This is a genomic window from Streptomyces anulatus (assembly GCF_000721175.1).
Lineage (GTDB): Bacteria > Actinomycetota > Actinomycetes > Streptomycetales > Streptomycetaceae > Streptomyces > Streptomyces anulatus_C.
Window position 1 is genome coordinate 57,672 of the sequence record NZ_JOEZ01000017.1, and the last position, 56,196, is coordinate 113,867.

Consider the following 56,196-nt stretch of genomic DNA (forward strand, 5'->3'; position numbering starts at 1 on the left):
CGAGCAGCGGGCCGGCGGCCGGCCGGCGGCCCGCGTCGAGGCGCAGGCACACCGCCCGGAGCAGACCGGAGCCCGCGTCGGCCGGCAGCCGCGCGGCCCCGGGCGCCGGTTCCAGCTCGTCGGCGAGGCGGAGCCGCAGCCTGCGGACGGTCAGCGCCGGCAGCGCGGCGACGAGGGCGTGCCCGCTCAGCGGCTGGCCGAGCCGCAGGCGCAGCCCGTGCTCGCCGGGCTCCGCCACCACGATGCCCCGGCGGTTGAGGCGTTCCGCCGCGGGGCCCAGTTCCATGACCACCGGGAGGTCGTCCGGCACCGGGCCGGCGAGGCTCAGGACGGCGACCAGTTGTTCCTCGTCGGGGTCCAGGCTTCCCAGCAGGCGCCGAGCCGTTGTGTCCGGACGGACGGGCCGGCCGGGCGGCCCGTTCCAGTGCCACAGCCCACGGCACGGGCGGAGTGTGCCGTCGCCCACCGCCCCCTCGGTCAGCTCCGTGAGCAGCAGGGGGTTTCCGCCGGTCAGGTCCCAGAACCGGGCCGTGGTGTCGGAGGCCACCTGACCGCCCAGCCTGGCGCGCAGGGCACGGGCGGTGCCCGCCCGGTCGAACGCTCCCACCTCGACCGGACGCAGCAGTCCGTCCCGGCCCAGCGCGTCGACGGCCGCCGGAAGCGTCAGTCCGGCGGGCACCGTGGCGAGCAGCCGCACCCGGCCCTCCCGGACCGCCTCGGCCAGCGGCCCGGCGGCAGCGGCGGCGAGCTGGTGGATGTCGTCGACACCCAGCACGGCAGGGGGGTGGCCGCTCTCCCCGGGCGGGCCGGCGGCCGTGCCGCGCTTCAGGAGGCCGGGCAGCTCGTGGTGTGCCGCGACGGCCCGGTCGGCCGCTCCCGGCGGGTCCGGTGGGCACAGCCGCCGCAGCGTCTCCTGGAGGAGCCGGGTCCTGCCCGCCCCGGGCGGCCCGGTCAGCAGCACGCTCCGGCCCCGCTCGGCGAGCCCTTCGATCACCGCGAGCTCGGACTCCCGGTTCAGTACGGGCCGGCGTGCCGCGGCGTGTGCCGTCATCGTGGTCAGCTCCTCGCGGGTCCGGCGGACGCCCGGGCCCCGGGAAGGCGCTGGGGCAGGATGTTGCGGTTGCAGCGGAAGAGGTTGCCGGGGTCGTGGCGGGCCTTGAGCTCGGCCAGCCGCCGGTGGTCGGCCGGTTCCCAGAAGTCGGCGGACGGATCGGGGTCCGCGCCGTCGGCGCAGCCGCCGTACACCAGGTTGTGGAACCTGCCCAGCCGCTCCGGAGCGAGGACGTCCAGCACCTCACGGTGCGCGGCCTGGGCCTCCTGGGTGCTGGTGCCGTCCAGCGGGGTCAGGACCCGGACGAGATACCGCGCCGTGCGGTGGCCCACCGCGTCGGGGACCGCCGACGGGCGGCCGAGGGCCCCGCCCAGGTGCCGGATGTCGAGGACGCGTCTGACCGGTGCGCCGGGTCCGGTGCTCCGTGCCAGAGCGGCGGCCGCTTCGGCCCCGAGGTCCCGCACCAGGACGTTGTCGCCCAGGTAGGCGTGCGGGTGCCGGGGGTCGCGGTAGATGTCCGCGCACTCCGTGTACGGCATCTCCCCCAGAGTGTCGCGCAGCCGGGGACCGGCCGCGCGCAGGGGTGCCAGCAACTCCTGTCCGGTCCGGGCGTCGCCCGTGTACGCGACGCGCACATGGGCGACGTGCCGGCCCCGCAGCGGGGCGGGGACCGCCGTCACGTCGGGGTAGCCAATCGTGGACACGGAGGAGGTCAGCTCCTCCGGCAGCGTCCCGGTCCAGCGCAGGTAGGCGTCGAGGATGTCCGGTGTCCGGGCGGTGTCGAAGGTCAGCTCTCCCCCGTAGAGACGGCTCACCGGCACCAGGCCGGTCTCGATCGAGGTCACCACGCCGAAGTTCGCGCCGGCTCCGCGTACGGCCCAGAACAGGTCCGGGTCCTGGTCGGCGGTGACGTGCCGGTGACGGCCGTCGGCCGTGACGATGCCGACGGCGCGCACATGGTCGGCCGCGTAGCCGAACTGCCGTGCCAGCAGGCCCAGTCCGCCACCGAGGAGATATCCGACGGCGCTGACGTCCGGGGAGGAACCGTTCAGCGGGGCGAGCCCGTGGCGCGCCGCCGCGTCGACGACCGCGTGGACGCGGGTGCCGGCGGCGATCCGGGCCGTCCGGGCGGGGGCGTCCACGGTGACCCCGGTCAGGTCTCCGGTGCTGATCAGCATGCCGCCGTCCAGGGGTACCGACAGCCCGTGCCCGGTGGCCTGCACGGCGATCGGCATACCGTGGGCGGCCGCGTAGGTCACGGCCGCCACCACGTCCTCGGGTCCGGTGGCACGCACCAGGACGGAGGGGCGGTGGTGGTAGCCGGTCTGGAACCCGGCGCACCCGGCGTCGAACCCGGGGTCGCCGGGTACGAGAACCGCTCCCCGGACCTCTTCGCTCAGCCGTCGCTCCGCCGCGGAGCGGCCTGTCGCCGAGACGCCGTTCATCCGAGCGTTCCTTTCCTTCGTTCGTCCGGTCGCCGGGTGCGGTGCCACCGGCCCCGGTGGTGACCGCCGCGCCGCTCAGTCGGTGGCGGGACCGTCGCGTTCCGGGCCGAGGTGGCGTGCCCAGCTCCGGACGGTGGGGTCGACGGCGAGCGTGGCGAAGTCCACCTGCAGACCGCTGCGGCGCCAGCGGCCGCTGAGCCGCATGAGCTGTATCGACTGCAGGCCCAGTTGAGCCAGGTTGGCGTCGTCGTCTATCGTCTCCGGGGCGATGCTGAGCACGGCCCCGACGGCCTGCTTGATCTCCTCGGGGGTGAGCGCGGGAGCGTTGGTCATCATGTGCCTTCCTGCGGTAGTGACCGGGGGAGCGGAGTCAGCCGCGCTGCGGGGGCGGGGCGGTGATTTGCACGACGGCGCATCCCGCTTCCATGCCTTCGGTGGCTCCGACGAGCAGGACGTGGTCCCCCTCGGTCACCTGGCCGGTCTCCCAGAGGTGCTCCAGCCCCAGGACCAGGTCGCTGACGCTGGCGTGGCCGATGGTCCTGAGGTACTCCCAGGTCCCGAGCTTGGCCGACACCTCCAGCGGGTCCAGGATCATGGCGTGCAGCGGGTCCTCGTTGAATCCGATGTGGGCCACGCGGGTGATGCTGTCCCACCCGACGCCCGCCTCGGCGAGGGTCTGCTCGGCAGTCTCGGCGACGAGGTCACCGAACCTGGACACCGCGGTGATCATGTCGGCCGGGGTGGCGCCCGGGCGCTCTGCCCACGCCCGCAGCCGCGGTGCCACGTACATCGGGCGGTCGGGGTGACGAGCGGGCGGCAGCAGCGACTCGCCGCCCCGGTGCATCTCCTCCAGACTGGGTTCCGACCGCGAGCCGACCGCGAGCAGACGGGCGAACCCGGGGCGGGTGGACACGACGAGCGCGGCGGCGCTGTCCGCGTACATCGCGTGCTCGGAGTCCTGCCATCGGTCGACCAGGGGCGTGGAGAAGTTGTCCGCCGCGGTGATCAGGACCGCCTCGCTGCCCGGGGTGGTGGCCAGCAGGCCGACGGCCAGGCGCATCGAGGTCAGCACGGACAGGCAGCCGTGCCGGACCTCGGTCGCGACGAGCGGCCGGCTCAGCGTCCGGTTCAGCACGTAGTGCGGTGCGGACCAGCCCTCCGGCCCCTGGTGGTACGCGCCGCTGTGCAGGAGGGCGACGAAGTCCTCCGGGCGGTGGCCGGACCGCTCGACGGCCTGTGCCGCGGCTATCACCGCCATGTCCACGGCGGGGAGTTCGCTCTCCACCGCGACGGCTGTGATGCCCGACTCCTCGGCGGCGGTGCTGTCGACCCAGCCCTGCCTGACCGCTTCCTTCATGGGTACGGTGCGCGGCACGTAGGTGCCGATGCCCGCGAGATGGATGTTGTCGACCTTCACTGGTCTCCCTTTCCGCTGTGGGTTGTTCCGTGGCTCGTCCGTGAGCCGGGTCGTTCGGTGCCGGTCACAGCGGGAACGGCTCCAGTGCGCCGGATACGACCTGCTCGCGCAGTGCCCTGCGGTCGACCTTCCCGTTGGCGTTCAGCGGGAAGGTGTCCAGCAGGTGGTAGGTCAGCGGGATCATGTAGGGCGGGACCGACTCGCTCAGCCCCTTGTCCACCACGTCCATGTCGATGCCGTCGCCGGAGACGACCGCCGCGAGCACGTCGGCCCCGTCCTCCTCCCCCGGCACGGCCAGGACCACGGCCTGCGCGACGCCCTCCTGTTGGAGGAGGTGGGCCTCCACCTCGCCCGTCTCGATCCGGTGCCCGAGGATCTTCACCTGGGTGTCGAGGCGCCCGATGTAGACGAACTCCCCGTCCTCGGCAACCCTGCCGAGGTCGCCCGTGCGGTACCAGCGGCGTGTGTCGGCCCCGTGCCCGGTGGTGTGGAAGGCGCGGGCGGTCAGCTCGGGCGCGTTCCAGTAGCCCGCGAACACCTGGGGCCCGGCCAGACAGAGTTCGCCCGTTCCTCCCGCGGCCACCGGGGTGCCGTCCTCGGCGAGTACGACGGCCTCCATGCCCGGGTACGGTGCGCCGATCGGCACGATCCCGTTCACCGAACGCTCCGGCGAGGTCTGCGGGTCCCAGCGGTGCACCAGGCAGGCGACGGTCGCCTCGGTCGGCCCGTAGAGGTTCTCCAGCACCGACCCGGGCGCCGCCCGCTGCCAGGCTTCGGCAACGGGCGCGGGCAGCGCCTCGCCGCAGAACAGGCTCCAGCGCAGGGACGGCAGACTGCCGGGCTCCAGCAGACCCTTGCGTGCCTGGAGCGCGGCGACGGAGGGTACCGACAGCCAGACGGTGATGGCGTGTTCGCGCAGGAAGCCGAGGGGCGACAGGAGCTGGTGCGTGTCCATGGGCACCAGGCAGGCCCCGGCAGCCCAGGCCATGAACGGGTCGAAGATGGACAGGTCGAAGGTCTGGTCGGCGGTGTGGGTGAAGCGGTCCTGCTCCGTGAACCCGTACCGGTCCGCGTTGACCCGCAGGAACGAGGTCACGTTGGCGTGGGTGATCGGTACGCCCTTGGGGCGGCCGGTCGAGCCGGAGGTGAACAGCAGATAGGCGACATCGCCGGGGGCCGGGAAGACGGGCTCGGTGAGCGGCTCCCGGCTCTCGACGCCCTCGCGGAGTACGAGCGCCGGGGCGTCCGGGAAGCCCGCGGGCACCTCCCCTGTCTCCGGCAGCACCACGGGGGGAGCGTCCGTCATCGCCCGCAGCAGTGCCGGGAGCACCGCGAGGGAACCGTCGTCGGCCAGGATCACGTCCAGACCGGCACGCTCGGCGATGTCCTTGTTGCGGGCGGCGGGGTATTTCCTGTTGAGCGGCACCACGGTGGCTCCGGCGTACAGAGCGGCCAGGAACCCGGCGTAGGTGACGAGGCTGCGGTGCCCCAGGATCCCCACCCGTGCGGGGCGCTTCCCCGCCTCGATGAGCGCGGCGGCCCAGCGCCGGGCCACCTCGTCCACCTCCGCGTAGGTCCACGAACGTCCGTCGAGGGTCAGGGCCGGGCGGTCCGGGAAGCGCTGGGCGGAGGAGTGGAATCCGGTGTGCAGGAAGGAGGGTTCGGTGTCTTGCATGGTGTACTCGCGTTCCGCTTCTCTTGTGTCGGGTGGTGCGCGGCGCCGGTCGGGCGCGGTGGCGAGGCCCTACGGCTGCAGCCTGGCGACGCTCCAGCCGTCCGCGGCCCGTTCGTAGACCAGCCTTTCGTGCAGACGGTCGGTACCGTTCGCCCAGAACTCGACGTGGCCGGGGCGCAGCAGGTAGGCGGTGAACGACGCGGGACGGGGCAGCGGGCCCTCGGCGGCCAGGAGCGTCGCGCGGTCGCGCAGTTCCGCCACCGCGTCGGGTCCATCCAGCGGCTCACTCTGCCGGGACGCGGCCGTCATGGCATGGGTGAACACCGCGCGGGCCGCCCACAGGGCGTCCGCCTCGGTGTCGGGCAGGGACTCGACCGGGCCCGCGAGCGAGATCTGACGGCTGCTCTCCCGCCAGTACAGAAGGCCGGAGGCCCAGGGGTTGGCCGCCAGTTCCCGGCCCTTGCGGCTGTCCCGGTGCGTGACGAAGAGGAGCCCTTCGGCGGTCACCCGGCTCAGCACCACGATCCGCGACGAGGGGCGCCCCCGGTCGTCGGCGGTGGCGAGGGCCAGGGCCCTGGGCTCGCGGACCTGCAGGCGTTCGGCCTCGTCCAGCCAGGCGCTCAGCAGGCCCATCGGCTCGGCCGGCGGGGACGTGTACTCGGGGAAGGCGGTCTCCAGGGTCCCCGTGAGGGTTTCCGACCTTGCGCTGCTCATGGTGTGCTCCGTGGGGTGGACGGTGCTCCCGGTACGGGAGCGGGGCGACGGGCCGAGGCGAGGGCGGTCACAGCAGCAGCGTCCCCTCGATCACGATGACGCCGTCACCGCCCACCTCGACGGATCCGACCCGGTCACCGGAGCCCTCGGCGAGTGCGCGCATCGGCGAGGGGCGTCCCATCTCGACGCCCTGGGTGATCTCGATCCGCCGACCGTAGGGGGCACGTCCGTGCCGGGCCAGATGGATCGCGATGGGGCCGGCCGCCGAGCCGGTGGCCGCGTCCTCGACCACGCCGTAGGCGGGTGAGAACATCCGGCTGCGCCACTGGGTCCCCGATCCGGCGAAGCAGTTGGCCGCCATGTCGGGGAACCGGGCGAGCGCGCGGTGGTCGGGGGTGAGCGCGGACAGTTCCTCGACACTGCCCAGGCCGACGAGGACGTGGCGGGGGCCGTTGCGGTAGACCTCCACCGGCAGCTCGGGTCGGGTGACACCGAGCGCGGCCAGCAGTTCCTCGGCGTGCTCGTACGGCTCCCAGGCCGGTACCGGCTGCCGCATCCAGGCGGCGGTGACCACGCCCCCCTCCCGGACCAGCTCGAAGGGGATGGTGCCCATCGCGGTCTCCAGCTTCAGCTGGTCCGCCCCGGTGCGGTTGCCCAGCGCGATGGCGGTTCCCAGCAGCGGGTGCCCCGCGAACGGAAGCTCGTTGACGGGCGTGAAGATCCTGATGCGGGCGTCGCCCCCCTGCTCCGGGCGGAGGACGAAGGTCGTCTCCGACAGGTGCATCTCGCCTGCGATGCGCTGCATCTGACCGGCGGAGAGGTCGTCGCCTTCCAGGAACACGGCCACCGGGTTGCCGTGCAGCGGCTCGGTCGCGAAGGCGTCGACGACGACGTAGGGGTGCATACGATCCTCCGACTGGTTTCCGGTCATGTCCCGAGCACGTCCTTCACGGCGGTGGCGATGATGCGTGGACCGTCGAGCGTCAGCACCGATTCGGCGTGGAACTGCATGGACCTGAAGTGCGGGCCACGCAGCGCGTGCACCTCGCCGGTCCCCGCGTCGCGGCTCACCTCGACCACTCCGACGCCCTCGATCTCGATCTTGTCCTCGGCGCACCGGGCGGCGAACGTGTTGTAGAAGCCGACGCGCGCGCGACGGCCGAAGAGGTCGATCTCCTTCTGGAGTCCCTGGTGGGGGACGTCGAGGCGGCTCACCTCGAAGCCGAGCGCGAGGCTGAGGACCTGATGGCTGAGACACACCGCGACGAAGGGGCTGCCCTGGTCCAGCAGGCCGCGTACCGCCGCGGCCAGGTGCTGGATCTTGGGGTGGTCCCGGTCGCCGGGGTCCCCGGGCCCCGGGCCCATCACGACGAGGTCGTAGCCGTCGAAGGCGTACTCCTCGTCGAAGCGCCGCACCGTCACCCGTAGTCCCAGGCAGCGCAGTTGATGGGCGATCATGGCGGTGAAGGTGTCCTCGGCGTCGACGACCAGCACCTCGCGGCCGGCGAGTTCCGGCAGCGGCTCCGCCCGGTCGCCGGTGTCGCGGAGCCAGAAGTCCGCGAGCGCCTCGTTGCGCTGTTCCAGCGCGGCCCGGACACCCGGGTGGGCGGCGAAGCGCTCGTCGGCCGCGGACTCCAGGGCCGCGATCAGTCCGGCGGCCTTGGCGCGGGTCTCGGCGGCCTCCGACGCGGGGTCCGAGTGGCGGACGAGGGTCGCTCCGACTCCCACGCTGAGCCGCCCGGTGCTGTCGATGTCCGCGGTGCGGATGAGGATCGCGGAGTCCATGGCACGGCCGCCGTGCTCGTCGCGGCCGATGAGCGCGGCGATGCCGCTGTAGTAGCCGCGTCCGGCCGGCTCGTACGCGTCGATGACCCGGCAGGCGCTCTCCAGCGGCGATCCGGTGACCGTGGGCGCGAACATGGTCTCGCGCAGGATCTCCCGTACGTCGCGGGTGGTGCGGCCCTCGATGAAGTACTCGGTGTGCGCGAGGCGGGCCATCTCCTTGAGGTAGGGGCCGATCACCCGGCCACCGTCCTCGCAGATCCGGCCCATCATCTTGAGTTCCTCGTCGACGACCATGAACAGCTCGTCGGTCTCCTTGCGGTCGGCGAGGAAGTCCATGACGTCCGGAAGGCTGGGGCCGGTCCCCGGATAGCGGTAGGTGCCGCTGATGGGGTTCATCACGGCCCTGCCCGCGTCGAGGCTGAGGTGCCGCTCGGGCGAGGCTCCGACGAAGGTGCGCTCGCCGGTGTGGATGAGGAAGGTCCAGTAGGCGCCCACCTCCCGCTTCAGCAGCCGTGCGAAGAAGGACAACGCGCTGTCCGGCCCGTAGTCGGTGATGTCCGCGACGAAGGAGCGCTTGATGACGAAGTTCGCGCCGTCGCCCGCGCCTATGACGTCGTTCACGACACTGCGGACGATCTCCCGGTAGGCGTCGTCGTCGACGTCGAAGTGCTGGCCGCTCAGCACGGTGGGGACCTGCGGCATACGGTCCAGCACCTGGGCGAGGGGCAGCGTGCTCTGTTCGGTGACGCTCAGCGCGATCAGCGGGGCGCCGTCGTCGGGCACCACGTATCCGCGTTCCCTGACCTGGCGGTAGGGGATGACGGCGAGTACCTCGTGGCGGGCGCCGGTGAGCGGCTCCGCGTCCGGCGGCAGCGGGATGTCCGCGAGCGTGTCGGGTGTCGTGACCTCGCCCAGGAGTACGTCGACGACATCGGCGCCCACCGCCTCCGGCCGGTGGAGAAGGGCGAACGGGCCCGCACGGCCCGTCAGTACGCGCCCGAGCGGATCGGCGTCCCGGGCGGGCCCGGCGGCCGGGCCCCCGGTCACCCGAACACCTCTTTCGCGGTGACGACGACCGCGCACCGCTCGGCCGCGTAGGTGACGGCGAGGCGGTGGTAGTCCTCGCTGAAGTCGGCCACGGCATCGGCGACGAAGAACGGCTGGATGTCATGGGTGAACGCGTCGACGGCGCTCATCAGGACCCCGACGTGGGCGTAGACCCCGCACAGGATCAGCTGGTCGCGTCCCGACTCGCGCATCCGGTCGAGCAACGGGGTGTTGAAGAACGCGCTGTAGCGCCACTTGACCAGCGTCCAGTCGTCCTCGGCGGGTTCGAGCTCGTCGACCACCGCACGGTCGGCCGGCTCCGGGGTCATGCCCGGTCCCCAGAAGTCCGCCAGCAGGCCGCGCTGTTGCGTGGTCATTCCGCCGGGCTGCGCGGTGTAGGCCACCGGCACCCCGGCGGCGGCGCAGCGGTCGCGCAGCCCGGCGGCGTTGCCCACCAGGCGGGTACGCACGTCCTTCGGGAACGGTGCGAGGAAGTAGCGCTGCATGTCGTGGACGAGCAGGACCGCACGGTCGGGATCCGGGGTCCAGCCGGCCGTGTTCGACGGCAGGTCGCCCGCCGTCGGAAACGCGTAGGACCGGATGGGGGGAATGCCGGACATTGCTTCGCCTTTCTGTGCCTGCGTCAGGGCTCGGACCCGGCCGGGTGTCAGGAGTTCCAGGCGGAGACCACCGAGACGGCCTGGCCCGGATTGAGCCTCGGGTCGCAGAAGGTCGTGTACTTGTCGCCGACCTGGTCCAGATCGGCCTCGCAGGAGACGCACTCGGTGACGTCGTTGGGCGTGGTCTCCAGGTGCAGCCCCCCGCAGACCCCGCCGCAGGCGGTGACGACCTGCTGGAACGCCACCACTTCCCTGGTGATCGTCTCCACGTGCCGGGTCTTGTTCCCGTCCGGTGCCGCGGTGGTGTTTCCGTGCATCGGATCGCTCAGCCAGATGACCGGGTGCCCCGCGGCGCGTACCGCTTCCACCAGGGCGGGCAGCCGCTCCGTGACCAGGTCGGCGCCCATGCGTGCGATGAGGGTGAGCCGGCCGGGCTCCCGCAGCGGGTCGAGGCGTTCGCAGAGGGCGAGCAGCTCCGCCGGTTCCATCGACGGACCCACCTTGCAGGCCACCGGGTTCTCGACCTGGGCCAGCAGGGCCACGTGCGCGCCGTCCAGTTGGCGGGTGCGCTCACCGATCCAGGGCCAGTGCGTGGAGCCGAGGAACAGCCGGCCCCGCTCGTCGGTGCGCAGCATGGGAATCTCGTAGGCCAGCAGCAGTGCCTCGTGGCTGGTCCACACGAGCGGCCCGATGGGGTCCTGGCCGGCCGCGCGGCGGCGCCAGCCCAGGTACTCCAGGATGTCGCCCGCGGCCATGTAGCCGGTGAGGATGCGCAGCGGGTCCGGCCGCCTGGCCTCCAGGTCGGGTTCCACTCCGTTGACCATGTGCCCGCGGAAGGTGGGTATCTCCACACCGTTGACGGTCTCCGTGGGGCTTGAGCGGGGCTTGGCGAACTGACCCGCGATGCGCCCGACCCGTACCACCGGCTTGGGCGAGTTCATCCGCAGTGTCCCGGCCAGCACGTCGAGCAGCGCGGCCTTGCGCGACACGTCGTGCGGGGTGCACTCTCCGGGGTCCTCGGCGCAGTCGCCGGCCTGGAGGACCAGGGCCTCGCCTGAGGCCACCCGGGCCAGGGAGGCACGCAGGACGCGCAGGTCCGCCGCCTGGACGAGCGAGGGCCTGCCGGCGAGTGCCTCTCCCACCCGTTCCACCTGCGGCAAGTCGGTCCATTCGGGCTGCTGCGAGGAACCACAGCTGCGGATCTCACGCACGACTTGTTCCACAGGAGTCTCCAATGTAGCGACGGGGGAGCCGGTCAGGTGGGTATGCCTTCGCGCTTGATCTCCGGCACCGGAATTCCGAGAGCGCGAAGCTGCTCGAAAGGATTCATGAACTCTCGGTTACGCTTCACTTTCCCGTTCTCCAACTCGAAGGAATGCAGGAAGTGGTTCTCGTAGTAGCCTTCGGGATAGCCGGGGAAGCAAATCTTTCCGTGCCCGTCGCACTCCACCCAGAAGCGGTTCGGGTCCTGGGTCTCGAAGACCTGGATGTTGTACCACTCCCAGTCCGGGAAGCACTTCAGGGACCACACGGCGTGCTCGGCGAGGCGGTCACGGCCGTTGATGACGATCGGGGACCCTGTGTCGGTGGTCCAGAGACCGCCGCTGCCGTCCTCGGTGAACAGGGTGTGACGCTGAAGCCTGTCCTGCCCGACCGTCGTCATGTACCGCTCCACCGTGGCCCTGTTGACACGGCGCAGTTCAGCCTCGTCGGTAAAGCCACGGGATTCCGTCGATTCGGGCATGCCTGACCTCCAGAACAGCGGGAGAAGCAGAGAATGAGGAACACGAGCCGCGAATGCACAGGCCGATGGGCACCCGAGCACTCGGCGTCATGGCCACAAGTCTTGCCCGCATCCACGGCTCGCACAAGAAAGCGAGCCTCATTTCAGGGTCAGGCTGTGTCATGTTGCGCGTGCTCTCCGCACGGGAACGGGGACTACGTCAGATCGATGTCAATTGTTCGGTAAATCGAGCACATATGACGGGTCGCCACCCCCCGCCCCCACCAGGATTGCCAGACGTGCGGCCGCACCACTGACCGGCCCGGGCGACCGCGCCGACGGGCCTGCCGGCCGGGGCCGCCGCCCCTGTTCCGTGTCCGGACCACGGGCCGTCCGCCGTCGGACCGCAGAGGTCCCAAGAACGAAAGGCACGTGGGCCGATCATGCGTTTTCTCTTCACGACCACTCCGGGCTTCTCCCACACCGTTCCTCTCGTCCCGCTGGCCCACGCCGCCCGGCTGGCCGGCCACCAGGTGCTGTTCGCCGCCGGTGGCCCGGCACTGCGCGCCGCGGCCCATGCCGGACTCTCGGCCGTCGACGCCGCTCCGGGAACGGACGTCACCGCCCCGTACATCGCGCTCGCGTCGAGCGGTTCGGAGCCCGGGCTGTCGGTGGGCGAGGTCATGAACCGGGTCTTCGGCGCCTTCGGGGAGATCGGGGACCTGATGCTGCCCGGTCTCGTGCGCATCGCGCGGGACTGGCAGGCGGACGTCGTGCTGTATCCGCCGATGCTGCCCGCCGGGATACTCGCTGCCCGGGCGGCGGGCAGCCTGGCCGTGGTCCACGGCATCGGGCTGCGGCATCCGCTGTTCCCGCTCCCCTCGGACGTCGTGCCACCGGTCGTCGCCGAGGCGGGCGTCACCTCCCTGCCGCTCCACCCCGATGTGGAACTCAGCCTGGGACCGGAGTCGCTGGAGAAGATCAACCCGACGGCGCCGACGGGCGAGACGCTCCACCGGCTGCTCGACCTGCGCCCCAGCACGTACAACGGCGGCGGGCAGGTGCCCGCCTGGGCGCTGACGCGTCCGGAACGGCCGCGGGTCCTGGTCACCATGGGTTCGGTCCCCACGCACAACAACTCCCAGGGCGAGCTGCTGGGCAGGATCATCCGGGGCACCGAGCGGCTGGACGCCGAGATCGTGGTGACGACAGGCGGCTCCGACCTGCCGGCGCTCCTCGGTGAACTGCCCGAGCGCGTCCGCCTGGTCGAGGACTTCCTGCCGCTCAGCGCGGTGCTCCCCAGCTGCGCCGCAGCCGTCCATCACGGCGGCATGAGCACGATGTTCGCAGCCCTCACCGCGGGCGTCCCCCAGCTGATCGTCCCCACCACCAAGGGCGATGCCCGCAGCAACGGCGTGGTGCTCGAACAGCGGGGCGCCGGCACCGTCCTGGATCCCGCCGAGTGCACGGCCGACGCCGTGGGTGACGCGATAGGCGCCCTGCTGAGCGAGCCCTCCTTCCGCGCGGTGAGCCAGGACGTGTCGACGGAGCTCGCCGCCATGCCCGACCCGGGCGTCGTCGTCGACCGGTTGGCCGCGCTCGCGCGCGCCCGCGGGTAAGAAGTTCGGATCACCGCATCTCAAGGAACAGGACACCCATGCACCTCACCGTATTCGGCGCCACCGGCGGGACCGGCCGCCTCGTCGTCGAGCAGGCTCTGGAGGCGGGGCACCACGTGCGGGCCGTCGTCCGCAACCCCGCCAAGCTCGCCGTGGAGCACCCGAACCTGCGGATCATCGCGGCGGACCTCTTCGATCCGCAGACGCTGAAGCCCGCACTCGACGGCAGCGACGCGGTCGTCTCGGCGCTCGGCCCGTCGGGCCGCGAGGTGTCCGGTCAGATCTGCGCGAAGGGCGTGGAGAGCATCCTGACGGCGATGGAGGCGACGGGCGTGCGGCGCATCGCGGTCATCAGCGCCCAGCCGGTGCTGCGGTCGGGGGCCGGCGAGCCCTTCCTGTTCCGGCACACCGTGACCCCGTTCATCCGGCGGATCTACCGCAACACCTACGCGGACCTGGAGCGGATGGAGAACCTGCTCTCCGCCGGCGGGACCGAGTGGACGGTGCTGCGGCCGCCGTACCTGACCGACAAGCCCGGCACGGGCCGCTACCGCACCGCGCTGGAAGCCAACGTCGCCGGCTCCAGTCTGCCCCGCGCGGACCTCGCGGCCGCGCTGCTGGCCGTACTCGACGACCCGTCCACGGTCCGTCACGCGATCGGTGTCGGCGCGTAGGCCACGTCCGTCGGCTTCCGCCAGGATCGCGACGCCCGTCGCCGGCGTCCGGACAGTGGCCCACCTCCCAAGGAGCGCCATGCCCCGTAAGACATCCCCACCGCCCACCTCGGCGAACCCGCCGAGCGGCGGACCCCCGGGACACGAGCGCCGGTGGTGGGCGCTGGTGGTCATCGGCACCGCCCAGCTGATGGTCGTGCTGGACGCGACCATCGTGAACATCGCCCTGCCGTCCGCGCAGTCGGCCCTCGACTTCACCGACGGCGACCGGCAGTGGATCCTGACCTCCTACGCGCTGCCCTTCGGAAGTCTGCTGCTCCTGGGTGGACGGCTGGCCGACGTCTTCGGCCGCAAGCAGGCGTTCCTGGCCGGGCTGGTCGGGTTCGCGGTGGCCTCGGCGCTCGGTGGCGCCGCCACCAGCTTCGAGATGCTGATCGCCGCGCGGGCCGGTCAGGGCGTCTCCGGCGCGCTGCTGGCACCCGCCGCGCTCTCCCTGCTGACCACGACCTTCACCGATCTGAGCGAGCGGGCCAAGGCGTTCAGTGTCTTCGGCGCCATCGCCGGGGCGGGCGGGGCCGTCGGTCTGCTGCTGGGCGGTGTGCTCACCGAGTACCTCACCTGGCGCTGGTGCCTGTACGTCAACCTGTTCTTCGCCGTGGTCGCGTTCATCGGCGGGCTGGTGACACTGCCGGGTGCGGGACGCGAGGAACGGCGCCCCGGACTCGACCTCCCCGGCACGGTGCTCGTGTCCGTCGGGGTGTTCAGCCTGGTCTACGGCACCGCCAACGCCGAGACCGACGGCTGGGACGCGTTGACGGCCTGGGGCTACCTGGTCGCGGGCGCCCTTCTGCTGGTGGGCTTCGTCTGGTGGCAGACGAAGGCCTCGCGCCCGTTGCTGCCGCTGCACGTCGTGCTGGACCGCAACCGGGGCGCGTCGTTCCTGTCGATCCTCGTCATCGGCTGCGGGCTGATGGGGATCTTCCTGTTCCTGACGTACTACCTCCAGCTGAGTCTGGGGTACTCGGCGCTCAGCACCGGGCTGGCGTTCCTGCCGCTGATCGGCGCGATGGGCTGTTCCCCGGTCCTGGCCGCCGGCCTGGTGAGCCGCATCGGTCCCCGGCCGGTGATCCCCGCCGGTATGGCGGTCACCGCCGTCGGCCTCGCCTGGCTGACCACGCTGGACCTGGACAGCGGATACGTGACAGGGGTGCTTCCCGCGCTGCTCGTCGTGGGGGCCGGTCTGGGCGGGGCGATGGCCCCGGCCATCAACGTGGCCACCTACGGGGTCGCCGCCGAGGACGCCGGTGTCGCGTCCGCCACCGTCAACACGGTGCTCCAGGTGGGCGGGGCGATCAGCATCGCGGTGCTGAACACCCTGGCCACCGGGGCCGCTTCGGACCACGCGGAGGGCCGCGAGCCGACCGAGGCGTTGCTGGACGAGGCGGCCCTGCGCAGTTATGCGACGGCCTACTGGTGGTCGGCCGCCCTGTTCCTCGCCGGTGCCGCCGTCTGCTACGTGATCTACCGGCCGGGCAAGGCGGAGCTGGACCCGCAGGACGCCCAGACCGTTCCGGTCTGACACGAGGCACGAAGCACAAGGCACGAGGCCGGTCCGGGGCGGTGGGGTGCGCGGTTGGCACACCCCACCGCCCCGTCCTCGTGTCCGCGTCAGGAGGCCCGGCCGGACCGGTCCAGCTTCACCGCTCCGGAATTGACGCAGGCCAGCATCGTGCGAGCCTGGACGTTGACGTAATGCCCGTGCGCCGTCAGCGAGTTGAGCTGGCCCACGGTGAGCCACTGATAGCCGGCCGGCGGTTGCGCCGGGGCGGTGTCCTCGTCGGCCTCCACGAACACGCAGCGGGTCTCCGCGTGCTCGAACCGGCCGCCCTCCTCGGAGTGCAGCACGTCGTAGTGGACCGCGTCCCGCGGGGCGTCCCGCACCACGTCGTGGAACCGCGGCCTGACCGTGGCAGGCAGGTGCTCCCAGTTCTCCGGGGTGTACTGGACCGTAGGAGCCAGCTCGACGGTGTCCAGGTAGCCGGCCTCCACCTTCGCGTGCATCAGCAGGTGCGGGACGCCGCCGAACCGGCGGAAGAGGCACGCCGTGATGCCGGTCCCCGTCGGGGCCAGCAGCGGCTGCGACCAGCCGCCGACCTCCCGGCTGCCGGCCTCCACGGACACTCCCGTGATGCGGAAGTACCGCCCGTCGGGGCGGCAGACGCCTGTTCCGTCGCGTCCCCAGCCCTCGACGCGGGCCAGCGGGATGCGCCGCACCTCGACGTCATGACGCGACCTCTGCGTGGTGAACCAGGACAGCAGCTCCGTGTCGGAGCAGAGCGCCCCCGCCTCGGGCACGGCCAGCGGGAAGCAGGACAGAACCGTGCGGGTGTCCATGTTCACCACGTTGTCGTGCCTCAGCAGCTCGCCCAGCTGGCCGAGGGTGAGCCAGCAGAAGTCGGGGCCGGCGTCCACCTCCTCGTCCGTCTCCACGAGCATGTTGCGGTTGGACTTCCGGTAGAACCACGAACCGTGCTCCGACTGGAGCGAGTCGGCGAGCACCCGGCCCCGGCCGGGCCCGGCGAAGTGTTCCAGGTATCTGACCTTCGCGCCCCGGTGCACTCCGGTGTAGTTGCTGCGGGTCGCCTGCACCGTCGGTGAGAGCTGGAGCAGGTTGCGGTTGCCCGGTTCCATCTTCGCCTGCAGGAGGAAGTGCAGGACTCCGTCGAATTCCTTGGCGAGGATGCCGAGGATGCCGACCTCGGGCTGGCGGATGATCGGCTGCTGCCACCGCCGGAACGGGCCTTCACCGACGTCGACCGACAGCCCCTCCACGGAGAAGAACTTCCCGCTCCGGTGCACCAGATTGCCGGTGTCCGCCTCGAACGACCAGCCGTCCAGCGCGTCGAGCGGTGTCCTGCGCACGGTGAACCGGTGCGCGGCCGCCCGGGCGGCGAGCCACTCGGGGAACGCGTCCGTACGCATCAGATGACCGCTGCCCGTCACCGCGGCGGACCGCGAGAGCCGGGCCGACAGGGCCTGCTCGGCCCGGGGGCGCAGGACCGTGGAGGAGGTCACCGTGCCCCCCTCCCGGGCTCGTCCGCGAGGAAAGCGACGGTGCGGCGCAGCGCCTCGGTGAGCGGGAGGAGCGGGCTCCAGCCGGTCGTCCCCCCGAACGCCGAGGCGTCGACGGTCACGCTGCGGAAGTCGCCCGCCTCCGCGTGGGCGGGAGGCTCCACGGAGACCACCTGTACCGCCGGTTCGCCCGTGTGCCGGGCGACCAGGGCGGCCACTTCCTCGAAGACGCCGCCCAGCGGCCGGCCCACACCGGTGCCGAGCACCCAGTGCCGTCCGCGGAGCGCCTCGGCGTGGTCCACCGCCGCCGCGAAGGCCGTCGCCACGTCCTGGACGTGGAGCAGGTCGCGGCGAACCGTTCCGTCGTGCCACATCGTGATCGGTTCGCCGGACAGGGCGCGCCGCACCATCGCGGAGACCACCCCCTTGTCCGGGGCCGTGGACTCCGGTTCGTAGCCGAAGACCGTGGGCAGTCGAAGGGAGACGCCGTGGAGCACCCCCTCCGCGTCCGCGGCGAGCAGCAGCCGTTCGGCGCGGAGCTTCTGCCGGTCGTACTCACCTGCGGGCAGGTCGGGTTCGCTGCCGTCGATCACGTCCTTCCCGCACGGGCCGGCCTGCGAGACGGCGCCGGCGAACAGGACCTTCACACGGGGCCGGTCGCTCCGGGCGGCGAGGGCGGCCACGAGGTCGGCGACCAGCCCCACGTTGACCCGTTCGGCCTCCATGTCGCCGTCCTCGATGCGCCAGGTCGACGTACCGGCGATGTGCGCGACGGTGTGCACGACGATGTCGGCGCCCTTGACCGCCTCCGCCATGCGGCCGGGTTCGGTCAGGTCGGTGGTGAACACCTCGATCTCGGCGCGGGCGCCGGCCGGGACGACCGCGGGCCGCCGGGACACCGCCCTGATCCGGACGGGCCTGCGCGCCAGTTCCCGCAGTACGGCGGAGCCGACGAATCCGGTGGCTCCGAGGAGGGTGATGAGGGGGGTCTTCACGTCCACAGCCCGGCCTCCGCCTTCCTGCACTGCTCGTACTCGGGCAGGAGGCCCCTCTCGCCGGCCTCGGCCAGGGTGGGAGCCGCGAGGTCCCGCGGCGAGCAGACGGGTTCGAAACCCTCCGGCAGGGTCAGCCCCAGCTCCGGGTCCAGGGCGGAGAGCGCGCACTCGTTGTCCGGGACATAGCCGCCGGACATCACGTACACGATCACCGTGTCGTCCTGGAGGGAGGCGAAGGCGTGCCCGACGCCCACGGGTATGTGGAGGGCCCGGCAGTTGTCGCCGCTGAGCTCGGTCGTCTCCTGGACGCCGAAGGTCGGCGAGCCGACCCGCAGGTCGATGAGGTAGTCCTGTACCCGTCCGTAGGGGCAGTAGACGTACTTCGCCCGGCCGGGCGGTGTCGTCGTGTAGTGGATCCCTCGGAGCACTCCGCGGGCGGAGCGGTTGTGGCTCACGTCGCGCACCGGGAAGAGCGGCCCGCCCGTGACCTCGGTGAAGGGCTCTTCCTGGTAGGGCGATGCGAACAGGCCGCGTGCGTCCCGGTGGACCGGCGGGGTGAAGGCGTACGCGCCCTCGATGGACAGCTTCCGGGTCTCGACAGCACTCACAGGTCGCCTCCCTTGACGCCGATGAACAGTCCGTTGCCGTCGAACTCGCCGGGGACGTACTCGACCGTGAGCCCGGCCCGGACGAAGGCCGCTTCGTACTGCTCGCGGCCGTACAGCGACATGACGTGGGTGTCGGTGAAGTGCTCGGCGCCCTGGGCCGGTTCGGCGACGATGTAGTGCACCTCCATACGGCTCGCCGTGTCGCTGTCGCGGACGGTGTGCGAGACCCTGGCGACGGTCCTGTCGCCCACCGTGACGACGGCGGCGCCGACGTGGTCGGCGGTGAAGTTCTCCGGGAACCACCAGGGTTCGACGACGACGACGCCGCCCACTTCGAGGTGGTCCGCGAAACTCCGGAGCGTCGCGTCCAGTTCGTCGGTCCCGGTCAGGTTCCCCACCGCGCTGAACAGCGACACGATCGCGTCGTAGCGCCGGCCGGTGCGCAGCGCCCGCATGTCTCCGACGGCCACCGGGATGTCCGGGTACTCCCGGCGGCAGACCGCCAGCATTCCCTCGGCGAGATCGACGCCCTCGACCCGGTCGAAGTCGTCCGCGAAGTGACGCAGGTGCCCACCGGTGCCGCAGCCGACGTCGAGCAGGGCCGCCGCCTCCGGGTTCCGGGACCGGATGTGCCGGGTGACCGTGGCCGCCTCGGCCCGGTAGTCCTTCCCGCGCCCCTGGTAGATGGTGTCGTAGATGTCGCCGGCTCCATAGATGCCGGTTTTCGCTGGCATGACAGGGAGTTTCCTTACGTTGATGTGCTCGGGAAGCCCTTGGGGGCCCTCGGGTCCGGTACCGCGCCTCAGAGCTCGGCCAGCACCTCGCGCAGGGCGCCGATGGTCTTGTCCTGTATGGATTCGGGCAGCGACGGATACATCGGCAGCGAGAAGATCTCGCCCGCCAGCTTCTCGGTGACGGGCAGGGCCCCCCGGGGCGTGCCGAGGTGCGCGAAGCCGGACATCGTGTGGACCGGCCACGGATAGCTGATGTTGAGCGAGATGTCGTGGGCCTTGAGCGCCTCGATGATGTCGTCGCGCCGGGGGTGGCGCACGACGTACACGTAGTAGACGTGGGTGTTGCCCTCGTTGGTGGCCGGGAGCAGGAGGCCGCCCGGTCCGGTGAGGTCGCCGAGGCCTTCCTCGTACCGGCGGGCCACCGCGTTGCGCCCCTCGATGTAGGTGTCGAGCCGGCCGAGCTTGCGGCGCAGGATCTCCGCCTGCACCTCGTCCAGGCGCGCGTTGTGACCGGGGCTCGTCACGACGTAGTAGGTCTTCTCCATGCCGTAGTACCGCAGTCGGCGGAGGTTGCGGTCGGTCTCCTCGTTCGACGTCACCACCGCGCCGCCGTCGCCGTAGGCGCCGAGCACCTTGGTCGGGTAGAAGGAGAAGGCCGCCGCGTCGCCCGTCGAGCCGGCGACCGTGCCGTGTCTGCGGGCCCCGTGCGCCTGCGCGCAGTCCTCCAGGATCTTCAGACCGTGGCGGCGCGCGATGTCCTCCAGGGCCGTCATGTCGGCGACCTGGCCGTAGAGGTGGACCGGCAGCAGCGCCTTGGTGCGTGGGGTGACGGCTGCCTCGACCTGGTCGGTGTCGATGAGGAAGTCCTCTTCGCGGACGTCCACGAAGACCGGGGTGGCACCGGTGCTCACGATGGCGACGACGGTGGGCGCCGCGGTGTTGGAGACGGTGATGACCTCGTCGCCCGGACCCACGCCCAGGGCCTCCAGCGCGAGCTTGAGGGCGTTGGTGCCGTTGTCGACTCCGGTGCAGAAGCGCGCGCCGTGGTAGCGGGCGAACTCCTCCTCGAAGCCCCGGACGCTCTCGCCGAGCACGAGTTGGCCGGAGCCGAACACCTGCTCCACGGCGCCGAGCACGTCGTCCTTCTCCTTCTGATACTCCGCCAGGTAGTCCCAGACGCGGATGGTCACGGCTTCTCCTCGTACTCGTCGTGGTGGGTGGTGCCGGCGGTGGGCGCGCCGAACCACCGGTGCAGCGCGCTCCGTGGGCCGGCGTCGTCGGCAGCCGTCCACACGATGTAGCCGTCCGGCCGGACGAGCAGGGCCCCGGCGCCCGCCAGCGCTTCGTCGGCCGCGTCGTCGGTGACGGTCGCGGTCACCGTGACGACGCGGTCCTTCCAGCCGGAGGCCTCGGCGCGCAGCGTCTCGTCGTCGCGGAGGTCGAGCAGCACGCCCTGTCCCGGGTGGAGCAGCTCGGTGGTACGGGTGGGGCCGGCCGCGGTGCGCAGGGGGCGGGGCGGCAGCCGTCGGCCCAGCAGCGGATGGCTGCCTTCACCGACGTCGTAGCGCACGTCGAGGCCGGAGACGACTCCCGCGAGATGACGCTTGACGTCGTCGTGCTCGATGAGTTCACCGAACAGCGCGCGCATCGGGTCGGCCTCCTCGCCGCCGAGGTAGAGCATCCCCTGGGCGCGGGTGTTCATCAGCAGCCGGGCCCCGGCGGGGTGGCGTTCGTCGTGGTAGGAGTCGAGGAGTCCGGGCGGTGCCCAGCCCTGGACCGTGGCGGCCAGCTTCCAGCCCAGGTTGACGGCGTCCTGCACCCCGGTGCTCAGGCCCTGCCCGCCCGCCGGCAGGTGGATGTGGGCGGCGTCGCCCGCGAGCAGCACCCTGCCGCGCCGGTACTGGGAGGTCTGGCGGGTCGCGTCCGTGAAGGTGCTGACCCAGAGCGCGCTGCCGCCGCTGATGTCCTCACCGGTGATCCGCTGCCAGGCGTCGGCGACCTCGGCGAAGTCCGTCAGGCGGGAGCTGTCGTCGGCGGGGACGCCGTCGGGGCAGACGATGATGCGGTCCACTCCTTCGCCCAGCGGCGCCGCCATGACCATGCCGGCGGGCAGGCGTTCGCCCAGGAAGCGGGGGCGCAGGGAGCAGCCCGCCACATCGGCGAGGTACATGGTGCGGCGGGCCGGGGTGCCGGGGAAGTCGAACCCGGCGGCCGTACGCACCGCGCTGCCGCCTCCGTCACATCCCACGAGGTGGCTGCCGCGCAGCCGGCGCACTCCGGTCGGGGTGTCCGCGACGATCTCCACGCCGTCCCCGGTGTCGGTGAGGCCGGTCAGCTGCCAGCCGCGCCGGATGTCAGCGCCGAGGGCGCGCGCCCACTCCTCGAGTACGGACTCGGTCTGTGACTGCGGGATTCCCCGCGCGCCGAAGTGCCCGTCCCTGAGTACGGAGTAGTCGAAGAGCACGCCGCCGAAGTGTCCCTGCGGGCTGGTCTCCAGGCCGGGTCCGAATCCGGCGAGCAGGCCACGCTGGTCGAACACCTCCATGGCGCGGGCGGTGAACCCCAGGCCCCGGGACTGCCCGGTCGGAGCGGGCAGTTGTTCCACCACGGTGACGCGCGCGCCGCCGAGCCGCAGCTCCCCCGCGAGCATCAGGCCGGTCGGGCCGGCTCCCACGACGACGACATCGGTCGTCTCCGTGGGCCCGCCGGGGCCCTCCTTCTCTTCCTCGCTGGCCGTTCGTGACGTCGTGCCGGCGTGTTCGGCGCCCATGTACTTCTTCCTGTTCCCGGGGGGGTGTCCCCGTGCGTGTGTGCGGATCTCAGGGAGCGACGGCCGGCTGCGGCTCGTGCTCCGCGGCCCTGGCGGCCCGCCACCACTCGGGGCGGTCGCGGTACCAGGCGACGGTCCCGGCGAGACCTTCGTGGACGGACACGCGCGGCTCGTAGCCGAGCTCGTCGCGGATCTTGCGGTCGTCGAGCGCGTAGCGCAGGTCGTGTCCCGGCCGGTCGGCCACGTACCGGATCATGGACGCGTCGGCTCCGCAGAGCCGGAGGATGCGTGCCGTCAGGTCGAGGTTGGTCAACTCGTCGCCACCGCCGACGTTGTAGATCTCGCCGGCCCTGCCCCGGGTGAGGACGAGATGCACGGCCCGGCAGTGGTCGTCCACGTGCAGCCATTCGCGCCGGTTCGACCCGTCGCCGTAGACGGGCACCGGCTCGCCCCGCAGCAGGTTCGTGACGAACCGCGGGATCAGTTTCTCGGGGTGCTGGTAGGGGCCGTAGTTGTTGGAGCAGCGGGTGACCGAGACGGAGAGCCCATGGGTGCGCCAGTAGGAACGGGCGACGAGGTCGGAGCCTGCCTTGGACGCCGCGTAGGGCGAGTTGGGCAGCAGCGGCGACTCCTCGGTCCAGGTGCCGTCGGCGATCGATCCGTACACCTCGTCGGTGGACACGTGCACCACTCGCGGTACGCCCGCGCGCACGACGTTCTCCAGCAGGATCTGGGTGCCCAGGACGTTGGTGCGGGCGAACTCCGCCGCGTCGGCGATGGAGCGGTCCACGTGTGATTCGGCGGCGAAGTGCACGACCGCGTCGTGGCCGGGCAGGACGCGGGCGAGCAGCGGGGCGTCGCAGATGTCGCCGTGCACGAAGTCGAGCCGCTCGTGGTCCGCGGGCAGGTTGGCGCGGTTTCCTGCGTAGGTCAGCTTGTCGAGCACGGTGACGGAGGGTGTGTCGGTTCCGTAGGCCCCGCTCAGCAGCGAACGTACGTAGTGCGAGCCGATGAATCCGGCGCCGCCGGTCACCAGGACTCTCATGAGGCCGCCTCGGGCGGCCGGGCGGCGCCGTGGCCGCCTTCGGGTACGGATAGGGGCATGGTGTCTCCGTCCGGGGCCCGCCGGGCGCGGGCACAGGTGATGAGGGGCGGTCCGGCGGCGTCAGCCTGCTTCGGCGATCCCCATGACGTACTGGCCGTAGGGGGACCGGGAGAGGGCGAGGCCGAGCCGGTAGCAGGCGTCGCGGTCGATGTAGCCCATGCGCCAGGCGATCTCCTCGACACAGGCGATGCGCACGCCCTGGCGGTGTTCCAGGATCTGCACGTACTGCCCCGCTTCGGTCAGCGCGTCGTGGGTTCCGGTGTCCAGCCAGACGAACCCCCGGCCCAGCGGCTCGAAGCGGGCCCTGCCGCGCTCCAGGTAGTTCCGGTTGACGTCGGTGATCTCGAGCTCTCCGCGTGCGGAGGGGCGCAGGTTGCGGGCGATCTCCACCACGTCGTTGTCGTAGAAGTAGAGCCCGGTGACGGCCAGGTTGGACCGGGGACGCTCGGGCTTCTCCTCCAGGGACACCAGCCGCCCGTGCTCGTCGGTCTCCCCGACGCCGTAGCGCTCCGGGTCGCGTACCGGGTAGCCGAACAGGACGCACCCGTCGACGGTGCGCGCGCATTCGGTGAGCATGTCGCCGAAGCCCGGACCGTGGAAGATGTTGTCGCCGAGGACCAGCGCCACCGGCTCGTCCCCGATGTGGTCGGCACCGATGACGAACGCGTCGGCCAGGCCCCTGGGTTTGTCCTGTTCCGCGTAGCTCAGTCGCAGGCCGAGCGAGGAGCCGTCGCCGAGCAGCCGCTGGAAGGCGGGGATGTCGCCCGGGTCGGAGATGATCTGGATGTCGGTGATTCCCGCGAGCATGAGCACCGACAGCGGGTAGTAGATCATGGGCTTGTCGTAGACGGGCAGCAGCTGTTTCGAAACACCGAGGGTGATGGGGTGCAGCCGCGTTCCGTGGCCGCCGGCCAGGATGATCCCTTTCACTCTCCCGCCTTTCCTGTCTCCCCCGGGGGCGTCTCCTCCGGGCGGGGCTCGCCGAACCAGCGCCGCAGGGCGGCGTCCGGCCCGTCCTTTTCCGCCGGGCTCCTGCCGGCCACCGCGACCCACACGACGTGGCCGTCCGGGCGGACCAGCACCGCGTCCGCACCATGCAGGGGATGCGCCGTGTCCGGTGCCTCGATCCGGCCGGCGAGGGTCCGGACCCGGCCCGCCCAGCCCCGGGCCGCCTCGTGGGCCAAGCCCCGTGCGCCGCCGGTGAGGTCCAGCAGGAGGCCGTGCCCCGAGCGCAGCAGGGCGGCCGTGGCGACCGTGCCGCGCTCCGTCGTCAGCCGGGCAGGCGGCAGCCTGGCCCCGAGCAGCAGGTGGAGGGCGTCGCCGGGGCCACGCACGTCGTGGCGCACGTCCAGGCCGGTGATCATTCCGGCCAGGTGGGTACGCACCTGGGGCAGGGCGACCAGTTCGCCCCAGAGCTCGCGCGCGGGTTCCGCATCCGCCGCGCCCAGTTGCAGGTCCGCCTGGTTCTCGATGTGGGCGAGAGCCCGCCTGCCGACCGGACGGCGTTCGCTGTCGTACGTGTCCAGCAGACCGGGGGGCGCCCAGCCGCGGACGGTCGCGGCCAGCTTCCAGCCCAGGTTGACGGCGTCCTGCAGACCGAGGTTGAGGGCCTGGCCACCGATGGGCATCTGCCGGTGCGCGGCGTCGCCCGCGTAGAGCAGGCGGCCGTCGCGGTACGCGTCGAGCTGTCGGCAGGCATCGCCGAAGGCGTTCAGCCACAGTGGGGTGCCGCCGGAGATGTCCTCCCCGGTGACCCGCTTCCACGCGTCGGTGACCTCGGTGAACTCCGGCGGCCCCGGTCGTGGTCCGGCGGCCCGGCCGAACTCGTGGACCATCACCCGCGTGACGCCGTCACCGCGCCGGGCGGCCACGGCGAAGCCGCCCGGCAGCCGTTCGAAGCGCCGGTCCGGGATGTCGAGGCCCTCCACGTCGGCGCGCAGCAGCTCGCGGCGCGCGTCGTGACCGGGGAAGGCCGCTCCGGTCAGCCGGCGCACCGTGCTGTCCTCGCCGTCGCAGGCGACGGCATGGGCGGCGAGAAGGTCGACGGGCCCGTCCGGGCCCGCCGCCGTCACCGCGACATGGTCCTCGCCCACGGTCAGCTGCCGCACTTCGTGGCCCCGGAGCACCTCGGCGCCCAGTGAGCGGGCCCAGTTCTCCAGGACCTCCTCGGTCCTGGTCTGCGGCACCTTCCACTGCCCCGGGTACGGCCCGGGCAGGGTGAGGTCGAGCGGGATGCCGCCGTAGTGGCCCACCGGTTCGCAGGGCGGTTCGCCCAGCGGGGTCAGCAGTCCGCGGGAGTCGAGGATCTCCATGGTCCTGGCGTGCAGGGTGGAGGCCCGCGACTCGGTGACCCGTTCCCGCCTGCGCTCGACCACCGTCACCTGGGCGCCGCCGAGCCGGAGTTCACCGGCCAGCATCAGCCCGACGGGTCCGGCGCCGATCACCACGACCTCCCGGTCCGCGGACCGGGAGGGCCCCGGCATCAGGGCCGGCTCCTGGCCTCGGCGTACGACGTCGCGTGGGTGAGGGTGGCGGTGCTGTTCCTGCTGAGCGCACCGCGGACGTACGCCTCGGCCTGCTGGACGGTGGCGCCGTCGCCCAGCACCTTCGTGATGTTCGCAGTGTTGAGGACGACGGTGTGCTGCGACGTGGCGGCGACCTTTCCGTCCTCCGTCTCGCGGAACGTCCAGATGCCGGTGTGCAGGCTCATCAGAGCCGGCAGGGTCACCTGCTTGTAGGCGATCCTGTGGTGCGGGAGGCACACCCGGTACGACTTCGTGGTGTGGGTCGAACCGTCCGCCGTCCTGGTGTCCATCTCCAGGGTCTGCAGACCCGGGCTGTCCTCCGTGAGCCGGACGGACGCCACGTGCGGCAGCCGCTCCGCCCACAGGTCCGCGGCGTCGATGAAGTCGTAGACGTCCTTGGCGGAGCCGACGGTGTACACGGTGTCCTCGAAGGAGAAGGTCACCGCCTCGGCGGCGTGGGCCAGTTCGAGGTTGGTCTTCAACGCGGCCAGTTCGGAGCGCGAGTTGGTGTCCACGGCCCGGTCGATCCAGGCCAGCTGCTCCGGGTCGTCGTCGATGGCCCGGTAGGCGTGCAGGAGCCGTACGCGCGAGGTCGTCGCGGTCAGCGGTTCCACGATCCATCCACCGCTCATGGCGGCGACCGGGGGTGTGGGTATCTCCTGCCGGAAGTCGATACGCAGCGCCTCCCGGTCGAAGGTGCGGATGGACGTCCAGCTCTTGGCCTCGCCGTTGGCGGTGGCCCAGATCCGGATGCGTTCCTGGTCGACGTCCGTGTCCACCTGGTCGACGTGGAGGGTGGGCGGGAAGATCCGAGGCCAGTTCTCCACCTCGGCGAGCAGCCGGTAGACGTCCTCGGCCGGGGCGTCGACGGTGATCTCGTGCTCCACCTCACGCGGACTGTTCGTTGTCATTGCTCATCTCCTGGTGACGGTCCTGGTCGGCCGGGGTGGACCCGGCCGTGATCGGCGCGATGCCCCTAGAAGTTGCCGAGCCCTCCGCACACGTTGAGGGCCTGGGCGGTGATGGACGCGGCGGTGTCGGAGGCCAGATAGCCGACGAGGCCCGCCACCTCCTCGGAGGACGAGTAGCGTCCGAGCGGGATCTTCGCCTGGAACCTGGTCAGCACCTCGTCCTCGGTGGTGTCCCATGCCGCCGCGTATCCCTTGCGCACCCGTTCCGCCATCGGCGTCTCGACGTACCCCGGGCAGACCGCGTTGACCGTGATGCCGGTCGGCGCCAGCTCGTTGCCCAGCGACTTGGTGAAGCCGACCACCCCGTGCTTGGAGGCCGAGTAGGGGGCGCCGAGCACGACGCCCTGTTTGCCGGCCGTGGAGGCGATGTTGATGATCCGGCCCCGGCTCAGGTTCCGCATCCCCCCGGTGGTGAGCACCTCGCGGGTCATCCGGAAGACGCTGTTGAGGTTGGTGTCGATGACGTCGTCCCACAGCTCGTCGGCGATGTCCGCGGTCGGTCCGCCGCCGCTGCGGCCCGCGTTGTTCACCAGGACGTCGACGGGTCCGTAGAGGTCGACGGCCTGGCGGACGAACTCCCGTACGGCGGCGCCGTCGCGTACGTCCAGGGCGGCGCCGGCCACCTCGTGCCCCTCCATACGCAGTTGCTTGACCGTCGAGGCCACGTTCTCGGTGGTACGCGCTCCGATGAACACCTGGTGTCCGGCGACGGCCAGGGTGCGGGCCACGGCGAGGCCGATGCCGCTGGTGGCGCCGGTGACGAGTGCGGTTCGCTTCTCCTGCTGGGTCATACGTGTTCCTTCCGTGTACCGGGGGCGTTCTCAGACGGCGGGGGCGCTGAGGAGGTTGTTGACCGCGTCGATGAGCTCGCGCGGGGTGACCTCGGCGTGCAGCGCGTCGTCGGCCAGGGTGATGGCGTAGTCGCGCTCGATGCGGCCTCCGGTCTCCAGCAGCGCGAGCGACTCGTAGCCCAGCTGCTCGAATCCGAGGTCCAGGATCTCGGCGTCGGGGCCCATGTCCTCGTCGGCGCCCGCGACCTCTACGAGGATGCGCTTGAGGTCTTCGAGGGTGAATGCGCGGACTGTCACTTCGGTGCCTTTCGTCGTCACCCTGCGCCGCCGCAGGGTCGGTTCGGTTCGTTGGTGGTCCGGGTGCGGGAACGGTGTGCGCCAGGCCCCGGGCCGGCCGGTGTGGCTCTTCGACCGAGGGCGTGTCCGGCCTAGGGCGTGTTTCGAAAGTCCCGCCTGCTCGGCGGCGTCTGGCACGCACGCTCGCCGCGTTGTCGGGATCACCCCGATACATCCGGTATCGGGGCGACCCTCCGTCTTGCGATCGCACGCACCAGACGCCGCCGAGCCCGCCCTCCGGGCGGACGGCGCTCCTTTCGAAACACGCCCTAGAGCGCACGGACCGCCATCGCCGAGTTGAACCCGCCGTGGCCACGGGCGAGGACCATCGCCGTGCGCAGCCGTGCGGGCCGCGGCTGGGCGACCACCAGGTCGAGGCCGTAGCCGGGCGAGGGTGCCACGTTCACGGTGGGCGGGATCAGTCCCTCCTCGATGGCGAGCAGGGCCGCGCTCAGGTCCAGCGGCGCGCCTCCGGAGTACAGCCGCCCGGTCATCGACTTGGGTGCGGTGACCGGCACTCCGCGCGGTCCGAAGACCGCTCCGATCGCCTCGGCCTCGACCCGGTCGTGGTCCGGGAGGGCGGCCGCGTCGGCGAACACGACGTCCACGTCCGACGGCTCCAACCGGGCGTCCCGCAAAGCCAGTTCGATGGCTCTGCGCAGCCCGGGCGGCCGCCCGGAGCCCGGCCTGGGGTCGAAGGTCGTGCCGTACCCGGCGATCTCCCCGTAGATCTTCGCGCCGCGCCTGCGGGCCGCCGAGGCCTCCTCCAGGATGAGGATGGCCCCGCCTTCGCCGGGCACATGACCGCTCGCCTCGTCGTCGAAGGGGAGGTAGGCCCGGGCTGGCTCGGACCGGGTGCTCAGCCGGCCGCCGGCCATCTGCGCGACCCAGCCCCACGGGCAGATCGAGGCGTCGACGGCTCCGGTGACGATCAACGGGGTGCCCTTGCGGATCTGTCTGCGCGCCTGGGCGACTGCGTCCAGGCCGCCCGCCTGATCGCTGACGATGACGCCGCTGGGCCCCTTCATACCGTTGCGGATGGAGATCTGGCCGCTGTTGACCGCGTAGAACCAGGCGAAGGACTGGTACGCGCTGACGTACTGGCTGCCCTTGCTCCACAGCTTCTGCAGTTCGCCCTGGCCGAACTCGAAGCCGCCGGACGCACTCGCCGTGACGACGCCCATGTCGAACGCCGGCAGGTCCGCCGGACGCACGCCGGCGTCGGCGAGTGCCCAGTCGGCGGCGACGAGGGCGAGCCTCGTCATCCGGTCGGTCTGCGGCAGCAGCCGCCCGGGCAGCAGCTCCTCGGCCGCGAAGCCCGGTATCTCACCGGCCAGTTGGGAGGGGTACCGGGCCGGATCGAAGCGGGTGATCCGGCCGATACCGCTCTTGCCGGCCCGGGTCGCCGCCCAGAAGTCCTGGGTGCCGAGCCCGTTGGGCGCTGCCACGCCGAGGCCGGTCACCACTGCCGAGGCGGTCATGCCGCTCCCCTTTCTGGCCGGTCGGTACGCGCCAGCACCATGGCGCTCTGGAATCCGCCGAAGCCGCTGCCCACGGTGAGCACGGCGTCGGTGCGGTGCTCACGTGCGGTGAGCGGGACGTAGTCCAGGTCGCACTCCGGATCCGCGGTGTGCAGATTCGCCGTGGGCGGCACCACGTGGTGCTTCATGGCCAGGACGCTGGCGGCGATCTCGATGGATCCGATGGCGCCGAGCGAGTGGCCCACCATGGACTTGATGGAGCTGACCGGGGTGCGGTAGGCGTGGTCTCCGAGGCTCTTCTTGAACGCCGCGGTCTCGTGCCGGTCGTTCTGCTTGGTGCCCGACCCGTGTGCGTTGATGTAGTCGATGTCCTCGGCATCGAGGACGGCCTCGTCGAGCGCCGCCCTGATGGCCTCCGCCATCTCCGCGCCGTCCTGGCGCAGTCCGGTCATGTGGTGGGCGTTGCTCCGCGTGGCGTAGCCCGCGATCTCCGCGTAGACGTGGGCGCCACGTCGGCGGGCGCTCTCCCGCTCCTCCAGTACGAACACCGCACAGCCTTCGCCGAGCACGAAGCCGTTACGGCTCGCGTCGAAGGGCCGTGAGGCGCCGGCGGGGTGGTCGGTGCGTGGTGTGGTCGCCTTGATCGCGTCGAAGCAGGCCATCGTGATGGGCGAGATCGGGGCGTCCGAGGAACCCGCGACCATGATGTCGGCGGTGCCCTCGCGGATCAGCTCGACGGCATGGCCGACCGAGTCGATTCCCGAGGTGCAGCCGGTGGAGACCATGGCGGCGGCGCCCTCGGCGCCGACGGCCCACGCCACCTCCGCGACGAAGGAGCTGGGCACCAGGTAGTCGTAGATGTGCGGAACGGTGTAGGTGTGGTCGACCAGGTCGAGCCGGCCGCCGTCACTGACGACTCGGTACTCCTGGTCCAGGCTCATGGTGGCGCCGACCGCGCTGCCGAGCGTCACTCCGACGCGGTGGGGGTCGCAGCGGTCCATTTCGATGCCGCTGTCGGCCACCGCGCCGCGCGCCGCGACCACGGCGAACTGTGCGGCCCGGTCCATCCTGCGGGCCTCCTGCGGGCTCAGCCCGTGCGCTTCACCGTCGAAGTCCATCTCGGCCGCGACCTTGGACCGGAACGGAGCGGGATCGAAGAAGGTGATGCCCCGGGTCGCGGTACGGCCCTCGCTGAGCAGGCTCCAGAACTGCTCGACCCCTACGCCACCGGGTGCGAGCACCTCCATTCCGGTGATGACCACGCGCCGCCCCGTCACTGCGACGCCTCCCAGCTGTAGAAGCGGGTGGCCATCGCGTCGGCGGGCGAGCGCCAGGTCTCCGGGTCGTACGCCTCGATGTACGGCTTCAGGTCCTCGCTGATGCGCACGAAGCGCGGGTCGCTCTTCGCCTCCTCGATGCGCTCGGGGCCGTCGTCCGTGTCGAACTCCTGGAGGTGGAAGTACAGCCCCCGGTACGAGAACAGCCGGCGGCTCCTCGTTCCCATGCGGTGGGGCATCTGTGTGGCGTCGAAGTCGCCGAAGAGCCGGGCGACGTCGTCGCTCGAAGAGGGGTGCATCCGGGCAACGATCAGAGTGCTGTGCATGGTTGTCTCTCCTTGATGAGCTCACCCGGGACACCAGCAGGTCATGGCGAGTTCGATGTCCGACAGGGAAAGCGAAAGGGCGCGGAAGGGGCCGCCGCGCAGCGGCGTGGGTCCTGCGGACGGGTGCGTCCGGCGGGTAATCGGCGACGTCGGCCGCCCCGACCTCGAAAGGCTTCGGAAACAGTGCACCGGATCCTGTGCACAAGGATCTTCGGTCTCGAATCTCCGTACAAGAAACCCTCGTGCAGATCAAGGTCAAGTTGAGTCACATGCCGCGCCGAATCTGCAGATGCCTGGAGAACCGGTCAGCCATGTGTCATCGCACCGTCAAATGGAACTGATCGATTCCGCTGTCCCGTGTCGTCGGCAGGCCTTTTCCCACCGCCCGGGAACTCCGTACCGCGAAGGTTTGGGTGACATGACCGAGGGCCGCCGGAGATACCTCTCCGACGGCCCTGGGAAAGCGTCTGCGCGGGGCGTGAGCTGCAGCGGTGCGCGCGCCGGGCCGGGTGTCTCAGCCCGGCAGGGTCGCGCGCCTCCGGGAGCGGGCGGCACGGCGGCTGAAGCAGGCGTGCGCGTCCTCCTCCGCGTAGTAGGTGTGTCCCGAACGGCTGTGCCGCCTCCAGCCTCCTTCGCTGGCCAGCCGGTAGACGGTGCCGACGGGCGTGGTCCACAGCCGTGAGATGTCAGCGGCTGTCAGCCAGCGCTCCTGCTCCTTGCGGGTCTCCGCGTCGGTTTGCGAGCCGGCGGGTTGTTTCCTTCCGCGCATCGAGCGCCACAACCGTGTCCACTCGTCGCCCCGCCAGGTGTGACCGGTGTCGCGGTCACAGCGGATCTCGGCCGGCGGTTCGGTGCCGGAGCCGCGGACGAGCACACTGAGCTCCCCCGTGCAGTCGTCCCGCACGCAGTTGCCGATCCGGATGCGGCGCCCGGTGGCGGGCCGGGCCACGGCGCGGGTGCGGCGCACTTGGCGAAGCACCTCTGCCGTCGCCTCGGCCGCCGCCGGATGGGCGGCCAGCCAGTCCGCGTTGGCGAGCAGGAAGGCGGCGAGTTCGGGAGCCGTCCGGCTGGGAACCAGCAGCCCGCGCTGCTCGGCGACCAGCCCGCTCCACGAGCCGAGCAGGGACATGATCGCGGCCCGCGCGTCCGCCGCGTCGGCGTTGAACGGGAGGCCCGGCATCCCGCCGCCGGTCGTCCGTTCGCGCACTCCTCCCGCGGGCGCTCCGCCGAGCAGGCCCTCGCAGTGGTCGTACAGCCGCACCAGCTCCGCTAGCCCTGCGGACAAGAGCCTCCGGCACTCCTCACAGAGCCTCAGGCCCGCAACGGCTCTGCCGCGGGTGCGTCCGTCGGCGGCGGCCCGCCGGCACCTCTCGCTCCCACAGGGCGCGTTGCCTGCCGCGTCCCTGTCCCCCGTGCTGTGCGTCATCAGTCCATCCCCCATGCATACGTCCGGATTCATGCGTCGGGATTCTCGCGCCGGACAGCGTGTCCGGCCGAGAGGGTCAGGCCTGCCCCAGCTGGAATCCCACCCCGCGTACGGTGACGATCCAGTCGCTGGCGCCGAGTTTGGTGCGCAGGCTGCTGACGTGGGTGTCGATGGTCCTTCGCGACCAGACATCTCCCCATACCTGCTGCATGATGCGCTTGCGCGGCACGACCGTTCCGGGGTGCGACGCGAGGAGGTAGAGCAGATCGAACTCCTTGCGCGTCACCTCGACCCGCCGTCCGTCGAGGCTGACTCTGCGCGCACCGGCGTCGATGTTCAGCGCTCCGTGCATGATGACGGGAGCCGCCGGGGAACGTGGCTGCGCGCGGCGCATGACCGCGTCCATCCGGGCCATTAACTCCCTGAAGCCGTACGGCTTGACGAGGTAGTCGTCCGCTCCGGCCTGGAGGCCGAGCACCCGGTCCAGCTCCGTCCCCCTGGCCGTGACCGCGATGACCGGCAGCGATCCCGCCGAGCGCACCCGGCGGCACACCTCCAGGCCGTCGAGGTCGGGCAGTTCGAGGTCCAGGAGCACCAGGTCGACGCCTTCGAAGGCGTTCAGCGCGGCCAGTCCGGACTCCGCCCGCTCGACCTCATGACCGTGGCGCCGCAGCCTCCCCATGAGCAGCTCCGCGTCCGCCGTGTCACTCTCCACCACGAGGACCCGCCAGGTGGTGGACGGGGCCGGCGCTCCGGGTATACGGGCCCGGGTCCCGGTCTCGGCCGTATCCGGCGGACGCTTCCCCGCCGTGGGCCGATAGGAATCCGTCAGGTCTGCACGCATCACAGTCTCCCCCTTCGAAACGGTCTACTCAGCTGAGTCAGGACCCACGGGAAGCAAGGACGCGTCGGTCGCCGACGCCGACGGACCGGAGTCGTCGAACCTGACTTACACAACACGGGCCCGGCGCGAAGTATCACGCGCTGCGCGGCATGTGTCATGTGTCATGTGTCACGTGCATGTCTCCCCGTGTTACGCGGCTTCAGCATAACAAGCCGACCGGCCTGTTTCATATGGAAATCCACGCCATGAGTGCATGGTTCTGGTCATCGGTCAACCATTTCGGAGACATAATTCATCAGGTGTTACATAAATTTCGTAGCGAAAGCAACAGCACGGCGCTCCGGCTACCTCCCGGCGCGGCGTTGACCTCCTCCGTGCGCGCGCCGAAAACAGACCCGATCGCCGGTTAGCGGTGATTCGCGGAAGCGGACTGGCCAGAAGTGACCGTCGGACGGGCGGACCCAGGAGGGCCGTCCGCGTACCGGGCGTACGCGGGCGGCCCTCGGACCGGGATACTCCTCCCTCAGCCGAAGAGACCCTTGATGTGCTCGGGCGCCTCGGTCCTGCCCCACTCCAGGGTGCTGGTCATGAGTGCGGGCGTGGCCTCGAAACAGCGGTTCTCCGGCGCCCCCAGCTCGAACGGCGCGGGCAGCGCCTCGGTCTCCCTGATCCGGGCCAGGATCAACTGCGCCGCCCGCGCGGCCGGCACCTCACCGGACTCGACCTGTTCGCAGAGCTTCCTGGTGAAGGTCAGGAGCCCGCCTATGTCCTTGCCGACGGGGTCCGGGAGCCCCGGCGTGCTGGTCTTCTCCAGGTCGCGCAGTACCTGGTCGTCCCGGTTCTCCTGGTAGGCCCGGTAGGCACGTTCCAGCGTCATCGTGGGCATGATGCTCGTCGCCTTCCAGACCCGGGAGACCGCGTTCCACAGCTCGTAGTCGCGGAAGCCGACGAAGGAGCTGTAGACGAGGTCGTCGTGCACGTCGTACAGACCCTGCTGAAGGCGGTCGATGTAGGCGAACCGCTCGGTGGACCAGTCGCCGTCGCGGGATGCCTCGATCAGGCGCCAGGCCAGCGAGTTGACGACCTCGAAGGTGTTGGTCAGGCCGCGTGAGTAGAGCGCGTCGATGAACCCCGCGGCGTGCGCGGTGAGGCAGTAGCGCTCGCCGACCGTCTGCGTGGCGGAGTACTGGAGCCTTCCGGTCCCGACCCAGGGCCGTACCGCCCTGGCGCCGGTGAACTGCTCCGCGATCTGCGGGAACCGGGCCAGGAACGCGTCGAACTCCTCCTGCGGCGACCCCTCCGGCTTGGGGAAGACACGCTCGTCCAGCGTCAGTCCCACGCTGCACAGCGGACTGAGCGCTCCCTCGTGGTTGTCGAACGGGATCACCCACAGCCAGCCACCGTCGAAGACATGGTGCAGCGTGCCGTTGTGCCAGGGGCTGGGCTGCTTGTGGGCGGCCGCGGCCGCGGTGTCGTCGAAGGGCGTGACGCCGATCATGTGTGTGAACAGCGTCCGCGAGTGGTGCCGGGCCCGGGTCGGTTCCTCACGCAGACCGAACTTCTCCGCGACCGGCGAGCGGAAGCCGCTGCCGTCCACCAGGTACTCGGCCCTGAACTCCTCGCCCCGGTCCGACCGGAGCACCACTCCGTCGGCACCGGTCCCGATCTCCTGGATCCTGGTGGCGAGCCGGACGTCCGCACCGTGGCTGACGGCCACGTTGAACAGGTAGGCGTCCGTGTCCTGCCGGAACAGATGGCTTTCGGTCCGCTGCCATTCGGGGACGACCAACTGGTTGATCTGCTCCGGATCCTGGGGCTTTCCCTCCTGGTGATAGACGAAGCCGAAGTTCTGCTTGCGTCCGCTCATCGGGGAGATCTTGTCCTGGATGCCGCGGAAGCTGGCGAGCGGCGCGATCTCGGGAACCTCGTAGCGCTCGGCGATGATCCTCGTCATCGTCGAGGTGTACGGAATGGTGGACTCCCCGACCGCGAAGCGCGGGTGGACCCCGGCGTCGATCAGCAGCACCTTCACACCGTTGCGGGCCAGCACGGCCGCCAGTACCCCACCGGCCATACCGGCGCCGAGCACCGCGACGTCGTACCGCTCGCCGTCCCGCATGTCGTTCTCCGTCGTGTTCACAGTTCACCTTTCGAGGATGGACAGACCGGAAGGGGCATGACCCGATTCCGTGGTGCTGGGGGGCAGGGCCCCTAGGGGAGGGCGACGGGGTCCTTGCCGTCGGCCGTGCTCCCTCCCGTCGACGGCAGCCGGAGCTTGCGCATCTCCTCCTCCGCCGTGTGTTCGACCCGCTTCATGGACATGCGCAGCAGGGGCGGTGCCATCAGCGAGGTGAGCACCGCGACGAGGACGACGACGGAGTACATCTCGACGGTCAGCAGGCCGATCCGGACGCCGATCATGGCGATGATCACTTCGATCACCCCGCGGGCGTTCATCCCGGCGCCCAGGGCCGTCGACTCCCACCGGTTCATCCCGCTGAGCGTTCCGCCGAGGTAGGCTCCGGCGAATTTCCCCAGGACCGCGATGCCGAAGACCGCGAGGCCCCAGACCGCGACCTGCGGATCGGCGAGCGCGCCGAGGTCCATGCGCAGTCCCGCCGTGGCGAAGAAGAGGGGTGCGAGGACCGCGATCACCGTGATGTTCAGCGGATGCAGAGCCGCCGTGTCGATGTCCTTGGACGAACCGATCAGCACCCCGCACAGGAAGGCGCCGAAGACCGCCTCCAGTCCGAGCGCCTGTGCTCCGGCCGCGGACAGCATGATCAGGACGACCGCGGTCGTGACGGCCCGGCCCGGCGTCCCGGAGCGGGTGGCCGCGCGCATGGCCGCGCGTACGACGTACCGGCCGACGGTCATGGTGAGGACCAGGAGCACCGCCATGCGGGTGAGCGCGAGCGTCACCTCGCCGGTGTGCAGTCCGGTGGTGGCCATGGCCGTGATGAGCGAGACCAGGAGCCAGCCGACGGCGTCGTCGACGGTTCCCGCCACCAGGATCATCTGGCCCACGTTCCGGTGGATGAGCTTCATGTCCAGCAGCGTCCTGGCGATCACCGGGATCGCGCTGACGCACATCGCCACGCCCACGAAGAGCGCGAAGACCGTGGGGTCGGCTCCCTCCGCGCGCAGTTCCCCGGGAAGCGCGAAGCCCAGCCAGACGCCGAGGACCAGGGGCACGATCAGGCCCGCGGCGCTGACCACCGCTGCCCGTCGGCCCTGACGGCGCACCAGCTTGAGGTCCAGGTGCATACCGGTGAATCCGACGAGCAGGACGACTCCGAACTGGCCCACCGCGTCCAGCAGATGCATCTGGGCGGCATCCTGCGGGAACAGCCCCTGCTCCGCCTGCGGAACCACGCGGGCCAGCAGCGACGGCCCGAGCAGCACACCGGCGGTCAGCTCCCCCACGATGGACGGCATGCCCAGCCGCCGGGCGAGCCGCCCCAGCAGCAACGCCGCCGCGAGCAGGACGCCGATCTGGAGCAGCAGGACCGTCAGCGCGTCGTGCGGAATGGGAACGACCACGGCGGCCGTCTGTGTCATGAGGGCACTCCTTCGTCGGCTCTGGTCGTCGCGGTGGGGCTGCCGGTCGGGGCGGATGCCTTCCGGGGCCCGGGTTTCGGGGGCCCGTCAGACAGCGGCGAGGAGGGCGCCCATCGCGCCGCGGAAGAAGACCAGCGGCCGACGGTCCCGCTCCGGGACGTCCAGGTCGACCACCTCACCCACGAACACGGTGTGGTCGCCCCCCTCGAAGGTGTTGACGAGCCGGCAGGAGAGGTAGGCCAGAGCGTCGCTGAGCACGGGCACCCCGGTCGCCGAAGGGCGGTGCGGGACCTCCTGCAGCGAGGCGGTGCTCCGCCCGGCGAAGGCTCGTGCCAGCGGCTCGTGCTGGGCGGCCAGGAAGTTCACGGCGTAGGCCTGGCTGTCCTCGACCACGTCCCGCAGCCGCGACTTGTGGTGCAGGCAGAACAGCACCAGCGGCGGGTCGAGGGAGACGGACGTGAAGGAGTTGACCGTCGTACCGGCCGCCTGCTCGCCGCGCCCGCTGGTGATCACCGTCACGCCGGTCACGAAGTGGCCGCACACCGCGCGGAGCAGCTCCGTCTCGACCGGCGCGGTGGAGCTCGAACTCTGGCTGTCTGACGGCATGGCAGTCACCTGCACCTCTGGGATCGGAGAAGAGTCGAAGAAGGGTCGGAGAAGAGGGGACGCATCACGCTTCAGCGGGGGAGTCAGGTGTGGAGGCCGGAGCGAACAGGGCCGTGCCGAGGTCGGCACAGCCGGTTCCCACTCGGTTCCGTCTCGGGCAGCCGCTGATCTCGGACAGCGCTCGAGGCGTGCCCCGGGCCGCTGCCGGCCGGAAGCGCGGCGGGCGGTACATCCGGGGGCCCGGCGACAGCACGCCGGACTCTGGGCTAAAGCTTCTTCGGTACCGACGGCCGGTGCAAGCCGCGGCATGGCAGAACACGGTCAGATCTTCGCAGGCAATTGCAGACACGCGTCAAAAGGAGGATCGGTTTCGAGGTCCGGCCACGTCACCGCGGGGGAGCTGTCGGGTGCGAGACGCGTGCCGCCCAGCGCCTTTCGCGCGAGCCGTCAACACCGAGCGGCCCGCACCGTGGCCGTGCCGAGGTGCGCGGGGCACGGCTTCCGGGGCCTCGGCGCCGTGCGCATCGGGCAGGAGTTCGGACACACCCGAGCGGGAGTTCGAGATCGGCGGAACCTTCCATCCGACGGGACGTTCGGTAGGGCCCGGGAGCGGGCAAATCGACCATGTGGGCCCGAAAGCGGAATCCGCCGCAGGGCGCTCCAGACCGAGCCCCGACATCCGGCGGGCGCACGCGGCTCCGCGCCGCCGCCCGTCCCGCCGCCCACACACCGAAGCCCCCGCGTGAACTACGCACCATCAGCGAAAGGAGCGCCGCGATGGCGACGCCGCTGTCCGCCGCAAAGCTGCTCAAAGCCCTCCGCGACGAAGGTCTCCACGTCGTCGAACACCGGAGCTGGCGTACCAACAACCGGAACCACAAGGGTCCCTGGGGCCCCACGCACGGCGTGATGATCCATCACACCGTCACCTCGGGCACCACGTCCTCCGTCGAACTCTGCTACAACGGCCACTCCGCACTGCCCGGTCCGCTCTGCCACGGGGTCATCGCCAAGGACGGGACCGTCCACCTCGTGGGGAACGGGCGGGCCAACCACGCCGGTCTCGGCGACGACGACGTCCTGCGCGCCGTCATCGCGGAGAAGGCGCTGCCCCCGGACAACGAGAACAACACCGACGGCAACCGTCACTTCTACGGCTTCGAGTGCATCAACCTCGGCGACGGCAAGGATCCCTGGCCGGCGGCCCAACTGCTGGCGATCGAGCGGGCCGCAGCCGCCGTCTGCCGGGCGCACGGCTGGTCGCAGCGATCGGTGATCGGGCACCTGGAGTGGCAGCCGGGCAAGGTCGATCCGCGCGGGTTCACCATGAAGTCGATGCGAACCCGGATCGGCAAGCGGCTCGGCGGCCCCCCGGACGGCCCGTCCAAACCGCCGCCGAAACCGAGGTACGAGCCGTTCCCGGGGGCCGCGTTCTTCAGGGCCGGCCGGAACAGCGCTGTCATCACGGCGATGGGCAGGCGTCTGGTGGCGGAGGGCTGCGGCCGGTACACGGTGGGGCCCGGCCCGGCCTGGTCCGAGGCCGACCGGAAGTCGTACGCCGCCTGGCAGCGCAAGCTGGGCTACACGGGCGGCGACGCGGACGGCATCCCCGGGAAGAGGAGTTGGGACCGGCTCAAGGTGCCCAACGTGTGATGGTGGCGTCGGCCCTCTCCCCCGGGGCGAGGGAAGGGGGGGACTGATCACGCTTCGGGGTTTCCCCGACGGACCGGTGACGCTCCGGCGAGCCGCGGGTGACGCACCGGCGGCCCGCCGACGAATGACGAGGAACGGTGCGATGGCGAGCGAGATACGAAGCGTGCCGGCCGGAGAATTGAACCGGTACGTCGAGGGGATCCGCGGCGTGTACGCGCGGGCGTTCGCGGCCCCGCCCTGGCACGAGGATCCGGCGGCGGCCGACGACTATGCGGAGCGGCTCGCACGGGACGCGCTCCGGCCCGGGTTCACCGCGGCGGTGGCGACGGCAGGCGGGACGCCCGAGGGGGCGGCCGGGAAGACGGTGACCGGTTTCGCCACGGCCTGGATCACCCCGGACGTCTTTCCCGCCGACCGCAGTTACGGGCAGGTCGCGCAGGCCCTCGGTCCCGGGCGGACGCGGGCGTGGTTGTGCGGCGCGCTGCAGGTGGACGAACTGGCGGTCGCGCCGGATGCCGCCGGTGCGGGGCTGGGCGCGGCGCTGCTGCACGCGGTGACGGAGGCCGCCCCGGACGGCCGTTGCTGGCTGCTGACCTCCCTGCGGGCCGAGCCGGCGCTGCGCCTGTACGAGCGGGCCGGGTGGCAGCGGATCGACGCACCCGTGCCCGGCGCGGCCGCCCTCGTGGTGCTGCTCGGCCCCCGCCATCCCCGGCGGGCCGGGCTGTAGGGGTTCCTGGCCCCCGTGCGCCCTGGACGGGCCCTTACAGGGCGACGGCCAGCAGGACGCACGCCACCAGCGTGAACGCGGTGCGCACCTGGTGGAAGGTGTTCCAGCGGGACTCGAAGGCCACGCGGGCCGCGCTGTCGTCGCCGCCCTCGGAGGCGGCGAGGGCGTTGTTGAGCGGGATGTTGCCGACGATGGTCACCAGGTGGCTGATGACCACGCAGATCAGCGCCCCCAGGACGGCCGGCCCGGTGGTCTCCCCGTGCTCGCCGAGGCCGGTGAAGAACGCGGCGGCGGGGAGCGCGACGACGCCGAGGAACAGGACGAGGAAGACGGGCCCGGGGACCTTGTCGTTGAAGCGGCGCATGGCCGCTGTGAACTGTTCGTCCGTCAGCTCGGCCAGACCGGGCATGATCGCGATCAGGAAGGTCAGCATGAAGCCCGCGTAGAGGCCGTTGACGATCGCCGAGAACACCAGGAACAGGGAGGTCATGGCGGACATCATGACCCGGAACGACGGTTCGCAGGGCCTTTTTTCGCATGGCTGCGCGAATCCTCGGACCGGGTGACGCTGCCCGCCGTCCCTCCCGTCTCAGCCGATCTCGCCCTCGCTCGGTTCCGCCCCGTCGCCCGTTCCGGATCCGCCCTCCAGCCGGTCCGCCTGTGCGATGGCCGTGGCCAGCTTCCTGACGGCGCTGTCCTCGGTCGTCTCCGCCAGCCCGTCCGCCCGGGAGGCGAGCTCGCGGAGGCGGGGTGCGCCGGGCAGGTCGCCGCCTCGCAGATGGTCGGCGAAATAGGCTGCCACGGCGGCCACTTGGAGGCGGTAGTTCTCGCCGCCCCACAGGGAGCCCTTGACCGCCTCCGTCCGTACGGACCCGGTCTCCTCCCGGGGCTTGCGGGTCTTGGGGTCGAGCCAGCGCACGGTGGCCTCCGCCACGGTGCCGGAGGCGCCGTCGCGCAGCCGTACGGCGTACAGAGCGGTCACCGTGTGGCCGGGGCCGACCTCTCCGCCGTCGACGCTGTCGTCACGAAAGTCCTCGTCGGCGACCTTGCGGTTCTCGTAGCCGATCAGCCGGAACTGCCGCACGGTCTTCCGGTCGAACGCCACCTGGGCCTTGGCGTCGCGGGCCCGGATTTCGAGGTGGGCGGGCAGCTGGTCGACGAAGACCTTGCGGGCCTGCTCGTCGTCGCCGACGTACGTGGTGTTCCCGTCGCCCTTGTTGGTGAGCTGCTCCATGAACGCGTCGCCGTAGTCGCTGCCGACGCCGACGCCGAAGAGGGTGATGCCGTACTCGCGGCGGGCGGAGTCGATCTTCTTCAGGATCCCTTCGGCCTCGGTGTCGCCGGTGTTGGCGAGGGCGTCGGAGAGGAGCACCACCCGGTTGGTGGCGCCTTCGCGGTGGCCGTCGACCGACTTCTCGTAGCCGAGGGTGATGCCCGCCTCGACGTTGGTGGACTGCGCCGGCTGCATCTCCCGCACCGCGTCCTTTATCCGTTTCCGGTTGCCCTTCACGCGGGTCATCGGCAGCCTGGTCTCGGCCTGGTCGCTGAAGGTGACCAGGGCGATGGAGTCGTCGTCGCGCAGTTCGTCGGTGAGGATGTCCAGGGACTTCCTGACCAGGTCGAGGCGGCCGGTCTCGGCCATGGACCCCGAGATGTCGACGACGAACGTGAGGGCGGCGGGCGGCCGTTCTGCGGTGGCCGGGGCGGCCTCGGTGGCCAGGCCGACGCGCAGCAGCGACCAGCCGGAGGCTCCGGTTCCGTCGCCCCCGCCCTTCCCGGTGCCGATGCGCGCCCCGTCGACGTTCACCGAGAAGCCGGGACCTTTCGGCCGCTCGTACCCCTGGCGGAAGCTGTTGACGAACTCCTCGGGGCGTACGTCCTCGGGGGTGGGCAGCCTGCCGTCGCCGAGGGTGCGGCGCGCGTAGCCGTAGCTGGCGGTGTCCACGTCCAGGGCGAAGGTGGAGAGGTAGTCGGGCGCCGCGATGTCCGGCTCGCTCGTGTCCGCGGCATCTCCCGTCGGTGCGGCCGCCCGGCCCTTCTCGGGCTCCACCGCGTCCGGCGCGGGCTGCCCGCCGCCCGTCGACCCCTGCCCCTCGCGTGTGCCGGAGCTCAGGTCGCGCGTGCCTTCCGAGCTGCTGTCGCTGCCGCCGCAGGCGGTGAGGAGCATGGCTCCCGCCAGGAGGAGCGCCATGGCTCCCGCCCGGCCTCCCGCCCGGTCCCGCGCCCGCTTCTCGTCTCGCCGGCTGACCTGATGCATGCGTAACCCCCCATGTCGTCACGATGTCCTCGACATCTGTGAATGTGACGTACGGGACCGCCGATCGGAGTCGACGAAAGCGTTGCGGAACCATCTCGATGCGGCAACAGCGCCGGCCGAAGGGCGGGAAACCGGCGGAACATCAGGTTCAGGACACGATGTCCTTACGACTGAACCCGCGGAAGGCCAGGGCGAACAGGATCAGGGCATAGGTCACCGATACGGCCGTGCCCTTGATCATGCCGCCCCACTCCAGTTGCGGCTGGAGCGCGTCGGCCCAGGCGAACTGCCAGTGCGCGGGCAGGAAGTCGCGCCAGGAGCCGAGTGCGGTGACCGCGTCGAGCACGTTGCCGACGATGGTGAGGCCCACCGCGCCGCCGACCGCGCCGAGCGGGGCGTCCGTCTTCGTGGAGAGCCAGAACGCCAGGCCCGCGGTGACCAGTTGGGAGACGAAGATGAACGCCACGACGATCGCGAGGCGGGGCACCGTGTCCCCGGCGGCCAGTGCTCCCCCGGTGGGCAGTTTCAGCGGCCCCCACCCGTAGGCCGCCGTGCCCGCCGCCAGCGCGACGAGCGGCAGCAGCACCATCGCGGCCAGGCTGAAGCCGAGCGCGACGACGAGCTTGGACCAGAGCAGCCGTACGCGGGGCACGGGTGCGGCGAGCAGATAGCGCAGCGAGGACCAGCTCGCCTCGGAGGCGACGGTGTCCCCGCAGAACAGGGCGACCGGCACCACCAGCAGGAATCCGGCCGAGACGAACAGCGAGGTGGCGGCGAAGTTCGCGGCGGACTCGGTCGCCACGTCCATCAGGTTGATCCGGCCGCCGCCCCGGCCCCCGCCGCCTCCGCCGTCCTCGCCGTCCGGCGTGCCGCCGATCGCGAAGGCGATGATCAGGATGAAGGGGAGGGCGGCGAGCACCCCGCCCATGAGCAGGGTGCGGCGGCGGCGCAGTTGCCGCATGGCCTCGACGCGGAGGGGAAGCGTGCGCCGGGCACGGTAGCCGGCGGCCTCGGGGTGCTCGGTGTCGTCCCGTACCTCGGGGGGCTGGGTGGGGGCGCTCATGCTGCTCCTCCGGAGATCAGGGTGAGGAAGGCGTCCTCCAGGCGGCGGTGCGGTCCGACGCCGGTGACCGGGACGTCGAGCCGGACGAGGTCGGCGACGAGCCGCGAGGTGGTGGCCCCGTCGAGGCGGACGAGGAGACCGAGGCCGTCGTCGGTGCGGACGGCGGAGCCGATGCCCGGCAGGGCCGCGACCTTCTCGGCCAACGGCTCGGACACCTCCTCCGCCGTGCTCACCAGGATCATGTCGCCGGATCCGGTGATCTCGGCGACCGGTCCGGCCTGGACGAGCCGGCCCCGGTCCATGACGACCAGGTGCGTGCAGGACTGCTCGACCTCGGAGAGGAGGTGGCTGGAGACGATGACGGTCCGGCCGCCGGCCGCGTAGCGGATCATCACGTCCCGCATCTCGCGGATCTGCGGCGGGTCGAGCCCGTTGGTCGGCTCGTCGAGGATGAGGAGGTCCGGCATGCCGAGCATGGCCTGGGCGATGGCGAGCCGCTGCCGCATGCCCTGGGAGTACGTCCGTACGGCACGGGCCAGCGCGTCGCCGAGCCCGGCGATCTCCAGGGCCTCCTCGATGTGCGCGTCCTCGGCGGGACGGCCGGTGGCCTGCCAGTACAGGTCGAGGTTGGCGCGCCCGGAGAGATGCGGCAGGAAGCCCGCCCCCTCCACGAACGCCCCGACCCGGGACAGCACCGGGGCCCCCGGCCGGATGGCCTGCCCGAAGACGCGGATCTCGCCCTCGTCGGGGGTGATGAGCCCCATGAGCATGCGCAGGGTGGTCGTCTTGCCCGCGCCGTTGGGCCCGAGGAGTCCGAGGACCTGGCCCTTCTCGACGCGGAAGGACAGCTCGCGCACGGCGTACCGGTCCACGGACTTCGCGTACTTCTTCGACAGCCCGGTGATCTGGAGGGGCACGTCGGTGAGCGCGGGGTCGGGCGCGGGCGTCGCGGTCCGGCGGCGGGCCGTGAGCAGCAGGGCGGCCGCGATGACGAGGGCGGCTGCCGGGAGGCCCCAGGTCCACCACGGGAGGGCGGCGGCCGCGGTCGTCACGGCGGGTGCGGTGGGGATGGTCAGCGGTCCGTCGGCGGTGACGGTGTACGTGGCGGGCTCGGCCGGGGACGCGTAACCGAGGTCCGTCGCGGAGAACACGAGGCGCAGCCGGTGTCCGGCGTCGAACTCGTGGTCCACGGCGGGCAGCGCCAGCTCGACCGGCCTGCCCTGCTGGTCGGGGGTGATCCGGTAGGGGGCGACGAGCTGGTGGGGCAGCACCTGCTGCCTGCCGTCCGGCGACACGTCGTACACCTTGCCGAAGAGCACCGCGTCCCGGTCGCCGCCCGCCGTCACGTTCACCTTCACGGTGGGGGTGCCGGTGACGCGTACGGAGGTGTCCAGCGGGGCGGACTCGAAGCGGGCGAACTGTCCCAGGAAGTCGAGCGAGAGCCCGACGCCGAGGGAGGAGAGCTGGGCGAGTCCGCCGCCGACGCCGGGCACGGCGGAGATGGCGGGCGGTGCGGCGCCGGCCGGGTTGCGGAAGGTTTTCGTCCCGCCGCCGAGCGCGATGTCCCGGCCGCCGCCGCGCAGCCCCGGGTAGGTGTCGCTGGAGGCCCCGCGCAGGAGGGCGGCGCCGTCGGTGGAGTCGACGCCTCCGGTCCGGGTGACGCGGAAGGCGGGCCCGGTGCCGGTGCCGGTGTCCTCCTTGAGATACCGGTCGAACCAGGAGCCGACGCGCCCCTCGACCCGGCTCGTCTCGCTGTCGCCTCCGTCGTGTCCGCCGGAGATCCAGTCGACGGAGACGGGTGCGCCGTTGGCGCTGATCGCCTTCTGCATGGCGTCGGCCTGGCCGAGCGGGAAGAGGGAGTCGGACTGCCCCTGGAGGAGGAGCGAGGGGACCTTGATGCGGTCGGCGACGGCGGACGGCGACCGCTCGGTGAGGAGTTTCACCGCTTCGGCGTCGGGCTTCCCGCTGACGGCGACCCGTTCGTACATCTCGCAGAGCCGCTTCTCGAACTTCTCGCAGCCGCCGCCGGTGGTGACGAAGATCCCGGCCCAGAGCTTCTTGAAGACCCCGTCGGGGAAGAGGGCGTCGGCGAGGTTCCAGTAGGTGATCACGGGTGCGATGGCGTCGACCCGCTCGTCGTGCCCGGCGGCGAGCAAGGAGACGGCCCCGCCGTAGGAGGCCCCGGTGAGGCCGACCCGGGGGTCGCCCTTCCCGTCGAGCTCCACCTCGGGCCGCTTGGCCAGCCAGTCGATGAGCCGGGAGACGTCCCTGACCTCGTGGTCCGGGTCGTTGAGGGTGATCTCCCCGCCGGACTTGCCGAAGCCGCGCGCCGACCAGGTCAGGACGGCGTATCCGTCGGCGGCCAGCTTCTGGGCCTGGGCCCGTACGTCGTTCTTGCTGCCGCCGAAACCGTGCCCGATGAGCACGGCGGGCCGCTTACCGGAACCTCCCGCGTGGAAGTACGAGGTGTCGATCGGCACCCCGTCCATGCGCAGCGTCCGGTCCTCGCGCTGCACGGCAGGCGAGCCGTCGTCGGCGACGGCGGTCCAGGTGCCGCCGCCCACGAGCACGGCGAGCACGGCCACGGCCGCGGCCCACCGGGCACGGGTACGGGGCAGCAGGCGCCACCGTCGAGCAGTAGGGGTCTCCATCCCTCGACCCTAAACGGAGGACGCAAGCCGGTTGAGTGCCGTCAGGGGGAGGTGGGCGGCCTCCCTGAGAGGTACGGTCCGCCCCCGCCGTACTCCGGACGCGGTACAGAATGCGTTCAGAACCCCTTGCCTCGGGAGGCCATTGTGGACATTCGCCGCGCCACGACCGTCACGGAACTCCTGGCCGCCGGCCATCTCTACGACGCACCGCCCCGCGAGGTGTGGGCCGCCCGCTTCCTCGCCGCGGACGGTCACGTGCTGCTGATCGCGTACGTGGACGGCGTCCCGGCGGGCTTCGTCTCCGGCATCGAGATGCTGCACCCGGACAAGGGTACGGAGATGTGCCTGTACGAACTCGGCGTCGACGCCCCGTTCCGCCGCCGGGGCATCGGCAGGGCCCTGACGCTCGCGCTCGTGGACATCGCCCGGGAGCGGGGGTGCTACGGCCTGTGGGTCGGCGTGGAGCACGACAACGAGGCGGCGCTCGCGACGTACCGGTCGGCGGGGGCGGGGGACGACGGCGGGGCCAGGATGCTGGTGTGGGAGTTCGGGGACGGCGCGACGGCGGCGGGGCACTGACGCCCGCCGGGCGCTGCCGCCCCTCGGGCCGACATGCCGCTCGTGGCTCCCGTGGCTCCCGTGGCGCTCGTGCCACCCGGCGGAACTATTTTCGGGAGCCGCGCGAGAAGATCGCATAGAGGAGAAATCCCACCGGCAGGTGAACTTTCAGCGTCACCCCCGGAGAGAGAATCACCGATAACTCGATCAGCTCGAACATTTTCGGACCTCCTTCTCGGAATTCGCCGACTCGAGCCCTGCTTCTCGGGCCTTATGTCGCCGGACAGTTCCCGCTCCCCTCATGAGAGCGCGGGACGCGGTGCGCCACAGGGCCCACAAGGGGGGCTCACGCATCGCGGACCCTGCTCACGGCGGCCTGTCGCCGGTACTCTGCGAGAGAAGGAGGGGGCGGTATGACAGGAACCCGAATACCGGAGCGTCAGAGGAATTCACTTCTCGAAGAGATCGTGGCCATGTCGGGCATGAGCCACAAAAGACTTGCTCACCGGGTGAACGAACTCGGCGCCCGCGAAGGGCAGGCGGGCCGGTACACCCACACGTCCGTGGCCAACTGGTGCCGCCGCGGCATGATCCCGAAGGAACCGACCCCGCGGCTCATCTGCGCTTCCTTATCGGAGGCCCTGGGCAGACCGGTGTCTCTCGCAGAGATCGGGATGCAGGGCGCGGAGCGCGACGTGAGTCTGCTGGGTCTGGAGTTCGCCCGGCGTCAGGACGACGCCGTGACCGAAGCAGCAGCCTATTGGAGCGCAGTGAACCGCCGTCAGTTCCTCACCCGTCAGACCTTCGCCGTCTCGGCGTTCGCCACCCCGTTCAGCCGCTGGCTCATCGACCCGGCGGAACCGACCCGGGCGCGCGAGACCGGACCGTCGGTCGACCGGTTCCACATCGCGGAGCTCAGGGAGGCCGCTGACAACGCGCGTCTGTGGGACTCGCGCTTCGGCGGGGCGAACCGGAAGTCGGCGTCCCTCACGGAGTACCTGTACGAACGGGTCGCACCGCTGCTGCACGGCAGCTACTCGGAGGCCGTGGGGCGTGACCTGTTCCGGGTCACGGCGGAGATGGCGCGGCTGGCGGGCTGGACGGCGTTCGACGCGGGCCGGCACGGCATCGCCCAGCGTCACTTCATCCAGGCGCTGCGGCTGGCGCGGGCCGGCGGCGACGCCGACCTCGGCTCGTACATCCTCTCCACCATGGCGATGCAGTCGCTGATGCGCGGCTTCACGTCCGAGGCGATCGACATGGCGCAGGGCGCGTACCGGCGCGGGCAGACCCTCGATCCGCGCGTGGCGGGCTTCGCGAAGCTGATCGAGGCGCGGTCGCACGCGCGCGCGGGCGACGAGCGGTCGACGAGCGCGTGCATCGCGCAGTCGGAGCGGCTGGCCGAACGCGGAACGGACGCGGAGGGGCCGGCCTGGATCGGGTTCTTCACCCAGCACCGCATCATCACGGACGCTGCCGAGGCCTTCCGCGACCTCGGCAACCACCGGGCGACGTTCGCCTGGAACGCCGCCGGCCCCATGCCGTCGGACGCCTTCGTCCGCTCCCGGAGCGTACGGCTCTCGGTCCTGGCCTCCGCGCACGCCCAGAACGGCGACCTCGCCCAGAGCCTGCACCTGGGCCGCGAGTCCCTGAACCTCTTCACCCGGCTGGGAAGTCTGCGGGGTATGGAGTATCTGCGCGTCTACGGGCGGTCGTTGGAGCCGTGGCGCGGGGATCCGCAGGTGGTCACGTACCTCGCCGACGTACGCAAGGCGACGCGGACGCTGGCGGCGGTGGCCTGAGGGCCTCTCAGGCGGCGGGCACCGGCCGGGGCGCGGTGAGGTCGAGCGGTGTCTCCACCGGCAGCAGGGCGGCGGCCCGCTCCCGCTCCCCCGCCCGGACCGCCGTGTGCACCTCGCGCGCGAGCGGGGTGACGTCGCGTACGGACACCGTCCACTCGTCCGCGTACAGCCGGGCGGCCTCGCCGCTGAGCCCGAGCTGGAGGGAGCGGTACGGGAGCGCGTTCAGGCCGAGGTCGCGTTCGGGGTCCCACTGGACCCGGGCGGGGGCGGCGCGCAGGCTGCGCTTCCAGGCCGTCCGGTCCGGGTGCACACCGCGTACGTAATGGGAGAGTTCGGCGTGCGCGAGGGCCCACTCCAGGCCGCTGCGGTCGATCTCGACGGCGAGGACGACCTCCTGGCCCTCCTTCGTGCCCCAGCCGCAGCGGTACATCATCCACAGGAAGCTGGGCTTGATCCAGGTCATCCGGTCCCGCTTCCATGCCTCGGGGAACCGCCCGTCACGTGCGGCGGGCAGCCCGATGGCGGGCCGGTACGCCTGGTAGACGGTGACGGTGGTGGCGGTGTGGAGCGCGCGGATCTCGTGACGGGGCGGGTGTGGCTGGGCGTTCATGCGTCCCAGGATGCGGGAGGCGTACGCGGGCGGGCACCTGGTTTTCGGCGGTGCGCGCACACGCCGGACCCCCGCCCGCGGCGTACGCGGACGGGGGTCAGGCCGAGCCGGATCCGGCTCAGTGGTTGCGCGGGAAGCCCAGGTCGACGCCTGCCGGGGCGTCGGCCGGGTCGGGCCAGCGGGTGGTGACGACCTTCCCGCGGGTGTAGAAGTGCACACCGTCGTTGCCGTAGACGTGGTGGTCGCCGAAGAGCGAGTCCTTCCAGCCCCCGAAGGAGTGGTAGCCCACCGGGACCGGGATCGGGACGTTGACGCCGACCATGCCGGCCTCGACCTCCAGCTGGAAGCGGCGGGCCGCGCCGCCGTCGCGGGTGAAGATCGCGGTGCCGTTGCCGAACGGCGATGCGTTCATGAGGGCGACGCCGTCCTCGTACGTCTCCACGCGGAGCACGCACAGCACCGGGCCGAAGATCTCGTCCTTGTAGGCGTCGGAGTCGGTGGAGACCTTGTCCAGGAGGGACAGGCCGATCCAGTGCCCGTCCTCGAAGCCCACTACCGTGTGGCCCGTGCCGTCGAGGACGACCTCCGCGCCCTGGGCCGCGGCGCCCGTGACGTACGAGGCGACCTTGTCGCGATGGGCGGCGGTGATCAGGGGGCCCATCTCGGAGGCGGGGTCGTTGCCGGGGCCGATCGTGATCTTCTCGGCCCGCTCGCGGATCTTGGCGACCAGCTCGTCGCCGATCGCGCCGACCGCGACGACCGCCGAGATCGCCATGCAGCGCTCACCGGCCGAGCCGTACGCCGCCGAGACCGCCGCGTCGGCGGCCGCGTCCAGGTCGGCGTCCGGGAGGACGAGCATGTGGTTCTTCGCGCCGCCGAGGGCCTGGACGCGCTTGCCGTTGGCGGAGGCCGTGGCGTGGATGTAGCGGGCGATGGGGGTGGAGCCGACGAAGGAGACGGCAGCCACGTCGGGGTGGTTGAGCAGGCCGTCGACCGCGACCTTGTCGCCGTGCAGGACGTTGAGGACGCCGTCCGGAAGACCGGCCTCCGAGGCCAGCTCGGCCAGCAGGTTGGCGGCCGATGGGTCCTTCTCGCTGGGCTTCAGCACGAACGTGTTGCCGCAGGCGATGGCCAGCGGGAACATCCACATCGGCACCATGGCCGGGAAGTTGAACGGGGTGATGCCAGCGACGACGCCGAGCGACTGGCGGATCGAGGAGACGTCGACCCGGTTGGAGACCTGGGTGGACAGCTCGCCCTTGAGCTGGGTGGTGATCCCGCACGCCAGCTCGACGATCTCCAGACCGCGGGCGACCTCACCCAGCGCGTCCGAGTGCACCTTGCCGTGCTCGGCGGTGATCAGCGCGGCGATGTCGTCGCGGTGGGCGTCGAGCAGCGCGCGGTAGCGGAAGAGGACCGTGGTGCGCTGGGCGAGCGAGGAGGTGCCCCACGTCGCGTAAGCGGCCTTCGCCGCCGCCACGGCAGCGTCGACCTCCTCCACGGAGGCGAGCGCCACCTGGGTGGTGACCGCGCCGGTGGCCGGGTCCGTGACGGGACCGTACTGGCCCGACGTGCCCTCCACCGTCTTGCCGCCGATCCAGTGGTTGACGGTCTTCGTCATGACGTACTCCTTCAGGCTTCAGGCAGGCTTCGAGCAGGCTCGGGCAGGGCTTACAGGTGGCGACGTCGGGCGGCGGCCTGCCGGTCGTACTCCTCCCGGGCCTCTACCGCCGCCGGTCGGCTCGCGGTTTCGGCTACCGGAACATCCCACCACGCCTGTGCCGGAGGGGGGCCCGACACTGTGTCGGGCGTTTCGGTCTCGACGTAGACACAAGTGGGGCCTTCCGCGTCGCGGGCCTCGGAGAGGGCTTTGCGCAGGTCGTCGACGGTGGTGGCGCGCAGGACCCGCATGCCGAGGGAGGCCGCGTTGGCGGCCAGGTCGACCGGGAGCGGCGGGCCGGTGAAGCCGCCGTCGGCGTCCCGGTGGCGGTAGGCCGTGCCGAAGCGTTCGCCGCCGACCGACTCGGAGAGGGCGCCGATGGAGGCGTACCCGTGGTTCTGGAGGATCAGCAGTTTCAGCGGCAGGTTCTCCTGGACGGCGGTGACGATCTCGGTGGGGTTCATCAGGTAGGTGCCGTCGCCGACGAGCGCCCAGACGGGGCGGCGCGGCTCGTCGGGCCGGTGCGGCGTGCGGGCTTCGGTGGCGAGCAGGACGCCGATCGCGGCCGGGATCTCGTAGCCCATGCAGGAGTAGCCGTACTCGACGTGGTACTGGTCGCGGGAGCGGGCGCGCCAGAGCTTGTGCAGGTCGCCGGGGAGGGAGCCGGCGGCGTTGATGAGGATGTCGTCCCCGGTGACCAGGGCGTCCAGGAGGCCGAGGACCTGGGTCTGGGTGGGGCGCGCGGTGGGGTCGGGGGTGGCGAAGGACGCCTCGATCCGTTCCTCCCACGCCTCCTTCGCGCCGGTGTACTCCGTCTCGTACGCCGGGTCGACCCGGTAGCCGCGTCCGGCGAGCGCCGCCGTCAGCGCCTCCAGTCCCGCGCGGGCGTCGGCGACCAGAGGGAGGGCGGCCAGCTTGTGGGCGTCGAAGGCGGTGATGTTGAGGTGGAGGAAGCGGACGGCAGGATCGGCGAAGAGCGTGCCGGAGGCGGTGGTGAAGTCGCAGAAGCGGGTGCCGATGCCGATCACCAGGTCGGCGGTGCGGGCCAGCTCGTCGGCGGTGGCGGTGCCGGTGTGGCCGATGCCGCCGACGTCGGCCGGGTGGTCGTGGCGGAGCGCGCCCTTGCCCGCCTGGGTGGAGGCGACCGGGATGCGGGTCGCGGCGGTGAACGCGGCGAGCGTCTCCTCGGCGGCGCTGTGCCGGACCCCGCCGCCCGCGACGATCAGCGGGCGGCGGGCGGAGCGCACCGCCCTTACCGCCGCTTCCAGTTCGAACGCGTCGGGGGCGGGCCTGCGGACGTGCCAGTCGCGCTCGGCGAAGAACTCCTCCGGCCAGTCGTACGCCTCCGCCTGCACGTCCTGCGGCAGCGCGAGCGTGACGGCCCCGGTCTCGGCCGGGTCGGCCAGGACCCGCATCGCCTGGAGGGCCGCCGGAATCAGCGCCTCCGGCCGGGTGATCCGGTCGAAGTAGCGCGAGACCGGGCGCAGGCAGTCGTTGACCGAGACATCGCCCGCGTACGGCACTTCGAGCTGCTGGAGCACGGGGTCGGCGGGCCGGGTCGCGAAGGTGTCGCCGGGCAGGAGGAGGACGGGCAGGCGGTTGATCGTGGCGAGGGCGGCCCCGGTGACGAGGTTGGTGGCGCCCGGACCGATGGACGTGGTCACCGCGTGCGCCGAGAGCCGCCCCGACTGACGCGCGTACCCGACGGCCGCGTGCACCATGGCCTGTTCGTTGCGGCCCTGGAGGTACGGCATACGGTGCCCGGCTCCGTTGCCGTGCCCGGTCCCGGTTCCCGTTCCGCCTCCGCCCGCCTCCACGAGCGCCTGGCCGATGCCGGCGACGTTGCCGTGGCCGAAGATGCCCCAGGTGGCGCTGATGAGCCGCTGCCGTCGGCCGTCACGCTCGGTGTACTGCCGGGCCAGGAAGGCGACCAGGGCCTGAGCGGTGGTCAGACGGCGCGTGGGACGGAGGGGGTCCGCAGGACTCTTCGGGCTCGCGGGACTCGTCGGGCTCAAGGCGTTACCTCCGGGCCGGGCGACGGATGCGCCGTGTACAGCGGGAGTCTGGCGTCGATCTGCTCGTCCCGCCAGGTGTCGCGGATCCACCGGTGGTCGGGATGGTCGCGGATCAGCCAGGCGCGCTCCTCCCCCGGCCCGGCCATCACGTTCAGGTAGTAGAGCGTGCGGCCGGGCGGGGCGATGGACGGGCCGTGCCAGCCGTCGGGGATGAGGACGGCGTCACCGCTGCGCACTTCGGCGAGGACGTCCGTACCGCCGTCGCGCGACGGGGACACCCGGTGGTAGCCGAGCCCGCCGTCCGCCACCTCGAAGTAGTAGATCTCCTCCAGTTCGCACTCCTCGCCCGGCACGTGCTCGTCGTGCTTGTGCGGCGGGTACGACGACCAGTTGCCGCCGGGGGTGAGGACCTCGACGGCGATCAGCCGGTCGCAGTCGAAGGTGTCGGCTGCGGCGAAGTTGTTCACCTGGCGTGAGCAGGTCCCGGAGCCGCGCAGTTCGACGGGTACCTCCGGCGCGGGGCCGTAGCGAGCGGGGAGTCGTCGCTCGCACTTCGCTCCTGCCAGGGCGAAGCGGCCTCCTGCGCCGGAGGCGATCTGTGCATGGGCGTCGCGCGGCACGTAGGCGAAGTCGGTGACCCCGCTGAACACGCTTTCCCGGCCCAGCAGTTCAAAGGTCTCACCTGCCGTACGCACCGTACAGGCACCGGCCAACGGCAGGACGATCCATTCGCTACCGCCGGTGACGAGCGTGTGAACACCACCCGGCTCCAGCTCCAGCACCCGCAGGGACGAACGGTCCCAGCCGGCCCGACCGGGATCGATGTCGACGGCGTACGCCCCGCGCGCGGCGCTACCGGCCGGCAGGTGGTACCGGTCCTGGTTCCGGTGCTGTCCTCGGTTCCCCCGGTGGGGGTGATGCGTCGTCATGGCCCCTCCCTGCCCGTCCGGAGCAGCGATACGGCGGTGTCGACGGCGCACGTCACGTCGCCGTCGACCGGGTAGAGCAGTGAGCGTCCCACGACCAGCCCCCGCACGGTGGGCAGCCGCAGCGCGTCGCGCCATTTCCCGTACGCGGCGTCCTGGTCGTCGCCGACCTCGCCGCCGAGCAGGACGGCGGGCAGCGTGGACGCCTCCATCACCCGGCCCATGGCGTCGGGGTCATCGGTGACGGGGACCTTGAGCCAGGTGTACGCCGACGTTCCGGCGAGGCCCGACGCGATGGCGATGGAGGTGGCCACGGCGGCGGCGCCGAGATCGTTGCGGAGGCGGCCGTCGACGCGGCGGCAGAGGAACGGCTCGACGAAGACGGGCAGCCGGTGCGCGGCCATCGCGTCGATGGTCCGGGCGGCGGTGTGCAGGGTGTCGAGCGAACCGGGGTCGTCGTGGTCGATACGGAGCAGCAGCTTCCCCGCGTCGAACCCGTGGCGGACCAGGTCCTCGGGGCGGTGGCCGGTGAACCGGTCGTCGAGCTCGAACGCGGCGCCGGCCAGCCCGCCGCGGTTCATCGAGCCCATCACGACCTTGTCCTCCAGGGCGCCGAGCAGGAGGAGGTCGTCCAGGACGTCGGCGGAGGCGAGCACGCCGTCGACCCCGGGGCGGGAGAGGGCGAGGCAGAGCCGCTCCAGAAGCTCGAAGCGGTTGGCCATGGCGAGGGACCGGTCGCCGACGGCGAGCGCGCCGCGCGCGGGATGGTCGGCCGCGATGATCATCAAGCGGTCGCCGGTGGTACGGATCAGCCGTCGCCGCTTCCGGCGTACGGCGGCCTCGGCGACGGCTTCGGGGCGTTCGGCGCGCAGCCGCACGAGTTCGGAGAGGGCGGGCGCGAGAGGCGTCATGAGCCCGCCCCGGCGCGGGGGCCCGCGGGTGCGCCGAGGTCCGCCGTGACGGCTCCGGCCGCGAGGGCCCCCTCGACCTCCTCCGGGAACGGCATCGCGGACGAGCAGGCGAGCCGGGAGGCGACGATAGCGCCGGCCGCGTTCGCGTACCGCACGAGACGGTCGAGGGGCCACCCGGCGAGCAGTCCGTGGCAGAGTGCGCCCCCGAACGCGTCGCCCGCGCCGAGGCCGTTGACCACCTCCACCGGCAGCGGCGGGCAGTCGGCGGTGGCGCCGTCGCGGTGGACGGCGAGCACGCCCTTCGGCCCCTGCTTGACGACGGCGAGCTCCACCCCGGCCGCGAGCAGGGCGCGGGCGGCGGCGTACGGTTCGCGTTCGCCGGTCGCGATCGCGCACTCGTCGACGTTGCCGACGGCGACCGTGACATGGGCCAGCGCCTCGCGGTACCGCGCGGGCGCCTCGGTACTGTCGTCGCCCCCGTCCCAGAACACGGGCCGCCAGTCGAGGTCGAAGACGGTCGCCGTGCGGGGCGTACCCGCCGGACGGCCGGCCCGCGCCGCGAGGGCGGCCAGCGTGGCGGAACGGCTCGGTTCGGCGCTGAGTCCGGTACCCGTCATCCAGAAGATCCTGGCGTCGCGCACCGCGTCCAGGTCGAGTTCCGCCGGGTGGATCTCCAGGTCGGGGGCCTTGGGCTGCCGGTAGAAGTAGAGCGGGAAGTCGTCCGGCGGGAAGATCTCGCAGAAGGTGACCGGGGTCGGATACTCCGCCACGGCCGTCGCCCAGCGGGCGTCCACGCCGAACCGTTCCAGTTCCTGGTGGAGATACGCACCGAAGGCGTCCTGTCCGGTCCGGGTGATCACCGCCGCCCGCCGCCCCAGCCGGGCCGCCGCCACCGCGACGTTCGTCGGGGAGCCGCCGAGGAACTTGCCGAACGTCTCGACCCGGGCGAGCGGAACCCCGACCTCCAGCGGGTAGAGGTCCACCCCGATCCGCCCCATGGTGATCACGTCGTACGACTCAGGCATACGCATCCCTTCGACCCCCGGTGGCCCGCTGATCCCAGGTCTAGTCTCCGCCCGGGAACCCTGTCAACATTTTGTCCGGACATTCGGACGAACTCTTGACACTCGTCCGTACCGGCCGCGACGCTGGGCGATATGACCCCCTCCGCACCCTCTTCGGCGCGCATCCGTATCGGCTCGGCCCCCGACTCCTGGGGGGTGTGGTTCCCCGACGACCCGCAGCAGGTGCCCTGGCAGCGCTTCCTCGACGAGGTCGCCGAGGCCGGGTACGCGTGGATCGAGCTCGGTCCGTACGGCTATCTGCCCACCGACCCGGCCCGGCTGGCGGACGAGACCCGCAGCCGGGGGCTCACGGTCTCCGCCGGGACCGTTTTCACCGGATTGCACCACGGTCCGGACGTCTGGGACCGGACCTGGGCGCATGTCGCGGACATCGCCGCACTGACCCGGGCCATGGGCGCCGAACACCTGGTCGTCATCCCCTCGTTCTGGCGGGACGACAAGACGGGCGAGGTCGTGGAGGACCGAACGCTCACGCCCGCTCAGTGGCGGGACCTGACGACCCAGACGGAGCGGCTCGGCCGGGAGGTCCGGGAGCGGTTCGGGCTGCGGATCGTCGTCCATCCGCACGCCGACACCCACATCGACACCGAGGAGCACGTCAACCGCTTCCTCGACGCAACCGATCCGGACCTGGTGTCGCTCTGCCTGGACACCGGGCACTACGCCTACTGCGGCGGCGACAGCGTCAAGCTCATCGAGACGTACGGGGAGCGCATCGGCTACCTCCACCTCAAGCAGGTCGACCCCGAGATCCTGGCTGCGGTGGTGGCGGACGAGGTCCCGTTCGGCCCTGCGGTGGCCCGGGGCGTGATGTGCGAGCCGCCCGGCGGAGTCCCCGCCCTGGAACCGGTCCTGGACGCGGCGCGCGCCCTGGACGTCGACCTGTTCGCGATCGTGGAGCAGGACATGTACCCGTGCGCCCCGGACAAGCCGCTTCCGATCGCGCGCCGCACCCGGGAGTTCCTCCGCTCCTGCGGACGACCCTAAGGGCTGTCCCGCGATTCCCGGTGGATCAGCGCGCGGCGTCAGATGCGGTGCATCGCAAGGCGGAGGGGCATCCGCATACTGGATGTATGTGGA

At 71.6% G+C, this 56,196-nt stretch carries 49 protein-coding genes (1 of these 49 cut by a window edge); 8 read left to right on the forward strand and 41 right to left on the reverse strand.

Annotated elements, in window-relative coordinates; all coding sequences use genetic code 11:
* The 11 genes from IG90_RS0121790 to IG90_RS0121840 all read right to left on the reverse strand — a co-directional run.
* Window positions 1-1,051, reverse strand: the 5' end (the start) of a protein-coding gene (locus IG90_RS0121790) for a helix-turn-helix transcriptional regulator (protein ID WP_030586967.1). It extends 1,577 nt beyond the left edge of the window; the window shows 1,051 of its 2,628 coding nt (coding positions 1-1,051); it begins with the start codon at window positions 1,049-1,051; its stop codon lies beyond the left edge, outside the window.
* A 5-nt stretch (window positions 1,052-1,056) separates the two neighbouring features.
* Complete coding sequence (locus IG90_RS0121795; protein ID WP_051860186.1) at window positions 1,057-2,496, reverse strand: FAD-binding oxidoreductase; 1,440 nt, start codon at window positions 2,494-2,496, stop codon at window positions 1,057-1,059.
* A gap of 75 nt (window positions 2,497-2,571) precedes the next feature.
* Window positions 2,572-2,832, reverse strand: coding sequence for a phosphopantetheine-binding protein (locus IG90_RS0121800; protein ID WP_051860187.1), 261 nt, complete (start codon window positions 2,830-2,832; stop codon window positions 2,572-2,574).
* A 34-nt stretch (window positions 2,833-2,866) separates the two neighbouring features.
* On the reverse strand, window positions 2,867-3,913 hold the full coding sequence (locus IG90_RS0121805; protein ID WP_030586974.1) for a ketoacyl-ACP synthase III family protein: 1,047 nt from the start codon (window positions 3,911-3,913) through the stop codon (window positions 2,867-2,869).
* Window positions 3,914-3,977: 64 nt separating this feature from the next.
* On the reverse strand, window positions 3,978-5,588 hold the full coding sequence (locus IG90_RS0121810; RefSeq protein WP_030586976.1) for a D-alanine--poly(phosphoribitol) ligase: 1,611 nt from the start codon (window positions 5,586-5,588) through the stop codon (window positions 3,978-3,980).
* A gap of 69 nt (window positions 5,589-5,657) precedes the next feature.
* Window positions 5,658-6,302 carry a phenazine biosynthesis FMN-dependent oxidase PhzG gene (gene phzG / locus IG90_RS0121815; RefSeq protein ID WP_030586979.1) on the reverse strand — a complete coding sequence of 215 codons (645 nt, stop codon included), beginning with the start codon at window positions 6,300-6,302 and terminating at the stop codon, window positions 5,658-5,660.
* Window positions 6,303-6,369: 67 nt separating this feature from the next.
* Window positions 6,370-7,233 (reverse strand): PhzF family phenazine biosynthesis protein, encoded by an 864-nt coding sequence (locus IG90_RS0121820; protein WP_280922312.1) that lies wholly within the window; start codon window positions 7,231-7,233, stop codon window positions 6,370-6,372.
* On the reverse strand, window positions 7,230-9,134 hold the full coding sequence (locus IG90_RS0121825; protein WP_030586984.1) for an anthranilate synthase family protein: 1,905 nt from the start codon (window positions 9,132-9,134) through the stop codon (window positions 7,230-7,232). Before IG90_RS0121825 ends, IG90_RS0121820 begins: the two co-directional genes overlap by 4 nt.
* Window positions 9,131-9,754: an isochorismatase family protein gene (locus IG90_RS0121830; RefSeq protein WP_030586988.1), complete on the reverse strand. Its 624-nt coding sequence runs from the start codon at window positions 9,752-9,754 to the stop codon at window positions 9,131-9,133. The genes IG90_RS0121825 and IG90_RS0121830 overlap by 4 nt, the downstream gene beginning before the upstream one ends.
* A 47-nt stretch (window positions 9,755-9,801) precedes the next feature.
* On the reverse strand, window positions 9,802-10,977 hold the full coding sequence (locus tag IG90_RS0121835) for a 3-deoxy-7-phosphoheptulonate synthase (RefSeq protein ID WP_030586991.1): 1,176 nt from the start codon (window positions 10,975-10,977) through the stop codon (window positions 9,802-9,804).
* Window positions 10,978-11,009: 32 nt separating this feature from the next.
* Window positions 11,010-11,498, reverse strand: a complete 489-nt coding sequence (locus IG90_RS0121840) for a PhzA/PhzB family protein (RefSeq protein WP_030586993.1) — start codon at window positions 11,496-11,498, stop codon at window positions 11,010-11,012.
* 422 nt (window positions 11,499-11,920) lie between these two features.
* On the opposite strand from IG90_RS0121840, the gene IG90_RS0121845 reads away from it, so the two are divergent.
* The 3 genes from IG90_RS0121845 (at window position 11,921) to IG90_RS0121855 (ending at window position 15,349) form a co-directional block, all read left to right on the forward strand.
* Entirely contained in the window at window positions 11,921-13,096 is a 1,176-nt protein-coding gene (locus tag IG90_RS0121845) for a glycosyltransferase (RefSeq protein ID WP_030586997.1), read from the forward strand.
* A gap of 38 nt (window positions 13,097-13,134) precedes the next feature.
* A complete protein-coding gene (locus IG90_RS0121850) occupies window positions 13,135-13,770 on the forward strand; it encodes an NAD(P)-dependent oxidoreductase (protein ID WP_030587000.1) in 636 nt (211 codons plus the stop codon).
* Window positions 13,771-13,849: 79 nt separating this feature from the next.
* Window positions 13,850-15,349, forward strand: coding sequence for an MFS transporter (locus tag IG90_RS0121855; RefSeq protein WP_033894542.1), 1,500 nt, complete (start codon window positions 13,850-13,852; stop codon window positions 15,347-15,349).
* An 89-nt stretch (window positions 15,350-15,438) separates the two neighbouring features.
* On the opposite strand, the gene IG90_RS0121860 is transcribed toward IG90_RS0121855, so the two are convergent.
* From IG90_RS0121860 to IG90_RS0121955, 20 genes are all read right to left on the reverse strand, one after another.
* On the reverse strand, window positions 15,439-16,845 hold the full coding sequence (locus tag IG90_RS0121860; protein ID WP_030587008.1) for an NDP-hexose 2,3-dehydratase family protein: 1,407 nt from the start codon (window positions 16,843-16,845) through the stop codon (window positions 15,439-15,441).
* A complete protein-coding gene (locus IG90_RS0121865; RefSeq protein WP_030587011.1) occupies window positions 16,842-17,843 on the reverse strand; it encodes an NAD-dependent epimerase/dehydratase family protein in 1,002 nt (333 codons plus the stop codon). The genes IG90_RS0121860 and IG90_RS0121865 overlap by 4 nt, the downstream gene beginning before the upstream one ends.
* Window positions 17,834-18,445: a dTDP-4-dehydrorhamnose 3,5-epimerase family protein gene (locus IG90_RS0121870; protein WP_030587014.1), complete on the reverse strand. Its 612-nt coding sequence runs from the start codon at window positions 18,443-18,445 to the stop codon at window positions 17,834-17,836. Before IG90_RS0121870 ends, IG90_RS0121865 begins: the two co-directional genes overlap by 10 nt.
* Entirely contained in the window at window positions 18,442-19,179 is a 738-nt protein-coding gene (locus tag IG90_RS0121875; RefSeq protein WP_030587017.1) for a class I SAM-dependent DNA methyltransferase, read from the reverse strand. Before IG90_RS0121875 ends, IG90_RS0121870 begins: the two co-directional genes overlap by 4 nt.
* A gap of 68 nt (window positions 19,180-19,247) precedes the next feature.
* Window positions 19,248-20,369 (reverse strand): DegT/DnrJ/EryC1/StrS family aminotransferase, encoded by a 1,122-nt coding sequence (locus tag IG90_RS0121880; RefSeq protein WP_030587020.1) that lies wholly within the window; start codon window positions 20,367-20,369, stop codon window positions 19,248-19,250.
* Window positions 20,366-21,949 (reverse strand): FAD-dependent monooxygenase, encoded by a 1,584-nt coding sequence (locus IG90_RS0121885; protein WP_078585358.1) that lies wholly within the window; start codon window positions 21,947-21,949, stop codon window positions 20,366-20,368. The genes IG90_RS0121880 and IG90_RS0121885 overlap by 4 nt, the downstream gene beginning before the upstream one ends.
* 49 nt (window positions 21,950-21,998) lie before the next feature.
* A complete protein-coding gene (gene rfbB, locus IG90_RS0121890; RefSeq protein WP_051860188.1) occupies window positions 21,999-22,994 on the reverse strand; it encodes a dTDP-glucose 4,6-dehydratase in 996 nt (331 codons plus the stop codon).
* Window positions 22,995-23,114: 120 nt separating this feature from the next.
* Entirely contained in the window at window positions 23,115-23,984 is an 870-nt protein-coding gene (gene rfbA / locus IG90_RS0121895; RefSeq protein ID WP_030587029.1) for a glucose-1-phosphate thymidylyltransferase RfbA, read from the reverse strand.
* The gene (locus tag IG90_RS0121900; RefSeq protein WP_051860189.1) at window positions 23,981-25,537 is read right to left on the reverse strand and encodes an FAD-dependent monooxygenase; all 1,557 of its coding nucleotides are present in this window, start codon (window positions 25,535-25,537) and stop codon (window positions 23,981-23,983) included. Before IG90_RS0121900 ends, rfbA begins: the two co-directional genes overlap by 4 nt.
* Window positions 25,537-26,490, reverse strand: coding sequence for an aromatase/cyclase (locus IG90_RS0121905; protein WP_030587035.1), 954 nt, complete (start codon window positions 26,488-26,490; stop codon window positions 25,537-25,539). Before IG90_RS0121905 ends, IG90_RS0121900 begins: the two co-directional genes overlap by 1 nt.
* A gap of 65 nt (window positions 26,491-26,555) precedes the next feature.
* Window positions 26,556-27,341 carry a 3-oxoacyl-ACP reductase FabG gene (gene fabG, locus IG90_RS0121910; RefSeq protein ID WP_030587037.1) on the reverse strand — a complete coding sequence of 262 codons (786 nt, stop codon included), beginning with the start codon at window positions 27,339-27,341 and terminating at the stop codon, window positions 26,556-26,558.
* Between the two features lie 30 nt (window positions 27,342-27,371).
* Window positions 27,372-27,638: an acyl carrier protein gene (locus IG90_RS0121915; RefSeq protein ID WP_030587040.1), complete on the reverse strand. Its 267-nt coding sequence runs from the start codon at window positions 27,636-27,638 to the stop codon at window positions 27,372-27,374.
* 308 nt (window positions 27,639-27,946) lie between these two features.
* The gene (locus IG90_RS0121920; protein WP_030587044.1) at window positions 27,947-29,158 is read right to left on the reverse strand and encodes a ketosynthase chain-length factor; all 1,212 of its coding nucleotides are present in this window, start codon (window positions 29,156-29,158) and stop codon (window positions 27,947-27,949) included.
* Complete coding sequence (locus tag IG90_RS0121925; RefSeq protein WP_030587047.1) at window positions 29,155-30,435, reverse strand: beta-ketoacyl-[acyl-carrier-protein] synthase family protein; 1,281 nt, start codon at window positions 30,433-30,435, stop codon at window positions 29,155-29,157. The genes IG90_RS0121920 and IG90_RS0121925 overlap by 4 nt, the downstream gene beginning before the upstream one ends.
* Window positions 30,432-30,761, reverse strand: a complete 330-nt coding sequence (locus IG90_RS0121930) for a TcmI family type II polyketide cyclase (RefSeq protein WP_030587050.1) — start codon at window positions 30,759-30,761, stop codon at window positions 30,432-30,434. Before IG90_RS0121930 ends, IG90_RS0121925 begins: the two co-directional genes overlap by 4 nt.
* Window positions 30,762-31,275: 514 nt before the next feature.
* Window positions 31,276-32,046, reverse strand: coding sequence for a hypothetical protein (locus IG90_RS40760; RefSeq protein ID WP_124265853.1), 771 nt, complete (start codon window positions 32,044-32,046; stop codon window positions 31,276-31,278).
* 217 nt (window positions 32,047-32,263) lie between these two features.
* On the reverse strand, window positions 32,264-33,031 hold the full coding sequence (locus IG90_RS0121940) for a response regulator transcription factor (RefSeq protein WP_078585359.1): 768 nt from the start codon (window positions 33,029-33,031) through the stop codon (window positions 32,264-32,266).
* Between the two features lie 523 nt (window positions 33,032-33,554).
* Window positions 33,555-35,171, reverse strand: coding sequence for an NAD(P)/FAD-dependent oxidoreductase (locus IG90_RS0121945; RefSeq protein ID WP_051860191.1), 1,617 nt, complete (start codon window positions 35,169-35,171; stop codon window positions 33,555-33,557).
* A 71-nt stretch (window positions 35,172-35,242) separates the two neighbouring features.
* The gene (locus IG90_RS0121950; RefSeq protein ID WP_030587062.1) at window positions 35,243-36,592 is read right to left on the reverse strand and encodes a cation:proton antiporter; all 1,350 of its coding nucleotides are present in this window, start codon (window positions 36,590-36,592) and stop codon (window positions 35,243-35,245) included.
* 87 nt (window positions 36,593-36,679) lie between these two features.
* The gene (locus IG90_RS0121955; protein ID WP_051860192.1) at window positions 36,680-37,198 is read right to left on the reverse strand and encodes a flavin reductase family protein; all 519 of its coding nucleotides are present in this window, start codon (window positions 37,196-37,198) and stop codon (window positions 36,680-36,682) included.
* 777 nt (window positions 37,199-37,975) lie between these two features.
* Here IG90_RS0121955 and IG90_RS0121960 point away from each other — a divergent pair.
* Window positions 37,976-38,851 (forward strand): peptidoglycan-binding protein, encoded by an 876-nt coding sequence (locus IG90_RS0121960; RefSeq protein WP_030587065.1) that lies wholly within the window; start codon window positions 37,976-37,978, stop codon window positions 38,849-38,851.
* A gap of 142 nt (window positions 38,852-38,993) precedes the next feature.
* Window positions 38,994-39,578, forward strand: coding sequence for a GNAT family N-acetyltransferase (locus IG90_RS0121965; protein WP_030587067.1), 585 nt, complete (start codon window positions 38,994-38,996; stop codon window positions 39,576-39,578).
* A 34-nt stretch (window positions 39,579-39,612) separates the two neighbouring features.
* On the opposite strand, the gene IG90_RS0121970 is transcribed toward IG90_RS0121965, so the two are convergent.
* From IG90_RS0121970 to IG90_RS0121985, 4 genes are all read right to left on the reverse strand, one after another.
* On the reverse strand, window positions 39,613-40,080 hold the full coding sequence (locus IG90_RS0121970) for an anthrone oxygenase family protein (RefSeq protein ID WP_030587068.1): 468 nt from the start codon (window positions 40,078-40,080) through the stop codon (window positions 39,613-39,615).
* Between the two features lie 87 nt (window positions 40,081-40,167).
* Entirely contained in the window at window positions 40,168-41,835 is a 1,668-nt protein-coding gene (locus IG90_RS0121975; protein ID WP_078585360.1) for a vWA domain-containing protein, read from the reverse strand.
* A gap of 148 nt (window positions 41,836-41,983) precedes the next feature.
* Entirely contained in the window at window positions 41,984-42,898 is a 915-nt protein-coding gene (locus IG90_RS0121980; RefSeq protein ID WP_030587070.1) for an ABC transporter permease, read from the reverse strand.
* On the reverse strand, window positions 42,895-45,549 hold the full coding sequence (locus tag IG90_RS0121985) for an alpha/beta fold hydrolase (protein ID WP_167345003.1): 2,655 nt from the start codon (window positions 45,547-45,549) through the stop codon (window positions 42,895-42,897). Before IG90_RS0121985 ends, IG90_RS0121980 begins: the two co-directional genes overlap by 4 nt.
* A gap of 144 nt (window positions 45,550-45,693) precedes the next feature.
* Between IG90_RS0121985 and IG90_RS0121990 the strand changes: the two genes are divergently transcribed.
* The gene (locus IG90_RS0121990; RefSeq protein ID WP_030587078.1) at window positions 45,694-46,128 is read left to right on the forward strand and encodes a GNAT family N-acetyltransferase; all 435 of its coding nucleotides are present in this window, start codon (window positions 45,694-45,696) and stop codon (window positions 46,126-46,128) included.
* Window positions 46,129-46,520: 392 nt separating this feature from the next.
* A complete protein-coding gene (locus IG90_RS0122000; RefSeq protein WP_030587079.1) occupies window positions 46,521-47,909 on the forward strand; it encodes an NsdA family TPR-like regulatory protein in 1,389 nt (462 codons plus the stop codon).
* A gap of 7 nt (window positions 47,910-47,916) precedes the next feature.
* Here the strand turns inward: IG90_RS0122000 and IG90_RS0122005 are convergent, their stop codons facing one another.
* The 6 genes from IG90_RS0122005 to iolC all read right to left on the reverse strand — a co-directional run bounded on the left by IG90_RS0122005 (window position 47,917) and on the right by iolC (window position 55,056).
* A complete protein-coding gene (locus tag IG90_RS0122005; RefSeq protein ID WP_030587080.1) occupies window positions 47,917-48,519 on the reverse strand; it encodes a DUF4291 domain-containing protein in 603 nt (200 codons plus the stop codon).
* Between the two features lie 118 nt (window positions 48,520-48,637).
* A complete protein-coding gene (locus IG90_RS0122010; RefSeq protein WP_030587081.1) occupies window positions 48,638-50,140 on the reverse strand; it encodes a CoA-acylating methylmalonate-semialdehyde dehydrogenase in 1,503 nt (500 codons plus the stop codon).
* A gap of 50 nt (window positions 50,141-50,190) precedes the next feature.
* Complete coding sequence (gene iolD / locus IG90_RS0122015) at window positions 50,191-52,194, reverse strand: 3D-(3,5/4)-trihydroxycyclohexane-1,2-dione acylhydrolase (decyclizing) (RefSeq protein ID WP_030587082.1); 2,004 nt, start codon at window positions 52,192-52,194, stop codon at window positions 50,191-50,193.
* Entirely contained in the window at window positions 52,191-53,123 is a 933-nt protein-coding gene (iolB, locus tag IG90_RS0122020; RefSeq protein ID WP_030587085.1) for a 5-deoxy-glucuronate isomerase, read from the reverse strand. The genes iolD and iolB overlap by 4 nt, the downstream gene beginning before the upstream one ends.
* Window positions 53,120-54,031 carry a Cgl0159 family (beta/alpha)8-fold protein gene (locus IG90_RS0122025; protein WP_030587088.1) on the reverse strand — a complete coding sequence of 304 codons (912 nt, stop codon included), beginning with the start codon at window positions 54,029-54,031 and terminating at the stop codon, window positions 53,120-53,122. The genes iolB and IG90_RS0122025 overlap by 4 nt, the downstream gene beginning before the upstream one ends.
* Complete coding sequence (gene iolC, locus IG90_RS0122030; RefSeq protein ID WP_030587091.1) at window positions 54,028-55,056, reverse strand: 5-dehydro-2-deoxygluconokinase; 1,029 nt, start codon at window positions 55,054-55,056, stop codon at window positions 54,028-54,030. Before iolC ends, IG90_RS0122025 begins: the two co-directional genes overlap by 4 nt.
* A 132-nt stretch (window positions 55,057-55,188) precedes the next feature.
* Between iolC and IG90_RS0122035 the strand changes: the two genes are divergently transcribed.
* The gene (locus IG90_RS0122035) at window positions 55,189-56,103 is read left to right on the forward strand and encodes a sugar phosphate isomerase/epimerase family protein (RefSeq protein ID WP_030587094.1); all 915 of its coding nucleotides are present in this window, start codon (window positions 55,189-55,191) and stop codon (window positions 56,101-56,103) included.
* Window positions 56,104-56,196 lie beyond the last annotated feature (93 nt).

Excerpts from the sequence above, each read along its gene's own strand:
- IG90_RS0121795 (WP_051860186.1), bottom strand. The coding sequence starts at position 2,496 with ATGAACGGCGTCTCGGCGACAGGCCGCTCCGCGGCGGAGCGACGGCTG.
- IG90_RS0121800 (WP_051860187.1), bottom strand. The coding sequence starts at position 2,832 with ATGATGACCAACGCTCCCGCGCTCACCCCCGAGGAGATCAAGCAGGCC.
- IG90_RS0121810 (WP_030586976.1), bottom strand. The coding sequence starts at position 5,588 with ATGCAAGACACCGAACCCTCCTTCCTGCACACCGGATTCCACTCCTCC.
- phzG (WP_030586979.1), bottom strand. The coding sequence starts at position 6,302 with ATGAGCAGCGCAAGGTCGGAAACCCTCACGGGGACCCTGGAGACCGCC.
- IG90_RS0121820 (WP_280922312.1), bottom strand. The coding sequence starts at position 7,233 with ATGACCGGAAACCAGTCGGAGGATCGTATGCACCCCTACGTCGTCGTC.
- IG90_RS0121830 (WP_030586988.1), bottom strand. The coding sequence starts at position 9,754 with ATGTCCGGCATTCCCCCCATCCGGTCCTACGCGTTTCCGACGGCGGGC.
- IG90_RS0121840 (WP_030586993.1), bottom strand. The coding sequence starts at position 11,498 with ATGCCCGAATCGACGGAATCCCGTGGCTTTACCGACGAGGCTGAACTG.
- IG90_RS0121845 (WP_030586997.1), top strand. The coding sequence starts at position 11,921 with ATGCGTTTTCTCTTCACGACCACTCCGGGCTTCTCCCACACCGTTCCT.
- IG90_RS0121850 (WP_030587000.1), top strand. The coding sequence starts at position 13,135 with ATGCACCTCACCGTATTCGGCGCCACCGGCGGGACCGGCCGCCTCGTC.
- IG90_RS0121855 (WP_033894542.1), top strand. The coding sequence starts at position 13,850 with ATGCCCCGTAAGACATCCCCACCGCCCACCTCGGCGAACCCGCCGAGC.
- IG90_RS0121875 (WP_030587017.1), bottom strand. The coding sequence starts at position 19,179 with ATGCCAGCGAAAACCGGCATCTATGGAGCCGGCGACATCTACGACACC.
- IG90_RS0121885 (WP_078585358.1), bottom strand. The coding sequence starts at position 21,949 with ATGGGCGCCGAACACGCCGGCACGACGTCACGAACGGCCAGCGAGGAA.
- rfbB (WP_051860188.1), bottom strand. The coding sequence starts at position 22,994 with ATGAGAGTCCTGGTGACCGGCGGCGCCGGATTCATCGGCTCGCACTAC.
- IG90_RS0121900 (WP_051860189.1), bottom strand. The coding sequence starts at position 25,537 with ATGCCGGGGCCCTCCCGGTCCGCGGACCGGGAGGTCGTGGTGATCGGC.
- IG90_RS0121905 (WP_030587035.1), bottom strand. The coding sequence starts at position 26,490 with ATGACAACGAACAGTCCGCGTGAGGTGGAGCACGAGATCACCGTCGAC.
- fabG (WP_030587037.1), bottom strand. The coding sequence starts at position 27,341 with ATGACCCAGCAGGAGAAGCGAACCGCACTCGTCACCGGCGCCACCAGC.
- IG90_RS0121920 (WP_030587044.1), bottom strand. The coding sequence starts at position 29,158 with ATGACCGCCTCGGCAGTGGTGACCGGCCTCGGCGTGGCAGCGCCCAAC.
- IG90_RS0121930 (WP_030587050.1), bottom strand. The coding sequence starts at position 30,761 with ATGCACAGCACTCTGATCGTTGCCCGGATGCACCCCTCTTCGAGCGAC.
- IG90_RS0121940 (WP_078585359.1), bottom strand. The coding sequence starts at position 33,031 with ATGCGTGCAGACCTGACGGATTCCTATCGGCCCACGGCGGGGAAGCGT.
- IG90_RS0121950 (WP_030587062.1), bottom strand. The coding sequence starts at position 36,592 with ATGACACAGACGGCCGCCGTGGTCGTTCCCATTCCGCACGACGCGCTG.
- IG90_RS0121955 (WP_051860192.1), bottom strand. The coding sequence starts at position 37,198 with ATGCCGTCAGACAGCCAGAGTTCGAGCTCCACCGCGCCGGTCGAGACG.
- IG90_RS0121960 (WP_030587065.1), top strand. The coding sequence starts at position 37,976 with ATGGCGACGCCGCTGTCCGCCGCAAAGCTGCTCAAAGCCCTCCGCGAC.
- IG90_RS0121965 (WP_030587067.1), top strand. The coding sequence starts at position 38,994 with ATGGCGAGCGAGATACGAAGCGTGCCGGCCGGAGAATTGAACCGGTAC.
- IG90_RS0121970 (WP_030587068.1), bottom strand. The coding sequence starts at position 40,080 with ATGATGTCCGCCATGACCTCCCTGTTCCTGGTGTTCTCGGCGATCGTC.
- IG90_RS0121975 (WP_078585360.1), bottom strand. The coding sequence starts at position 41,835 with ATGCATCAGGTCAGCCGGCGAGACGAGAAGCGGGCGCGGGACCGGGCG.
- IG90_RS0121980 (WP_030587070.1), bottom strand. The coding sequence starts at position 42,898 with ATGAGCGCCCCCACCCAGCCCCCCGAGGTACGGGACGACACCGAGCAC.
- IG90_RS0121985 (WP_167345003.1), bottom strand. The coding sequence starts at position 45,549 with ATGGAGACCCCTACTGCTCGACGGTGGCGCCTGCTGCCCCGTACCCGT.
- IG90_RS0122000 (WP_030587079.1), top strand. The coding sequence starts at position 46,521 with ATGACAGGAACCCGAATACCGGAGCGTCAGAGGAATTCACTTCTCGAA.
- IG90_RS0122005 (WP_030587080.1), bottom strand. The coding sequence starts at position 48,519 with ATGAACGCCCAGCCACACCCGCCCCGTCACGAGATCCGCGCGCTCCAC.
- IG90_RS0122010 (WP_030587081.1), bottom strand. The coding sequence starts at position 50,140 with ATGACGAAGACCGTCAACCACTGGATCGGCGGCAAGACGGTGGAGGGC.
- iolB (WP_030587085.1), bottom strand. The coding sequence starts at position 53,123 with ATGACGACGCATCACCCCCACCGGGGGAACCGAGGACAGCACCGGAAC.
- IG90_RS0122025 (WP_030587088.1), bottom strand. The coding sequence starts at position 54,031 with ATGACGCCTCTCGCGCCCGCCCTCTCCGAACTCGTGCGGCTGCGCGCC.
- iolC (WP_030587091.1), bottom strand. The coding sequence starts at position 55,056 with ATGCCTGAGTCGTACGACGTGATCACCATGGGGCGGATCGGGGTGGAC.
- IG90_RS0122035 (WP_030587094.1), top strand. The coding sequence starts at position 55,189 with ATGACCCCCTCCGCACCCTCTTCGGCGCGCATCCGTATCGGCTCGGCC.